The sequence below is a fragment of the bacterium genome (genome assembly GCA_035370465.1).
Classification (GTDB): Bacteria; Ratteibacteria; UBA8468; order B48-G9; family JAFGKM01; genus JAGGVW01.
On the sequence record DAOOVW010000001.1, the window covers coordinates 1 to 57,671 of the forward strand.

At 29.9% G+C, this 57,671-nt stretch carries 61 protein-coding genes and 1 tRNA gene (1 of these 62 running past the window's edge); 52 read left to right on the forward strand and 10 right to left on the reverse strand.

The window, feature by feature from the left end:
• The first annotated feature begins 168 nt into the window (after positions 1-168).
• The 13 genes from PLW95_00005 to PLW95_00065 all read left to right on the forward strand — a co-directional run bounded on the left by PLW95_00005 (position 169) and on the right by PLW95_00065 (position 12,775).
• On the forward strand, positions 169-852 hold the full coding sequence (locus PLW95_00005) for a DUF1559 domain-containing protein (GenBank protein ID HOV21050.1): 684 nt from the start codon (positions 169-171) through the stop codon (positions 850-852).
• Between the two features lie 129 nt (positions 853-981).
• Positions 982-2,463 carry a hypothetical protein gene (locus PLW95_00010; protein HOV21051.1) on the forward strand — a complete coding sequence of 494 codons (1,482 nt, stop codon included), beginning with the start codon at positions 982-984 and terminating at the stop codon, positions 2,461-2,463.
• A 225-nt stretch (positions 2,464-2,688) separates the two neighbouring features.
• Entirely contained in the window at positions 2,689-3,912 is a 1,224-nt protein-coding gene (locus PLW95_00015) for a sialidase family protein (GenBank protein ID HOV21052.1), read from the forward strand.
• Positions 3,913-3,919: 7 nt separating this feature from the next.
• Positions 3,920-4,945 (forward strand): Gfo/Idh/MocA family oxidoreductase, encoded by a 1,026-nt coding sequence (locus PLW95_00020; protein ID HOV21053.1) that lies wholly within the window; start codon positions 3,920-3,922, stop codon positions 4,943-4,945.
• Positions 4,935-6,245, forward strand: a complete 1,311-nt coding sequence (locus PLW95_00025; protein ID HOV21054.1) for an aminotransferase class III-fold pyridoxal phosphate-dependent enzyme — start codon at positions 4,935-4,937, stop codon at positions 6,243-6,245. Before PLW95_00020 ends, PLW95_00025 begins: the two co-directional genes overlap by 11 nt.
• Positions 6,246-6,265: 20 nt before the next feature.
• The gene (locus tag PLW95_00030) at positions 6,266-7,183 is read left to right on the forward strand and encodes a Gfo/Idh/MocA family oxidoreductase (protein HOV21055.1); all 918 of its coding nucleotides are present in this window, start codon (positions 6,266-6,268) and stop codon (positions 7,181-7,183) included.
• A gap of 18 nt (positions 7,184-7,201) precedes the next feature.
• Entirely contained in the window at positions 7,202-7,981 is a 780-nt protein-coding gene (locus tag PLW95_00035) for an SDR family oxidoreductase (protein HOV21056.1), read from the forward strand.
• Entirely contained in the window at positions 7,978-8,976 is a 999-nt protein-coding gene (locus tag PLW95_00040) for a Gfo/Idh/MocA family oxidoreductase (protein ID HOV21057.1), read from the forward strand. Before PLW95_00035 ends, PLW95_00040 begins: the two co-directional genes overlap by 4 nt.
• Positions 8,957-9,883 (forward strand): hypothetical protein, encoded by a 927-nt coding sequence (locus PLW95_00045; GenBank protein ID HOV21058.1) that lies wholly within the window; start codon positions 8,957-8,959, stop codon positions 9,881-9,883. Before PLW95_00040 ends, PLW95_00045 begins: the two co-directional genes overlap by 20 nt.
• Positions 9,884-9,885: 2 nt before the next feature.
• A complete protein-coding gene (locus tag PLW95_00050; GenBank protein ID HOV21059.1) occupies positions 9,886-10,788 on the forward strand; it encodes a dihydrodipicolinate synthase family protein in 903 nt (300 codons plus the stop codon).
• A 58-nt stretch (positions 10,789-10,846) separates the two neighbouring features.
• Entirely contained in the window at positions 10,847-11,914 is a 1,068-nt protein-coding gene (locus tag PLW95_00055; GenBank protein HOV21060.1) for a sialidase family protein, read from the forward strand.
• A complete protein-coding gene (locus PLW95_00060; GenBank protein HOV21061.1) occupies positions 11,895-12,332 on the forward strand; it encodes a hypothetical protein in 438 nt (145 codons plus the stop codon). Before PLW95_00055 ends, PLW95_00060 begins: the two co-directional genes overlap by 20 nt.
• Complete coding sequence (locus PLW95_00065; GenBank protein ID HOV21062.1) at positions 12,329-12,775, forward strand: hypothetical protein; 447 nt, start codon at positions 12,329-12,331, stop codon at positions 12,773-12,775. Before PLW95_00060 ends, PLW95_00065 begins: the two co-directional genes overlap by 4 nt.
• Here PLW95_00065 and PLW95_00070 read toward each other — a convergent pair.
• Positions 12,747-13,010, reverse strand: coding sequence for an MGMT family protein (locus PLW95_00070; protein HOV21063.1), 264 nt, complete (start codon positions 13,008-13,010; stop codon positions 12,747-12,749). The genes PLW95_00065 and PLW95_00070 overlap by 29 nt on opposite strands.
• Positions 13,011-13,062: 52 nt before the next feature.
• Here PLW95_00070 and hisI point away from each other — a divergent pair, with 52 nt between their 5' ends.
• The 16 genes from hisI (at position 13,063) to dapB (ending at position 26,616) form a co-directional block, all read left to right on the forward strand.
• Positions 13,063-13,470 (forward strand): phosphoribosyl-AMP cyclohydrolase, encoded by a 408-nt coding sequence (gene hisI / locus PLW95_00075; GenBank protein ID HOV21064.1) that lies wholly within the window; start codon positions 13,063-13,065, stop codon positions 13,468-13,470.
• Positions 13,464-14,783 carry a protein translocase subunit SecD gene (secD, locus tag PLW95_00080; GenBank protein ID HOV21065.1) on the forward strand — a complete coding sequence of 440 codons (1,320 nt, stop codon included), beginning with the start codon at positions 13,464-13,466 and terminating at the stop codon, positions 14,781-14,783. The genes hisI and secD overlap by 7 nt, the downstream gene beginning before the upstream one ends.
• Before the next feature lie 2 nt (positions 14,784-14,785).
• Positions 14,786-15,673 (forward strand): protein translocase subunit SecF, encoded by an 888-nt coding sequence (secF, locus tag PLW95_00085; GenBank protein HOV21066.1) that lies wholly within the window; start codon positions 14,786-14,788, stop codon positions 15,671-15,673.
• Positions 15,670-16,248, forward strand: coding sequence for a 16S rRNA (guanine(966)-N(2))-methyltransferase RsmD (gene rsmD / locus PLW95_00090; protein ID HOV21067.1), 579 nt, complete (start codon positions 15,670-15,672; stop codon positions 16,246-16,248). The genes secF and rsmD overlap by 4 nt, the downstream gene beginning before the upstream one ends.
• On the forward strand, positions 16,220-16,702 hold the full coding sequence (coaD, locus tag PLW95_00095) for a pantetheine-phosphate adenylyltransferase (protein HOV21068.1): 483 nt from the start codon (positions 16,220-16,222) through the stop codon (positions 16,700-16,702). Before rsmD ends, coaD begins: the two co-directional genes overlap by 29 nt.
• A gap of 75 nt (positions 16,703-16,777) precedes the next feature.
• The gene (gene rpmF / locus PLW95_00100; GenBank protein HOV21069.1) at positions 16,778-16,972 is read left to right on the forward strand and encodes a 50S ribosomal protein L32; all 195 of its coding nucleotides are present in this window, start codon (positions 16,778-16,780) and stop codon (positions 16,970-16,972) included.
• Entirely contained in the window at positions 16,969-17,973 is a 1,005-nt protein-coding gene (gene plsX, locus PLW95_00105; protein HOV21070.1) for a phosphate acyltransferase PlsX, read from the forward strand. Before rpmF ends, plsX begins: the two co-directional genes overlap by 4 nt.
• Positions 17,974-18,972: a beta-ketoacyl-ACP synthase III gene (locus tag PLW95_00110; GenBank protein HOV21071.1), complete on the forward strand. Its 999-nt coding sequence runs from the start codon at positions 17,974-17,976 to the stop codon at positions 18,970-18,972.
• Positions 18,962-19,690 carry a 3-oxoacyl-ACP reductase FabG gene (gene fabG / locus PLW95_00115; GenBank protein HOV21072.1) on the forward strand — a complete coding sequence of 243 codons (729 nt, stop codon included), beginning with the start codon at positions 18,962-18,964 and terminating at the stop codon, positions 19,688-19,690. The genes PLW95_00110 and fabG overlap by 11 nt, the downstream gene beginning before the upstream one ends.
• Positions 19,691-19,937: 247 nt before the next feature.
• A complete protein-coding gene (locus tag PLW95_00120; GenBank protein ID HOV21073.1) occupies positions 19,938-20,186 on the forward strand; it encodes an acyl carrier protein in 249 nt (82 codons plus the stop codon).
• Between the two features lie 2 nt (positions 20,187-20,188).
• Entirely contained in the window at positions 20,189-21,421 is a 1,233-nt protein-coding gene (gene fabF, locus PLW95_00125) for a beta-ketoacyl-ACP synthase II (protein HOV21074.1), read from the forward strand.
• Positions 21,422-21,431: 10 nt separating this feature from the next.
• Entirely contained in the window at positions 21,432-22,589 is a 1,158-nt protein-coding gene (locus PLW95_00130) for an acyl-CoA dehydrogenase family protein (protein ID HOV21075.1), read from the forward strand.
• The gene (locus tag PLW95_00135; GenBank protein HOV21076.1) at positions 22,590-23,483 is read left to right on the forward strand and encodes an RluA family pseudouridine synthase; all 894 of its coding nucleotides are present in this window, start codon (positions 22,590-22,592) and stop codon (positions 23,481-23,483) included. It abuts the gene before it with no gap.
• 73 nt (positions 23,484-23,556) lie between these two features.
• Complete coding sequence (locus PLW95_00140) at positions 23,557-24,495, forward strand: mechanosensitive ion channel family protein (GenBank protein HOV21077.1); 939 nt, start codon at positions 23,557-23,559, stop codon at positions 24,493-24,495.
• A gap of 70 nt (positions 24,496-24,565) precedes the next feature.
• Positions 24,566-25,828 (forward strand): UDP-N-acetylglucosamine 1-carboxyvinyltransferase, encoded by a 1,263-nt coding sequence (gene murA / locus PLW95_00145; GenBank protein ID HOV21078.1) that lies wholly within the window; start codon positions 24,566-24,568, stop codon positions 25,826-25,828.
• Positions 25,825-26,616: a 4-hydroxy-tetrahydrodipicolinate reductase gene (gene dapB / locus PLW95_00150; GenBank protein HOV21079.1), complete on the forward strand. Its 792-nt coding sequence runs from the start codon at positions 25,825-25,827 to the stop codon at positions 26,614-26,616. Before murA ends, dapB begins: the two co-directional genes overlap by 4 nt.
• Before the next feature lie 18 nt (positions 26,617-26,634).
• Here the strand turns inward: dapB and phoU are convergent, their stop codons facing one another.
• The 9 genes from phoU to PLW95_00195 all read right to left on the reverse strand — a co-directional run bounded on the left by phoU (position 26,635) and on the right by PLW95_00195 (position 34,475).
• Positions 26,635-27,288: a phosphate signaling complex protein PhoU gene (phoU, locus tag PLW95_00155; GenBank protein ID HOV21080.1), complete on the reverse strand. Its 654-nt coding sequence runs from the start codon at positions 27,286-27,288 to the stop codon at positions 26,635-26,637.
• A 13-nt stretch (positions 27,289-27,301) separates the two neighbouring features.
• Positions 27,302-28,051 carry a phosphate ABC transporter ATP-binding protein PstB gene (gene pstB / locus PLW95_00160; protein ID HOV21081.1) on the reverse strand — a complete coding sequence of 250 codons (750 nt, stop codon included), beginning with the start codon at positions 28,049-28,051 and terminating at the stop codon, positions 27,302-27,304.
• The gene (pstA, locus tag PLW95_00165) at positions 28,045-28,893 is read right to left on the reverse strand and encodes a phosphate ABC transporter permease PstA (GenBank protein HOV21082.1); all 849 of its coding nucleotides are present in this window, start codon (positions 28,891-28,893) and stop codon (positions 28,045-28,047) included. Before pstA ends, pstB begins: the two co-directional genes overlap by 7 nt.
• Positions 28,890-29,765 (reverse strand): phosphate ABC transporter permease subunit PstC, encoded by an 876-nt coding sequence (pstC, locus tag PLW95_00170; GenBank protein ID HOV21083.1) that lies wholly within the window; start codon positions 29,763-29,765, stop codon positions 28,890-28,892. Before pstC ends, pstA begins: the two co-directional genes overlap by 4 nt.
• A 91-nt stretch (positions 29,766-29,856) precedes the next feature.
• Entirely contained in the window at positions 29,857-30,666 is an 810-nt protein-coding gene (locus PLW95_00175) for a phosphate ABC transporter substrate-binding protein (GenBank protein HOV21084.1), read from the reverse strand.
• Between the two features lie 11 nt (positions 30,667-30,677).
• Positions 30,678-32,147: a putative porin gene (locus tag PLW95_00180; protein HOV21085.1), complete on the reverse strand. Its 1,470-nt coding sequence runs from the start codon at positions 32,145-32,147 to the stop codon at positions 30,678-30,680.
• A complete protein-coding gene (locus PLW95_00185) occupies positions 32,132-32,473 on the reverse strand; it encodes a hypothetical protein (protein HOV21086.1) in 342 nt (113 codons plus the stop codon). Before PLW95_00185 ends, PLW95_00180 begins: the two co-directional genes overlap by 16 nt.
• Before the next feature lie 89 nt (positions 32,474-32,562).
• Positions 32,563-33,798, reverse strand: a complete 1,236-nt coding sequence (locus tag PLW95_00190) for a HAMP domain-containing sensor histidine kinase (GenBank protein HOV21087.1) — start codon at positions 33,796-33,798, stop codon at positions 32,563-32,565.
• Entirely contained in the window at positions 33,795-34,475 is a 681-nt protein-coding gene (locus PLW95_00195) for a response regulator transcription factor (GenBank protein HOV21088.1), read from the reverse strand. The genes PLW95_00190 and PLW95_00195 overlap by 4 nt, the downstream gene beginning before the upstream one ends.
• Before the next feature lie 208 nt (positions 34,476-34,683).
• On the opposite strand from PLW95_00195, the gene PLW95_00200 reads away from it, so the two are divergent.
• The 23 genes from PLW95_00200 to PLW95_00310 all read left to right on the forward strand — a co-directional run.
• Complete coding sequence (locus PLW95_00200) at positions 34,684-35,841, forward strand: LL-diaminopimelate aminotransferase (protein HOV21089.1); 1,158 nt, start codon at positions 34,684-34,686, stop codon at positions 35,839-35,841.
• A complete protein-coding gene (purE, locus tag PLW95_00205; protein HOV21090.1) occupies positions 35,829-36,281 on the forward strand; it encodes a 5-(carboxyamino)imidazole ribonucleotide mutase in 453 nt (150 codons plus the stop codon). The genes PLW95_00200 and purE overlap by 13 nt, the downstream gene beginning before the upstream one ends.
• 88 nt (positions 36,282-36,369) lie before the next feature.
• Positions 36,370-37,344: a class II fructose-1,6-bisphosphate aldolase gene (locus tag PLW95_00210; protein HOV21091.1), complete on the forward strand. Its 975-nt coding sequence runs from the start codon at positions 36,370-36,372 to the stop codon at positions 37,342-37,344.
• Between the two features lie 44 nt (positions 37,345-37,388).
• The gene (pfkA, locus tag PLW95_00215) at positions 37,389-38,354 is read left to right on the forward strand and encodes a 6-phosphofructokinase (protein ID HOV21092.1); all 966 of its coding nucleotides are present in this window, start codon (positions 37,389-37,391) and stop codon (positions 38,352-38,354) included.
• 92 nt (positions 38,355-38,446) lie between these two features.
• A complete protein-coding gene (locus PLW95_00220; protein HOV21093.1) occupies positions 38,447-38,638 on the forward strand; it encodes a hypothetical protein in 192 nt (63 codons plus the stop codon).
• A 16-nt stretch (positions 38,639-38,654) separates the two neighbouring features.
• Positions 38,655-40,304 carry a dihydroxy-acid dehydratase gene (gene ilvD, locus PLW95_00225; protein ID HOV21094.1) on the forward strand — a complete coding sequence of 550 codons (1,650 nt, stop codon included), beginning with the start codon at positions 38,655-38,657 and terminating at the stop codon, positions 40,302-40,304.
• Between the two features lie 43 nt (positions 40,305-40,347).
• Positions 40,348-41,631 (forward strand): alpha-L-fucosidase, encoded by a 1,284-nt coding sequence (locus tag PLW95_00230; GenBank protein ID HOV21095.1) that lies wholly within the window; start codon positions 40,348-40,350, stop codon positions 41,629-41,631.
• A 24-nt stretch (positions 41,632-41,655) separates the two neighbouring features.
• Positions 41,656-42,936, forward strand: coding sequence for a phosphomethylpyrimidine synthase ThiC (gene thiC / locus PLW95_00235; protein HOV21096.1), 1,281 nt, complete (start codon positions 41,656-41,658; stop codon positions 42,934-42,936).
• A gap of 1 nt (position 42,937) precedes the next feature.
• The gene (gene def / locus PLW95_00240; protein HOV21097.1) at positions 42,938-43,426 is read left to right on the forward strand and encodes a peptide deformylase; all 489 of its coding nucleotides are present in this window, start codon (positions 42,938-42,940) and stop codon (positions 43,424-43,426) included.
• A 173-nt stretch (positions 43,427-43,599) separates the two neighbouring features.
• A complete protein-coding gene (gene nadB, locus PLW95_00245) occupies positions 43,600-45,189 on the forward strand; it encodes an L-aspartate oxidase (GenBank protein ID HOV21098.1) in 1,590 nt (529 codons plus the stop codon).
• A 225-nt stretch (positions 45,190-45,414) separates the two neighbouring features.
• Positions 45,415-46,803 carry an NADPH-dependent glutamate synthase gene (gene gltA, locus PLW95_00250; protein ID HOV21099.1) on the forward strand — a complete coding sequence of 463 codons (1,389 nt, stop codon included), beginning with the start codon at positions 45,415-45,417 and terminating at the stop codon, positions 46,801-46,803.
• A 1-nt stretch (position 46,804) separates the two neighbouring features.
• Entirely contained in the window at positions 46,805-47,386 is a 582-nt protein-coding gene (locus tag PLW95_00255; protein ID HOV21100.1) for an isoprenylcysteine carboxylmethyltransferase family protein, read from the forward strand.
• 103 nt (positions 47,387-47,489) lie between these two features.
• Positions 47,490-48,233, forward strand: a complete 744-nt coding sequence (locus PLW95_00260) for a slipin family protein (protein ID HOV21101.1) — start codon at positions 47,490-47,492, stop codon at positions 48,231-48,233.
• Positions 48,226-49,086 carry a prephenate dehydrogenase gene (locus PLW95_00265; protein ID HOV21102.1) on the forward strand — a complete coding sequence of 287 codons (861 nt, stop codon included), beginning with the start codon at positions 48,226-48,228 and terminating at the stop codon, positions 49,084-49,086. Before PLW95_00260 ends, PLW95_00265 begins: the two co-directional genes overlap by 8 nt.
• Entirely contained in the window at positions 49,073-49,867 is a 795-nt protein-coding gene (gene proB, locus PLW95_00270; GenBank protein ID HOV21103.1) for a glutamate 5-kinase, read from the forward strand. Before PLW95_00265 ends, proB begins: the two co-directional genes overlap by 14 nt.
• 5 nt (positions 49,868-49,872) lie before the next feature.
• Complete coding sequence (locus PLW95_00275; protein HOV21104.1) at positions 49,873-51,129, forward strand: glutamate-5-semialdehyde dehydrogenase; 1,257 nt, start codon at positions 49,873-49,875, stop codon at positions 51,127-51,129.
• On the forward strand, positions 51,110-51,703 hold the full coding sequence (nadD, locus tag PLW95_00280; protein HOV21105.1) for a nicotinate-nucleotide adenylyltransferase: 594 nt from the start codon (positions 51,110-51,112) through the stop codon (positions 51,701-51,703). The genes PLW95_00275 and nadD overlap by 20 nt, the downstream gene beginning before the upstream one ends.
• Positions 51,696-52,721: a phenylalanine--tRNA ligase subunit alpha gene (gene pheS, locus PLW95_00285; protein HOV21106.1), complete on the forward strand. Its 1,026-nt coding sequence runs from the start codon at positions 51,696-51,698 to the stop codon at positions 52,719-52,721. Before nadD ends, pheS begins: the two co-directional genes overlap by 8 nt.
• 1 nt (position 52,722) lies before the next feature.
• A complete protein-coding gene (gene pheT, locus PLW95_00290) occupies positions 52,723-54,714 on the forward strand; it encodes a phenylalanine--tRNA ligase subunit beta (GenBank protein HOV21107.1) in 1,992 nt (663 codons plus the stop codon).
• Positions 54,701-55,009, forward strand: a complete 309-nt coding sequence (locus PLW95_00295; GenBank protein HOV21108.1) for a cell division protein ZapA — start codon at positions 54,701-54,703, stop codon at positions 55,007-55,009. The genes pheT and PLW95_00295 overlap by 14 nt, the downstream gene beginning before the upstream one ends.
• 29 nt (positions 55,010-55,038) lie before the next feature.
• A tRNA-Met gene (locus PLW95_00300) sits at positions 55,039-55,110 on the forward strand.
• Positions 55,111-55,260: 150 nt separating this feature from the next.
• On the forward strand, positions 55,261-56,976 hold the full coding sequence (gene pilM, locus PLW95_00305; GenBank protein ID HOV21109.1) for a pilus assembly protein PilM: 1,716 nt from the start codon (positions 55,261-55,263) through the stop codon (positions 56,974-56,976).
• Positions 56,973-57,671 carry the 5' portion of an Amuc_1100 family pilus-like protein gene (locus PLW95_00310; GenBank protein ID HOV21110.1) on the forward strand. It continues 81 nt past the right edge of the window, so 699 of the gene's 780 nt are visible here — the first part of the coding sequence; it begins with the start codon at positions 56,973-56,975; its stop codon lies beyond the right edge, outside the window. The genes pilM and PLW95_00310 overlap by 4 nt, the downstream gene beginning before the upstream one ends.

Here is a 57,671-nt window from a genome sequence, read left to right on the forward strand (position 1 = left end):
GGTATTGTTAATGGGAAAGACCCTTCTGCTTTTAAAACATTTATTCTTGTTGATTAAAAATTTAAAAGAGCTGTAATAATTTAGTTTTTTGACCGAAACATACAAAAGAAATGTGGTAAATTCTCAGTAAATCCCAGAGAAATTTTATTAAGAGAGGAGGTGATAGAAATGAATAGAAGAAAAGAGAGTATTTCAGTGTCCGATGAGTATTGTGGCGGAGGGTTTACCCTGATAGAGTTGCTTGTGGTAATCGCGATAATAGCGATTTTAGCAGCTATGTTATTACCTGCTTTATCACAGGCAAGGGAGAAAGCAAGACAGTCTGTATGTATGAATAACTTAAAACAGTTGGGATTAGCAATCCAGATGTATGTTCAAGATAATGATGGCTGGCTTCCTAATATGTATGATGGGACTTACTGGCCAACAAAACTTTCTATGTATATAGGAGGGGCAACTTTTACTTTTGTTCCTTGGAATCCAGGATGGTCAGCAGGAACACCAAAGAGAGTAAAGGATGTATTTATTTGTCCAAGTGGAATAAAAGAATTACATTGGGGAATAAATTATGCATATAATAAAACAATAGGGGATTATACTCCAAGATGGGGGTATCCTACTGTTAGTTATTGTGATCCTGAGAAACTTGATAGAATAAAGAATCCTACACGTGTATTTTTAGTAATTGATCAACGGACTAAATCTTGTTCAGAAATTGGAAACGATTGGAATGCTGGGTATGTTGATTACAGGCATAATGATGGAGCAAATGTATTATGGGCAGATTCACATGTAAATTGGGCTTCTCGTTCAGAAGTTGCAAGGTGGAGAGCAACAGAGTGGGTACCATAAAAAAGGAGGAAAAAAGAATGAGAAGAGTTGGAGTTTATGTATTTTTAGTATGTTTTTTATTTTCATTTATAGCAAAAGCAGACAATTTATTAAAGAACCCGGCCAATATATACGAGGAAGATTATTAAAATGATAGAAAAAAATCTTTATTTATCCACTGCTATTCCGATTACTGATATATCATCTCGAATGTTCTTCTTTGAAGAAAACCAGCCATCAATTTCTTTTGGAATTCATAAAGTTTATGCACCTATTACCAAGGTACCTATTATAATGAAAGGACTAACTAAAAATACCATATCAGTTTCTTCCTTTGCCAGTACTATCATAAAACTTGGTCCATCCCATTATCGACTCTATTCAACAAATTATCCGTTTAGTTTCAAAACAATGTATATTGCGTTATGGGAATCTGGAGATGGGATAATCTGGTATCCTCTAAAAGTTAGTAGACACGGCAAATTTTCATCTAACAGTATATGCATTAATGGAATCCCGGGGAATCAAGATATGATAGGTCAACCCCAGGTTCTTCATTTAGCTGATAATGTGTGGTATATGTATTTCTGGAAACATAAAGAAGGACATTGTCGTTACTTAAGAGCGGAGAGTCGGGATGGATTAAACTGGGCCGTTGTGGATTTTGATAATCCTGTGTTGTATCACCCCAACGACCAAGGATTGTATGCATGGGCAATGGGAATTTCTTTACGTAAGATTAAAAACCTACAGATAACAAGGAAAGAAGCTGAAAAACATTTGAAGTTAATTTCCAATGATGCTACTTATGTTTATTACAACGAATATCTAAAACGGTTTGAATGTTATTCTGTCTGGCTCCATCCTGAAGTTAGGGAAAGATCAAGATACAAAGGAGAAGCAGGAAAACCAAAAGGTATTATACGCTTTATTCACAAACGTGTCAGTAGCGATGGGATAAACTGGAGTTATCCTGAAGTAATTCTTTTGCCCGATTACCGGGACCCATGGGATTTACAATTTTATTATTTATCTGTACAGTGGCATGATAAGTGGTTGATTGGTAACTTAGGATATTACAGGACCGAAGAGGGGCAGGATACAACTGATATGGATTTATGTTTCTCAAAAGATGGGCAATCTTGGCATCGGCCAGTAAGAGGTGGATTTATTCCTCGTGTTGAAAATAAACCAGATGCTATGGGTATTTATGCTCCTAATACTTGGATAGACAAAGGAAACAAATGGTTGTGCCTTTATACTGGAACACCGGACCCTCATGATGAAGATATACATCGTGCTTCAATTATGGGTGCAACATTTGATAAAAACCGCTTTGTAGGGTTGCAAGCAGGCAAAGTTACTGGCGGTTTTTTAAGTGATGTTTTTATCCTCCAGAATGCCAATATAAAAGTAGATGCTTGTATCAAAGGATGGATGCGTGCAGAGATATGTGATGCTTTTGGAAATGCAATTAAAGATTTCCATCTTATGGATTCTTATGTTATTTCTGGTGATAAATCAGAACATATTCTACGCTGGAAGCAATCAGATACCAAGGATCTAAAATATAGAGCGTTGAGATTGAGAATAGAATTTAGAGAAGGAGTTATTTATAGTTTTTGTTTTTAATAAAAAAGGAATATTGTTGTAAACCCTGTAGAGTAAAAGAATGACATATATAGAGAGAGAGAGAGTACCTTTTATAAGTTTTAATGTACGTATCTACTAATTATGGTTCTCTTTTAAAAAAGTTGTAGTAATATTTGTCCAAAGGATTCCCATGGCGTATTTTATAATCCGTAGTCAAAAGTGAGTAGGCAACGGGCGAGGATTTGGATTAGATATAATAAGAAAATGGAAATGAAAGTACATAAAAGAATTTTAATACCAATTAAAGAAGAAAAACATAAGTACAAAGAGGATACATCTTTCGGGACATCAATTATGATGGTAAATACAACATATACAAAAAAAGATGGTTTACATTTACTTCAACTATATTCTGAAGAAGTAGCATCTGATACATCGGGTAAATGCTTCCAAAGAACAAGTAAAGACAATGGGAAAACATGGTCAAATCCCATATTAGTTTTTGAACCACAAGAAACAGAAGAAGGAGTTATAAGATGGGGAGAAAGTTGTTTATTTTTAGATGAGGGAAAAGAATGTATTTTCCATTTTTATAATTTACATCTTTACCCTAAAAATATTTTTTCAAGAGAAGTTCAAGAATACACCAGGATATTCTATAGAATAAGTTTTGATGAAGGAAAAACATTTAGTAATGGTAAGCAAATAATTCAAAAGGGATTTAACGAAACCAATTGGGCAGAAGATGTAATATATGGTAAAAATAGCATTGCAATATCATTTTGTGCTCCTTTAAAACTTAACAGTGGGAAAATACTTTTGCCATGTCAAAAAGTTCCTTTAGAGCATAAAGGAGACAATCCATTTCTTATTTCATATGTAGCAGGGTGTTTTATTGGTGAATGGAAGGGACAAGAGATAGAATGGGAATTAAGTCAAATGGTAAAAATAGACCCACAATTATCTTCAAGAGGTCTATGTGAACCAACAATCGCCCAACTTTATAATGGAGAACTCTTAATGATAATGAGAGGAAGTAATTATACAATTCCTTCTGTACCTGGATATAAATGGTTTTCAATATCAAAAGATAGTGGTTATACCTGGTCAAGTCCAACACCATTAAAATATGATACAGGAGAAAATTTCTTTTCACCTGCTACTGGTTCAAGATTAATTCGTAGTACAAAAAATAAGAAACTATACTGGATTGGAAATATTGTAAAAGAAAATCCTGATGGTAATAGACCAAGATATCCATTACAGATAGCAGAAGTTGATGAAGAAAAGAAAGCAATAAAAAAACATACAGTAAATATAATTGAAGATAAAAGAGAAAGTGATTCACCTTTTGTTCAATTCTCAAATTTCAGAGTATATGAAGATAGAGAAACAGGAGAGTTTGTCTTAATAATGGCAAGAATACAGGAAAGAGGAGAAAAAGACCTTAGTTCTCCTGCTTATGAATACAGAATAGAAGTTTTATAAATATAAAATGGGAAAAATGAAATTTCTTGTTATTGGTTTAGGTTCAATGGGAAGGCGAAGAATAAGATGTCTTCAGTATTTAGGAGAAAAAGATATTATTGGATTTGATATCAGGAAGGATAGATATGAAGAAACAGAAAAAAAATATGGAATTAAGACATTTTCTGACTTTAATGAGGCATGTGGGCAAAATCCAAATGTATTTATAATATCTGTTCCAAGTAATTTACATCATTTTTATGCAATGGAAGCAGTGAAAAGAAATAAACACTTTTTCACTGAAAGTAATTTCCTTCCCGAAGGAATTGATGATTTAGTAAAAGTAGAAAAAGAAGGAAAAATTATTTGTGTTCCAAGTTTTACTATGCCCCACCATCCGTCAGTTAAAATAATGAGGTCTGGTATTGAGGAAGGTAAGATAGGGAAAGTATATTCTTTTACCTATCACCTATCTTCTTACCTGCCTGAGTGGCATCCGTGGGAGGACTACAGGGATGTTTATTATGGGAAGAAGGAGACACCTGGCTCAAAAGAAATGGTTGCCTTTGAACTTACATGGATTGTCTGGCTACTTGGAAGAGTTCAGGAAGTATGTGCGTTTAAATCAAAAATGTCCTCTCTTGAGATTGAATTTGAGGATACATATCAAATAATATTGAAACTAAAAAATGGGGTATTGGGACACCTTCTTATAGATGTTGCATCACTGCCATCTGGAAGGAATATGAAGATTTTAGGAGAGAAAGGAACATTTTGCTGGAATTCTGAAGAAGAGATTATCAAGTGGTTTAACACTGAAAAGAGAAAATGGGAAGAGATAAAGGGAGACAAAGGTATTGAGGAGGCAGGTTATTCAGTCCATACTCATGAGGAGATGTACATAGAAGAGATGGAGAACTTTGTAAAGACGGTGAGGGGAGAAAAGAAGTATCCTTATACATTTACTCAAGAGAAACATATAATAGATATCCTTGTAGCAATAGAGCAAAGTATTTCTCAAAAAATAGTAATGGAGGTGGAAGATGAGGTGTAGAAAAGGACAAAAATTGTGGCAAAAAGCAAAAAAAATTATACCAGGTGGAACTCAACTTCTTTCAAAAACATCAGAACAGTTTTTACCAGAATATTGGCCTTCATACTACAAAAAAGCAAAAGGAATAAGTGTCTGGGACCTTGATGGGAATAAATTTCTAGATTTTTCTATAATGGGAGTGGGTAGTTGTATTCTTGGATATGCTGACCCTGATGTTAATAAAGATGTAAAAAAAGTTATAAATAATGGAAATATGTGCACACTTAATTCACCTGAAGAAGTTGAATTAGCGGAATTGCTTTTAAAAATACATCCTTGGGCAGGAAAAGTAAGATATGCAAGAACAGGTGGAGAAGCAATGGCAATAGCAGTCAGGATAGGACGTGCTTTTTCTGGTAAAGATAAGATTGCTTTTTGTGGATATCATGGATGGCATGACTGGTACTTATCAGCAAATCTTGCAGGAGATAAAAATCTTGATGGTCATCTTTTGCCTGGCTTAAAACCACTTGGCGTTCCTCGTGGTCTTTATGGAACTGCCTTTCCTTTTACTTATAATCATATTGAAGAACTTGAGGTAATAATCAAAAACAACGAGATAGGTGTAATTGTAATGGAACCAATAAGAAGTTATTATCCAGAAAATGGTTTTTTAGAAAAAGTGAGAACTCTTGCTAATAAGAATAAGGCAGTCTTGATATTTGACGAGATAACCAGTGGCTTCCGTATGAAGGTAGGAGGCGCATATACACTTTTCAATTTAGAGCCAGATATTGTTGTATATGCAAAAGCAATGAGTAATGGTTATCCTATGGCTGCTGTCGTAGGAAGAGAAAACATTATGGATAAAGCAGAAGAGAGTTTTATCAGCAGTACTTATTGGACTGAAAAAATAGGACCAAATGCTGCATTGGCAACTATTAAAAAAATGAAAAGAGAAAATGTCCCTTCACACCTGATAAAAATTGGAGAACAGATAACAAATGGGTGGAAAGAAATAGCAAATGAATGTGGACTGAAAATAAAAATATCTGGTATTCCCCCTCTTACAAAATTTTCTTTTTGTTATGAGAATTCACAGGAATTGATAACTCTTTTTACTCAGGAAATGCTTGAAAGGGGATTTCTTGCAAAAGATAGTGTTTATGTTTCATATAGTCATAAAGAAACAGATGTCGAAATATATATGTCAGCCGTAAAAGAAGTTTTTAAAAAAATTAAAAAAGGTATAGATACAAACAAAATTAGTAAAATGCTTAAAGGCCCAGTTGCTCATACAGGATTTAAACGACTTACTTAATTTTTAGGAAGAATTTAAAAATGATAGAACTTGCGTTTTTAGGGACAAATGAGGGAAATGGGCATATATTTTCATGGAGTGCAATTATAAATGGGAAATATGATGAACAACTAATGAAAGAGTGTGGTTATCCAGTTATATATGAATATCTATCAAAAAACAAAAAAGATATTGGAATTCCGGGAGCAAAGGTAAGTTATGTTTGGACAGAAGATAAAAAATATTCTGAAAAAGTTGCAAAAACAAGTTTTATAGAAAATGTTATTGATACCCCAGAGCAGGTAATAGGGAAAGTTGATGGAGTTGTTATAACTACAGATATTGGAAGCAACCATTTAAAATTAGCAAAACCATTTATTGAAGAAAACATACCTGTTTTTATAGATAAACCATTAACAGATAATGAAAAGGACTTAAAAAAATTTATAGAATATTTTAAAGAAGGCAAACCAATTCTTTCATCATCAAGTTACAGGTATTCCAAGAATATAGATGATTTCTTAAAGGAAAATACTGATAAGATAGAATTTGTAAGGTGTATAATGAACAAGACATGGGAGAGATATGGAGTACATGCAATGGAAGGGTTATATAAAATTATGGGTTCAGGGATTAAGAGTGTTATAAATTTAGGAGATAAAAACATAAATGTAGTTTATATAGAGTATAGTGATGAAAGAAAAGCAGTCATTGAAAATATCTATAATTCTAAAATTACTGACTATGATATTATAACACCAAAGAATACTTATACAATTGATGATACAAACACATTTTATATGTTTAAAAAGCAAATGGAGATATTTATCAGATTTATTGATGAAAGAAAATATCCGTATCCATATGAAGAAACGATTGAAATAACAAAGGTTATTATAGCAGGAATAATATCCCGTGAGGAGAAAAGAAAAGTTGAACTGAAAGAGATACTATATTAAAAAGGAGAATATTAGAAAATGGGAATATTAGAAAAGTTTTCATTGAAAGGTAAGGTATCCATAGTAACAGGTGGAGCAGGTCTTTATGGGAAAGGTATTGTTGAAGGACTGGCAGAAGCAGGAGGATGTGTTTATGTTGCATCAAGAAATGTTGAAAACTGCAATAAGTTAGCAGATACATTAAGAAAAAAAGGATACAGTGTTGCAGGGGCAAAATTGGACCAGACAGATACGGAAAGTATTAAACAACTAAGAAATAGAGTTATTGATGAACAGGGTAAAATAGATATTCTAATAAATAATGCTGTTTTGAGACCTATGGAGTCACCTGATGCACCAATAGAGACCTTTGAACTTTCAATGAAGGTCAATGCCACAGGTGTTGTAAATATCACACGACATATTGCAGAGGAGATGAAAAAGCAGAGGTCAGGGGTAATAATAAATATTGCTTCTATATACGGTGTGCTTGGTATTGACCCTTATCTTTATGAAGGCACTGATATGGGATTAAGTGGACCTGACTATTTCTTTCATAGAGCAGGAATTATAAATCTTACAAGATATTATGCTTCTCTTCTTGGTCCATATAATATAAGAGTTAACTGTATCTCTCCAGGTGGGCTTTTTAATAACCAGCATCCTGTGTTTGTTGAGAGATATAACAGAAAAACATTTTTAGGAAGAATGGCAAATAGAGAAGACATAAAAGGAGTAGTGGTATTTCTTGCATCTGATGCAAGTTCCTATATTACAGGAGCAAATATTATGATGGATGGAGGGCTTTCTGCAAAATGAAGAAAAAAATACTTATAATAGGTGCAGGGGGAATAGGGAAAAAACATATAGATGGATTTTTGAGAACTGGTAAATTTGAAATTTCTGCTTGTGATGTTGATAGTAAGAAGTTAAAAGAAGTAGAAGAAAAATTTAAAATTAAAAATTTAATTATTGATTTTAATTCAGTTAATTTAAGAAATTTTGATTGTGTTTTAATTTCAGCACCTGCAAATTTTCATATTCCAATTGCTATTAAATGTGCAGAAAACAATATTCCATTTCTTGTTGAAAAACCAATTTCCGTTGATTTAAAAAGTATAGATAAACTTTTAAAAATTGTTGAAAAAAATAAAGTAAAATGTGGAGTTGGTTTTACAAGAAGAAGCGTCCCATCTTTTAAAAAACTTAAAGAGATAATTGAAAATAAAAAATGTGGAGAAACAAAAATGGCTGCTTTTCATGTTGCCCAAGATTACAGAAAATATAGGCCGGACTATGCAGAAATATATTTTGCAAAAGAAAAAATGGGTGGAGGGTGTATTCTTGATGCTGTTTCTCATTCTATAGACCTTGCACAATGGTATATAGGAAAACCAGAATATGGATATGCAATTTATGATAATCTTGACTTTGGAGAAAAAATTGAAACAGAGGATAGCTCTGCAATAATAAGCAAATTTGATAATGTAATAGTTAATTTTTATTGTAATTTATTTCAAAAACCATATGAACTTTTTATTGAATTTGCTGGAACAAAAGGAAATGTGAGATATATTTCAGAAAATAAACAAATTTCAAAGATACTTTTTTCAGATAATGATGAAGGAAGATGGGAAGAACTTTTTACATTTGAAAATGAAATAAGTGATTATTATTTTTATCAAGCAGAGAACTTTTTACAACTAATAAATGGTGAAAAAACATCATTTACAAAATTAGAAGAGGCAGTTGAAAATTTAAAATTCTGTCTTAAACTCAAAAAAGGAGGCAAAAATGAAATTAAAAGAAGTTAAATGTATATGGTGGGATGGGTATCATAATGCTTTTACAGACATTATTAAATACAAAGGGAGTTATTTTGTTTGTTTTAGACATGCAACTGAACATGGATTGAAAGGACAAGGAGAAATATATGTTTTAAAGTCAAATAACCTTGAAAATTGGGAACTTATAACAAAATTTCCGCCTTTAGAAGATAGTAGAGACCCTAAATTTTTTATTTTTGAAGAAAAAATTGGAGTTTTATTTTTTGCTTATCCTGATATAAACACAAGACAGATAAGAGATGGGTATATTTCTTATTCTGATGATGGAGAAAATTTTTCACCTGTTATAAAAATTTCAAAGGACAATTTATGTTTTTGGAGAATAAGAAATTATAAAGAAAAACTTTATGCAACTGCCTATAAAGGTGGGGAAAAAGAAGAAGATTGGGGAAGTTATTTATTTGTTTCTGACGATGGTGAAAATTTTAATAAGGTATCAACAATTTTAGAAGGCGAGTACGCAAATGAAACTGACTTATTATTTGAAGGAGATATTTGTTATGCAATTGTCAGAAGAGAAAATTTACAAACGCCTGCTTTATGTATCTCAAAATATCCTTTTGATAAATGGGAGTCCTATAATTTAAACAAAATTATTCAGGGACCCTGTATATTTAAGTTTAAAGGGGAAATTTATATTGCTGGAAGAGTTAATACATTAACAAAAACAGGTATTTTAAAACTTGACCTTGAAAGAAAAAGAGTAAAAGATGAAATTATTCTTCCAAGCGAAGGGGATACTTCTTATTGTGGTGTGGTTGTTGAAAATAATAAATTTTATTTATCTTATTATTCCCAACATGAAATTGAAAAAAGAGAAAGCAAAGTTGGAGAAAATGCAGCAGGTATATATATTGCTGAGATAGGAGAATAAAAATGGAAATGAAATTTTTTGGGGTGTATCCTGCATTATTAACGCCATTTGATGAAAAAGAAAATGTTGATGAAAAACGACTAAGAAAAATTATAAAATTTCTAATTTCAAAAGGAGTAGATGGACTTTATATATGTGGAGGAACAGGGGAAGGGATGTTGATGAATGTTGATGAAAGAAAAAAAGTTGCAGAAATTGTTAAAGAAGAAGTTGGTAATAAAGTAAAAATAATAACTCATATAGGAGGTGCTTTAAATACAAAAAATACAATTGAACTTGCAAAACATTCTGAACAATTAAAAATTGATGCTTTATCCTCAATTCCGCCTTTTTATTATAAATTCAGTTTTAAAGAAATTTACAAGTATTATAAAGAAGTGGCAGAAAACACTTCTTTACCATTTTTTATTTATTATATTCCTGTAACAACAGGTGTTTCTATTACGATAGATGAAATTTGGGAACTTTCAAAAATAAAAAATATAATTGGGATTAAATATACCAATTATGACTTTTTTACTTTACAGAACATAATTTTAAAAACGAGATGGATATCTTTTTCAGGTCCTGATGAGATGTTTTTACCTGCTTTAACTATGGGAGTAGTGGGTTGTATTGGTTCAACTCAAAATGTTTTGCCAGAGATATTTATTGATATTTATAAAAGTTTTAAAGAGGGAAATATTAAAAAGGCAATGGAAGGACAAAAAAGAATAACAATTGCTGTATCTATTTTAAAAAAATATGATGGAATAACTGCATGGAAAGCAACAATGAAGTTTAGAGAAATTGATGTTGGATATGCAAAAAAACCATTTGAAAATTTTTTAGAAAAGAGTAAAGAAAAGGAATTAAAAAATGAGTGGAAAAAGTATTTTCCTGAATTTTCAGAAGGTATTAAGTAGTTTTTTATTTTTAACTATTGTTGCAATTTTTATATCCCATTCTATGGAGGAAATAAAAATGAAAAAAATTGATTTGCTTCCTGCATCAGAAAAAAATCCAAGAAATTCTGAAGGAAGTATGATTGAATTAAAAAATGGAAAAATAATGTTTATTTATTCACATTTTTATGGTGGTCAAGGAGATAATGCACTTGCTTTTCTTGCTGCCAGATATTCCTTTGATAAAGGAGAAAGTTGGACAGAAAAAGATGAAGTAATTATTGAAAATGAAGGGAAAGAAAATGTTATGAGTGTTTCTCTATTAAGATTAAAAAATGGAGAAATTTTATTAGGATATTTAATAAAGAACTCTCTTAATGATTGTAAATACTATATAAGAAAATCATCTGATGAGGGTAAATCATGGAGTAAAAAAGTTCTTGTAACAAATAAGGAGTTTTCAAATGGAAATTATTTTGTTGTAAATAATGATAGAGTAATTCAATTATCAAATGGCAGAATTATTGTTCCATCTTCTCATCATCCTTGTTCAACTGGCAAATGGGACGATTTTGGACCCGGGGAAGTAATTGTTTTTTATTCAGATGATAATGGAAATACATGGAAATCAAGTAGAAATATTCTATCATCTCCAGAAAAAAATGATAAACGTGGATTGGAAGAACCAGGAGTAGTTGAACTTAGAGATGGAAAAATTTTAATGTGGATAAGAACAAATTTAGGTCGTCAATATTATTCATATTCAGAAGATAGTGGGCAAACATGGAGTGAAGTATCTCCATCTCCTTTAGTTTCTCCTCTTTCACCAGCATCTATCAAAAGAATACCAAAAACAGGAGACCTTCTTTGTATATATAACGACCATTCTGGGAAATTCCCTTATCCAGAATTTCAAAGCAGGACACCATTAGTCTCAGCAATTTCAAAGGATGAGGGTAAAAGTTGGCAAAACCATCTCTTAATAGAAGATGACCCAAAAGGGAGATTTTGTTATACTTCAATTCTGTTTATTGACAATAAAATAATTTTGAGTTATTCCGCAGAAAATGTTGAACAGGCATGGGGACTATTAAGAGTAACTATTTTAAAGATGGAGGAAGTTTATAATGGAGAAAAAAATACATAAGGATTTTCATGGGGCTTTAAGTGTTGGTTTTGAATTTCTATCTGATAAATATGGTGAAAAGGTTCTTGAAGAATATCTTATTGATGCTGCAGAAACTATTTATAGTGATTTAATAAAAAAAATTAAAAAAAATGGAATAGTTGAATTAGAAAATTATTGGAGAAAAATTTTTACAGAAGAAGAAGGTAAGTTTTTTCTTAAAAGAGATGACAATAAAAAAATTGAATTAGTTGTTGAAGAATGTCCTGCAATTTCTCATATGAAAAAAGTTGGTTATAAAATTTACAAAAATTTCTGTATTCAGTGTGAAGTTATAAATAGAGTAATATCACAAAAAACAGGTTTTATTTCTGAAATAACTTATGATGTAAAAAATGGGAAATGCAAGCAGATATTCAAAAAAGAGGAGAGAACATGATATCATCAGGAGAATTTATTTTTGCTTATAATGAACTTTTTAAATTCATACATAAAAAATATGGGAAAAAAGATGTTATATCTTTATGGGAATTTATTTCGGATAAATTTCTTACAAATTTAGATGAACTTGTTAGAGAAAAAGGAATATCTGGAATGGCTGAATACTGGACACATACTTTAACAGAGGAAGGTGCAGAATATCAAATGTCTGTTGGAGAAAATTATTTTGAGATATTTATGAAAAAATGTCCTTCTGTTGGGAAATTAAACAAGACAAAAGTAAAAAAATATCCTTATTATTGTGAACACTGCAAAACCCTATATAAAAAAGTAATAGAAAAATACGGATTTTTATATAAAGTAAAAATTATTGACAAGGAAAAAGGGATATGTAAAGTTTTCGTCAAAAGAACTAAAAAAAGGAATTTTCCCATTCAATAAGATATTTTTTAAATTCCTTTCCAAGTACATAATTTCCAATTTCTCCATTTTTTTTAATTACTCTATGACAGGGAATTGAAATAAGATAAGGATTTTCTTTTAAAATTGAAGATATATACCGAACATTATTTTTCATTCCGAGTTTTAAAGCAATATAAGAATATGTTTTTGTATGTCCAAATTTTATTTTTTTTAATTCCACCAAAAGTTTCTCTTTTAATTTTTTTTTGTTCATGTTAAAATTATTTTTGTTTTGATTTTTTTTATTATATAATTGTAATTCAAAAATGGAAAAATATATACAATCTTTTATAGAAATGGTAAAATTTAATGAAAATGGTTTAGTTGTTGTAGTTGTTCAGGACCTAAATGGAATTATTTTAATGGTTGCATATATGAACACAGAAGCAATTGAAAAAACACTACAAACAGGTAAAATGCACTATTACAGCAGAAGTAGAAAAAAATTGTGGCTTAAAGGTGAAAGTTCAGGAAATTTTCAATTTGTGAAAGATATTTATATTGACTGTGATAATGATGCTTTGCTTTTCAGAGTTCAGCAAAAATGTGGAGCATGCCATAGTGGATATTATTCTTGTTTTTACAGAAAATTTGAAGATGGAAATTTCAAAATCATAGAAGAAAAAATTTTTGAACCAGAGGATGTATATAACAAGGAAATAAAAAAATGCTAAAAAGTTATTATTACAAACTATTTTTGATAATTGCAATAATTGGTATATTTATATATCTGATATATCCAGTTGATAAAAAAATTAAAAAAGGCCTTGACTTGCAAGGAGGAATTCATATTGTTCTTGAAGTAGAAAAACCACCAGAAGAAACAGAAAATATAAATGAATTAACTGATAGAGCACTTGAAATAATAAGAAACAGAATAGATGCTCTTGGGGTCTCTGAACCAATAATACAAAAAGAAGGAGCAAACAGAATAATAGTTGATATACCAGGGGTTAAAGAACCAGAAAAAGCAATAGATATAATTGGAAAGACCGCCTTATTGGAGTTTAAACTTGTTAATGATGACCCAAAAGCACTTCAATCTGCATTAGAAGGCAATCCTCCAGAAGGATATGAGGTTTTATATACAACTGAAAAAGATGAAAGAGGGATAGCAAGAAAGGGTTCTCCTATTCTTGTAAAAAAAGAACCAGAACTTACAGGTAAATATATAAAAGACGCTTATGTAAGTTATGACCCGGGTGGTTTGCCCTCTGTGAGTATTGTTTTTAATAGTGAAGGAGCAAAAATTTTTGAAAATGTAACAACAAATAATGTAGGTAGACAATTGGCAATTGTTTTAGATGGTGTGGTAAAAAGTGCTCCTATGATAAGAGAAAGAATACCAGAAGGGAAAGGGCAAATTAGTGGTAAATTTAATATGGAAGAAGCAAAAGAGTTAGCAATTGTTTTAAGAGCAGGTGCATTACCTGCAAAAGTTAATATGATTTATCAGCAAATTATTGGTCCAACTCTTGGAAAAAAATATATTCAACAAGGTTTTCGTGTAATTCTTTATGGCGGAATACTTGTTTTTATTTTTATGATTTTCTATTATTCTGTATTTGGTCTTTTGGCTGATTTTGCCCTTGCTTTAAATATACTTATTCTTTTAGGTATAATGGCAGGGATTAAAGGTGTTCTTACAATGCCAGGAATTGCAGGAATTGCTTTGACTATTGGTATGTCAGTTGATGCAAATATTTTAATTTTTGAAAGAATAAGAGAAGAAATAAAAGCCGGAAAATCACCAAAAACAGCGGTTGATGCTGGATATTTAAGAGCATGGAGTGCTATCCTTGATTCTAATATAACAACATTAATTATAGGAGCAATACTTTTTTTCTTTGGAGAAGGTTCTATAAAAGGTTTTGGATTAACTTTAAGTATAGGAATACTTGCAAACTTATTTACCGCGGTTTATGTAACAAAAGTAATTGTTGATTACTTTCTTATAATAAAAAAGGTTGAAAAAATACGGATATAAAAATGGAACTGATAAAAAAAACAAATTTTGATTTTATGGGGAAAAGAAAAATTGCATATTTATTTTCTATTATTGTTATTTTATGGGGAATGACAACATTTTTTATAAGAGGCAAAAAAAATTTTGGAGTTGATTTTACAGGTGGGGATTTATTACAAATTGCCTTCAAGAACAGTGTCTCTGTTAGTGAAATAAGAGATACTCTATCAACATTAAATATTGGGTCTTTTACAGTACAGGCAGTTGGAACAGAAGAAAAAGAGGTAATAATAAAAAGCAATCCAAATACATCTGATACAATACTAAAAGCAATTCAGCAAAAATATGGGCAGGATATTGAAATAAAAAATAAGGCAATTATTTCGCCATCAATGAGTACAAGTTTAAGAAACAAAGCACTTTTTTCATTTTTGCTTGGAATAATAGGTATACTTATTTATTTAGCAATAAGATTTGAATTCAGATTTGCAGTTGGAGCAACAGTTGCAATTTTTCATGATTTGCTTTTTGTTATCTCAATACTTGCAATTGCAGGGAAACAAATTGATTCAACTATAATTGCTGCCCTTCTTACAATAGCAGGATATTCTGTAAATGATACCGTGGTAATTTTTGATAGAATAAGGGAAAATGTAAGGAAAACAAGAAGTGATAATTATATAGGTATTTTTAACCTAAGTATAAATGAAACATTAAGTAGAACTATTCTTACAGGACTAACAACAATTGTAGTTGTTATATTATTCTTCTTCTTTGGTGGGGAATCACTTCATGATTTTGCTTTTTCTTTACTTGGTGGATTTATTATTGGAACTTTTTCTTCTGTTTTTGTTGCGTCGGCATTGGTTATTGACTGGCATAGAATTAGACCTTATAAAATTAAATTATGAAAGTAATAGGTGGAATACATAAAGGTAAAAAACTCTTATTTATAAAAGAAAAAGATATAAGACCAACAAAAGATGTTGTAAGAGAAGCAATTTTTGATGTCCTGCGCGGATGGATAGTTGGAAAAAAAATAATTGATCTGTTTGCTGGTACAGGGGCACTTGGGATTGAGGCAATAAGCGAAGGTGGAGAAAAGGTTATATTCGTTGAAAGTAAAGGGAAAATAGTTGATATTTTAAAAAAAAATGTAATTAATGTTGGAATAGAAAAACAGGTATCTATTTTAAAGGGTGGAGTAGAAGAGAAAATCAAGGAGATGAGAAATTTCAAATATGACCTTGTAATTGCAGACCCACCTTATGATTTTCCCGTAAACAAATTGAAAGAAATACTTGAAACAATTATTTCTTCCGAAGTAATAAATGAAAATGGAATTATTATTGTTGAGCATAGAACTAAATATTCAATACCAGAAAGTGCTAAATTTATTGTCTACAAAAATAAAAAATATGGTAAAACATCTGTTTCATATTTAAAAAGGAAAGAAAATGAAGAATATAGCAGTCTATCCGGGTAGTTTTGACCCTATAACAAATGGACATATTGATGTTATTCATAGGTGTCTGAAAATTGTGGACAAAATAATAATTGCTATTTCATCTTTTCAAAGAAAGGACTTTCTTTTAACAATTGAAGAGAGAACTGAAATAATTAAAGAAACATTTAAAAATGATGATAGAATTGAAATAGATAAATTTGATGGGCTTCTTGTTAATTATCTAAAAGAAAAAAATATAAATATTATTGTAAGAGGACTTAGAGCAATTTCTGATTTTGAATATGAATTCCAAATGGCTTTAACAAATAGAAAGTTAAATAAAAATATTGAAACAATTTTTATAATGCCAGGAGAAGAATATTTTTTTATAAGTTCAACAATGGTCAAGGAAATAGCAAAATTAAAAGGCCAAATTTCTTGTTTTGTCCCTCCTGCTGTGGAAAAAAAATTAAAAGAAAAATTTAACTATTAAATGTAAAATTTAAAATAGAAAAAATACAAGACAAAAAATGAAAAAGTTTTAAATCTATTAAAGAAGGAGAAAAAAATGCCAAATCCTAAAAGAAAACATTCAAAAAGTAGAACAGGAAAGAGAAGAAATTCAAAAAAAATTAAAAATGTCTCCCTTTCAAAATGCCCAAATTGTGGTTCTTTAATTACGCCTCATTCTGTTTGTCCTCAATGTGGATATTATAAAGGAGAACTTGTTATCCAGAAGAAAGAAAAAAGAAAAAAACAATGAAAAATATCTCTATTGCACTTGATGTTATGGGGGGGGATAAAGTTCCCTTTTCAACAGTAAAAAGTCTAGAATGTATTAAAAAAGGTGATAATTTGAAAATTTTTCTTGTAGGTGAAAAAGAAAAATTTAATCATCTCTTATCTTCTTTAAATCCTGATTTGTACTCAATTGTTGAATGTAAAAAGTTTATTCCGATGGATAAAAAGGTGGGGCTGAAACTTCTGAAAGAGACAGATACAACAATGTCAGTTACATTACGACTTTTGAAAGAAAAGAAAGTTGATGTAGCATTAAGTGGTGGCAATACAGCAGCTTTTGTTGCTCTTGCAATATCACAAATTGGTTTAATTAAAGGAGTAGAAAGACCGGCAATTGCAGTTTTATTTCCTAATGCTTCAAAGGGAAATACAATTTTTCTTGATGCAGGAAGTAATATAAATGCAAAACCAATCCATTTTTTAAGTTCAGCAATTATGGGAGCAACCTATGCAGAAATTGTCTTTGGTATTAAAAAACCAAAAGTATCTTTATTAAATATTGGTGAAGAGGAAACAAAAGGTGATGATTTAAGAAAAGAGGCATTCCAATTGTTAAAAAATGCAAAAGAAATTAATTTTATTGGAAATATTGAAGGACAGGACATTTTCACAGGAAAAAGCGATGTAATTGTAACAGATGGATTTACTGGAAATGTTGTTTTAAAAACATCAGAAGGTATCAGCAGATCTTTCAAAACACTTCTTTTGAGATATTTAAGAGAAAATATTTCTGGTAAAATTGCAACTTTTCTTATTAAGAAAAATTTAAGCCAATTTGCAAAAATGGTTGATTATGCTGAATATGGAGGAGGGATATTACTTGGAGTTGATGGAATAGTCCTTATTTCTCATGGAAGGTCTTCTCCAAGGGCAATTTTTAATGCAATGAAATTAGGTGAAAAAATTGTAAAATCAAATTTTTTAGACATTATGAAAGAAAAAGTGAAAGATATGGAGAGTTAAATGGGAGTAATTATAACTGGAACTGGTTCTTATTTGCCTGAGATTGTTTTAACAAATAGAGATATGGAAATGATGGTTGATACCTCTGATGAGTGGATAACAACAAGAACTGGAATAAAAGAAAGAAGAATTGCTCCAAAAAATATTTCTTCTTCTGATTTAGGGAAAGAAGCAATTTTAAATGCATGTAATGATGCAAATATTGTACCAGAAAAAATTGACTTTATAATTTGTGCAACAATTACTCCAGATAAATTTTTCCCTTCAACTTCTTGTCTTATAGAACACAAATTAGGGATTAAGAAAAAATTTGCATTTGATATTTCTGCTGCATGTTCTGGTTTTCTTTATGGACTTGAAATTGCAAGAAATCTTATAGAAACAAGTGGCTATCAAACAGGAGCAGTTGTAGCAGCAGAGTGTATGAGTAGAATAACTGATTATACAAATAGAGAAACATGTGTTCTTCTTGGAGACGGAGCAGGAGCAGTAATTGTTCAAAGGTCAGAAGAAAATGGAGTAATCGGGTCATATTTATCTTCTGATGGGGGTTATGAATATTTGCTTCATGCCCCTGCTGGTGGTTCAAAATTGCCTTCTTCTTTTGATACAATTGAAAACCGCCTCAACTTTATGAAAATGGAAGGACAACCACTTTTTAAAATTGCAATAATTACAATGTGTGAAAGTATAAATAATATCTTGAAAAAATATAAATTGAAAAAAGAGGATATATCGCTCATTATCCCTCATCAAGCAAATTTAAGAATTATTTTAGGTGTTGCAAAAAATATGAAAATACCAGTTGAAAAATTTTTTGTAAATATTGAAAAATATGGAAATATGTCCGCTGCGTGTGTTCCTGTTGCTCTTGACCATGCAAATAAAAAACAACTAATAAAAAAAGGTGATTATATCTTAACTGTTTCTTTTGGTGGTGGATTAACTTGGGGTGCAAATCTAATAAAATGGTATAAAGGGGATAAAAATGAAAAATAAAGTTGTTATAATTACAGGGGCATTTGGAGGAATTGGGAAAGCAGTTGCTTATAAATTTTCTAATTTAGGTGCTAAACTTGTTCTCTGGGATGTTATTATTGATAATGAATTTATCAACCAATTTACAAAAAAAGAAACAGAAATAATTGCTTCAAAAATTGATATAACAAATCAAAAAGAAATTGAAGAAGGGAAAAATTATATAATTGAAAAATTTGGAACAATTGATGTTTTAATAAATAATGCAGGCATAACAAAAGACAAAATTATTCTGAGAATGACAGAAGAGGAATGGGATGAAGTAATAAATATAAACTTGAAAGGTGCTTTTTTATGTAGTAAAATTATAGGGTATGAAATGTTTTTAAAGAAAAAAGGTAAAATAATAAATGTCGCTTCAATAATAGGACAGGTTGGGAATATAGGACAGGCAAATTATGCTGCCTCAAAAGGTGGTTTAATTGCTCTTACAAAAGTTTGTGCTAAAGAATTTGCAAGAAGTAATATAAATGTTAATGCAATTGCTCCTGGATATATTATGACAAAAATGACACAGAATTTACCTGAAAAAGTAAAAGAAAAAATGCTTGAAAATATACCTCTAAGGAGATTTGGAACTCCAGAGGATGTTGCAGAACTTATTGCTTTTTTATCAGGTGAAAATTCAAATTATATAACAGGTCAGGTTATTAGAATAGATGGTGGACTTGTAATGTAGTACTCGGTTAAATATCTTGACCAAAAAGTGGAGAGTAACAGGGGTTAGCAGAGCAGAGTTGGTGCTTGATTTCCTCTCTTATTTCTTCCCTTTGACAAAGGGAAGATAGAAAGGATTTTGGAGATTTCAACAAGCACAACGGGAGTGAGAGGGGATTTATAAATGAAAGACATAAAACAATGTGCTTTCTTTTGTGCTTTACAAGTATATATCACTGAACTCTAATGTAAAAAAAGGAGGAAAAAAGATGGAAAGAGAAGAAATAGCAAAAATAGTAAAGGATATTGTTGTTGAGAAGTTGGGTGTTGATGCTAATGAGGTAACAGAAAACGCATCTTTTATTGATGACCTTGGTGCCGATTCTCTTGATACAGTTGAACTCGTTATGGATTTTGAGGGAAAGTTTGGACTTGAAATACCTGATGAAGATGCTGAAAAAATAAAAACAGTTGGAGATGCAATAAATTATATTGAAAATAATATTTCAAAAAAATAAAAATGAAAAAAATTGTCGTTACTGGACTTGGATGTGTTACACCTGTCGGAAATAATTTAAAAACAACATGGGAAAATTTAATAAAAGGTGTAAGTGGTGTTGATACAATAAAAAGTTTTGATGTATCCAATTTTGATACAAAAATTGGTGCAGAAGTTAAGGACTTTCAATTGGATTTTATTCATCCAAAAGAAAAAAGAAAAATGGATAAATTTGTCCAGTTTGCTATAAAAGCAACTGATGAAGCAATAAAAGATAGTGAAATAGAACTTGAAAAAGAAAAAAAAGAGAAAATAGGTGTAATAGTAGGAGCAGGAATTGGTGGATTAAGAGTAATTGAACAACAACACGAAATACTTTTAAGTTCAGGTCCAGGAAGAGTTTCCCCTTTTCTAATTCCAATGTTAATTCCAGATATGGCAGCAGGACAAATTGCAATTTACTTTGGATTTAAGGGAGTTAATTTTGCAACTGTAAGTGCCTGTGCTTCAGGGGCGCATGCTATTGGTACTGCTCTTTGTTTTATGAGAGAAAATAATTGTGATGTAATGATTGCTGGCGGAACTGAGTCCTGTATAACACCACTTGGACTTGCAGGTTTCTGCTCTATGAAAGCATTATCAACAAGAAATGACCAACCACAAAAAGCATCAAGACCGTTTGATAAAGAAAGAGATGGTTTTGTTATGGGAGAAGGTGCAGGCATTGTTGTTCTTGAAACAGAAGAACATGCAAAAAAAAGAGGAGCAAAAATCTATTGCGAACTTGCTGGCTATGGAATGAGTTGTGATGCTTATCATATGACATCTCCTGACCCAACAGGTGAAGGTGCTTATCTTGCAATGAAACATGCTCTGGTAAATTCAAATATTGTTCCTCAGGAAGTTGATTATATCAATGCTCATGGAACTTCAACAAAATTAAATGATAAAAGTGAAACAGATGGAATTAAAAGGGTCTTTGGAGAAAATGCCTATAAAATATATATTAGTTCAATAAAATCAATGGTTGGACATTTACTTGGAGCAGCAGGAGGAGTTGAATTTGTTATAACATGCCTGACAATCAAAGAGGGAATAATACCTCCTACAATAAATTATGAATATCCGGACCCTGAATGTGACCTTAATTATGTCCCAAATAAAACAATTGAAAAAGATGTGAAAGTTGCTCTTTCAAATTCTTTTGGTTTTGGTGGGCACAATATTACTCTTGTTGCTAAAAAATATGAATAAAGGAGAGAAAATGGAATACTTTCTTACTGATGAACAACAAATGATAAAAGAACTTGCAAGAAAAATCGCAGAAGAAAAAATTCTACCAAAAAGAGCAGAATATGATGAAAATGAAATATTTCCCCATGATATAGTAAAAGTACTTGCTGATTCGGACCTTTTTGGTGTTTTTGTTCCAGAAAACTATGGCGGACTTGGATACGGAGTTTTTGAATTGTGTCTTGTTATTGAAGAATTAAGTAGGGTTTGTGGGGGAATTGCTTTATCTTATGCTGGAACTGCTCTTGGAACTTTTCCAATAGTTCTTTTTGGGAATGAGGAACAAAAAAATAAATATCTTCCACCAATTGCAAAAGGAAAACTTGCTGCATTTGCAGTAACTGAATCTAGCTCAGGGAGTGATATTACAAATCTAAACACAACAGCAAAAAAAGACGGAGATTGGTATATTTTAAATGGAACAAAACAGTGGATAACAAATGGTGGTGAAGCAGAAACATACGTAGTAATTGCTTCAACTGATAAAAGCAAAGGTGCAAGAGGTTCAACTGCTTTTATAATTGAGAAGGGATGGGATGGTTTTGAGTTTGGAAAAAAAGAAAAAAAATTGGGAATAAGAGCATCTGCAACAAGAGAACTTGTCTTTACCAATTGTAAAGTCCCAAAAGAAAATGTTTTAGGAAGAGAAGGGATGGGATTTTTAATTACAATTAAAAATTTTGATACAAGTAGACCTGGTGTTGCCTCACAGGCATTAGGTATAGCACAGGGTGCGTATGAATCAGCACTTGAATATTCTCATCAAAGAAAACAATTTGGACAACCAATAAGTTCATTTCAAGCAATTCAACATATGCTGGCTGATATGGCTACACAAATTGAAGCAGCAAGAACTCTTATTTATCAAACAGCAAAAACAATTGACTCAGGAGCAAAAAGCTATTCAAAAGAATCAGCAATGTGCAAACTTTTTGCTTCTGATGTTGCTATGAAAGTAACAACAGATGCAATTCAGATTTTTGGAGGATATGGCTATATGAAAGATTATCCTGTTGAAAAAATGTTTAGAGATGCAAAAATAACTCAAATATATGAAGGAACTAACCAAATACAGAGAAATGTTATTGGTATTGAATTGATTAAAGAACTTGCAAAAAAGAAAAAATAAGTGAAAGAGATTGTTTTTAACCAGGAAAAGAATACAAGAATAGATAAATATCTTAAAGAAAAACTTAATGTTTCAAGAGAAAGAATAAAATATTTAATAAAGCAAGAAAAAGTCATTGTCAATTCAAAAAAAATTATTCCATCATATCATCTTAAAAAAGGTGATTTAATATCTATCATTCAAATTGAAGAAGAACAAAAAGAAGAAATAAAACCAGAAAAGAGTAATTTAGAAATTATATACGAGGATAAAAATATTATTGTAGTCAATAAACCAGCAGGAATTATAACTCACCCAACAAATTATAAAAAAACAGGGACACTTTTAAATTATGTTTTATATTATACTTCATTGGCAAAAATTGGTTCTCCTCTAAGAATAGGAGTTGTTCATCGTCTTGATAAAGAAACATCGGGAGTAATTGTTTTTGCCAAAACATCTCTTGCTTATTGGAATCTTATTGAACAATTTAGAAATAGAATGGTGGAAAAAATTTATTTAGCAATTGTTAAAGGAAATTTTACACCTGAAAAAAAGGTAATAGAATTCACTGTTTTACCCGATAAAGAAAACCCAACAAAAATGAAAGTCCATTTCCTGAAAGGGAAAAAAACAATAACTGAAATAAATGCTTTAAAATATTTTGATGATTATACACTTGTCTCTGTTAAACCAATTACAGGAAGAACTCATCAAATACGCCTTACTCTTTCATATTTAAATTATCCAATTATAGGGGATGAAAAATATGGAGTAAAATCACCCATTATTTCAAGATGTGCTTTACATGCATGGAAATTAACTCTTGCCAACCCAAGAGATAATAAAAAACAAACATTTATTGCTTCAATTCCAGATGATATAATACAAATTATAAATAATTCTAATCTATAATAAAAAATTTGGGTATAATAAAGGATAAATAAATTTAGTAAATGTAGAAAGTATTTTAAATTTTTTTAAAAAAATGAACAATAATAAAATTAAAAAATTATATTTTCCTGTTATTTTTTTATTAACCTGTATTTTTTTATTTCTAAATTATAAAGGATACAAATGGGGAGAAATTTCTCCAGGTAAATCAGTTGTTCGCCTATTTGCAGTAATATTTTCACTTCTTTCAATTTTCCATATTCTGACCCAAATAATAACATTTGTTGTAAAAAAGAAAAAAGGGCCTCTTGGTGAAACAAAAATGCTTGTTGGTTTTTCAAATGCAATTAAGGGATTTGCAATAATTTTTGCTTTAATTGAAAGTATGGGAAAAATAACTATTTTCGGTGCTCTTGGAGTTGGATTTTTTGGAATGCTTTTAGGATGGTCTTTACAAGCCCCTGTCAGCGGTATTGCTGCCTGGGCACTGATAACATTAAGAAGACCTTTTAGAATAGGGGATAGAATTTATCTACCTACACTTGGACTTGTTGGAGATGTTATAGATATTGGTTTAATGTACACAATTTTAAATCAAGTTGGTGGAGCAGTTGGAAGCGAAGAGGCAACAGGACGAGATGTTCTTATACCAAATGCAATGCTTTTTAGTCAGGTCGTAATAAATTACACTGTAAAACAGGATCAACCATATTTTCTTGATGAAGTTATTTGGAGAATTACATTTGATTCTGATTGGGATGAAGCAGAAAAAATTTTAATTGAAGCAGCAAAAAAAGTTACAGCAGATATTATTGAAAAAACAAAGGTTGAACCTTATATAAGAGCTGATGTTTATGACTATGGAATTTATTTGAGATTAAGATATATAACATCGGCAATTGAAAGACCAAAAATTGCATACGAAATAAATAAAATAATATTCAAAAAAGTACAGGAAAATCCTAAAGTTGACCTTGCTATTCCTTATACTTACTCGTATAAAAAGGGTGTAAAAGGTAAAAATAATCTTTAAAATTTATTTATGTTTTTTTTATCAAAAAATGATAAAATTGTGAAAATTAAATAAAATATAAAAGGGAAAAATGGAAAAATTTGTAATTGAAGGTGAAAATAAATTAGTAGGAGAAATTGAAATATCTGGTTCAAAAAATTCTGCTCTTCCAATATTATCAGCAACTGTCTTAGGAGAAGGTAAATCAATAATTCATAATGTTCCTGATGTAAAAGATGTTCATACTCTCTTGGATATCCTTGAATACATGGGAGCAAAAACAAAATTTTATAACAATACAGTTGAAATTGACCCCGATGGAATAGAAAAATATACCGCTCCTTATGAACTTGTAAGTACAATGAGAGGTTCAATTTGTTTATTAGGCCCACTTCTATCAAAATTCAGGCAGGCAAGATTTTCCATGCCTGGTGGATGTGTAATTGGACCAAGACCTATAGACCTTCATATAAAAGGGCTAAAAAAATTGGGGGCAGAAATATCTAATGAAGAAGGATATATTGTTGGAAAAGCAAATAAATTGAAAGGAAACAAGATTTTTCTTGCTGGAAATTTTGGTTCAAGTGTTCTTGCAACTGCAAATATTCTTATGGCTTCTACTCTTGCTGAAGATGAAACAATCATTGAATTTGCTGCATGTGAGCCAGAAATTGTTGACCTTGCAATGTTCTTAAAAAAAATGGGAGGGAAAATTTGTGGAGAAGGGTCACATACAATAAGAATAGAAGGAGTTAAAAAATTAAAAGGAACTGAATATTCAATTATACCAGATAGAATTGAAGGTGGAACTTTATTACTTTTAGGATATATAACAAAGAGTAAAATTGTTATAAAAAATATAATTCCCTCTCATCTTTTTGCCCTTATTGATAAACTTGAAGAATCAGGGATAGAAATAAATATAAAAGAAAATATTGCTATAACAAAACCATATAATAAATGGAAAGCAGTTGATATTGTGACCCTTGCCTACCCTGGTTTTCCAACTGACCTGCAAGCGCAGATTATGAGTTTTCTTTGTCTTGCAGATGGAATTAGTATAATTACAGAAAAGGTATTCCCGGAAAGATTTATACATGCAGGAGAACTAAACCGTTTGGGTGCTGATATTTCTCTTGATGGTTCAAAGGCAATAGTAAAAGGAGTAGAAAAATTATATGGAGCAAAAGTAATGGCTTCTGATTTAAGAGCAAGTGTTGCTTTAGTTCTTGCTGGACTTGTTGCAGAAGGAATAACTGAAATTTCCAGGATTTACCATATTGACAGAGGATATGAAAAATTTGAAAAAAAACTAAATTTATTAGGGGCAAAAATAAAAAGGGAAAAAGAATGAGTAAAATAAAAATTATTGTATGTGGTGCAAGAGGTAAAATGGGTAGTTTAATTTTGAAACTTGCAGGTGAAAAAGAAAATTTTGAAGTCACTGGTATTGTTGAAAACAAAAATCATCCTGATATTGGGGAAAAAATTGATAATTATATTCTTTCAGATAATCTTTCAAATATCTCTACTGGAAAAGAAATAGTTATTGATTTTACAGTTTCAACTGCAACAAAAGAATTTTTAAAAGTATGTGAAAATAAAGGTAATCCTATTGTTATTGGAACAACAGGACTTTCTGAAAAACAACTAAATTCAATTAAAAACGCCGGGAAAAAAATCCCAGTTTTCTTTTCTCCCAATATGTCTCTTGGAGTTAATCTTTTTTTAAAAATAATAGAATTTTCATCTTCTCTTTTTAAAAACTATGAAGTGGAAATAAAAGAAATACATCACCATTTTAAAAAAGATGCTCCAAGTGGAACTGCAAAAAAAATTGCAGAAATAATATGTGAGAAAACAGGAAGAAATTTTAAAGAAGATATAAAATATGGTAGAAATGGATTGACTGGCGAAAGAAAATTTGAAGAAATTGGGATGCATTCTTTACGACTTGGTGATATTGTCGGTGAACATTATGTTTACTGGGGTGGAAAAGGCGAAATTATTGAGTTTTCACATAGGTGTTATAATAGAGAAAATTTTGCCGAAGGATCATTAATTGCTGCGGAATTTTTAAGTAAAAAAGAAAAGGGGTTTTATACAATGGATGATTTATTGAAGGAGGTATTTAATGTTTGATATTGAAGATATAATTTCCTATTCTTCAAAATGATGTTTTATAATTTTCCCTTCTTCTATGAAAATAACATCTTCACAAAAATTTGTTGACATATCTGCAATTCTTTCAAGTGACCTTGAAATTCTTATAAGATGGATTGACCTTTCAATAGTTGAAGAATCTTGGAGCATATAAGTAAGTAATTCTCTAATAATTTGTTCATTTAAAGCATCAACAATATCATCTCTTTTACATATTTCTCTTGCTAATTTTGTATCTCCATTTATAAAAGACAAAACACTTTCTTTTAACATATTAGAAACAATCTCACTCATTTTTGGTAAATCAATAAGTTTTTTCACAAAAGGTCTTTCAATAAGGAACAATGCACTTTCAGAGATATTAACTGCTGTATCACCAACTCTTTCAAGGTCATTATTCATTTTTAAAATCATTACAATTGTTCTTAAATCCTTTGCAACTGGTTGAAATCTTGCTATTGTTTCAACACAAAATCCATCAATTTCTACTTCTGCCATATTTGCTTTATTTTCAAGTGTATCAATAACTTCAGAAAGATACTCTTTTTTTCTTTCAATAAGACCTTGCATACTTTTTCTTACCATTTCTTCTGCAAGTAAAGAAAAATCAATTATTTTTTCTTTAAGTTTTTGCATTCTTTCTTCAATCATTTTTTTCTCCTATTTATCCAAACTTACCTATCAAATACTCCTCTGTTTTTTTATTAGAGGGAGCAGTAAATATTTTATCTGTTTTACCAAATTCAATCAATTCTCCTAAATACAAAAAAGCAGTATAATCAGAAATTCTTGCTGCTTGTTGCATATTATGAGTTACAATTACAATTGTATATTTTTCTTTCAATTTTTCTATTAACTCCTCTATTTTTAGAGTTGCTATTGGGTCTAAACTTGCACAGGGTTCATCAAAAAGTATTACTTCTGGTTCAATTGCTATAGTTCTTGCAATACATAATCTCTGTTTCTGTCCTCCTGATAAATCCAGAGCATTTTTACCTAAATCATTTTTTACTTCATCCCATAAAGCAGCATCTTTCAATGCTGTCTCAACTTTTAAATAAAGGTCATTTTTATTTTTGAACATTTTATGAATTTTAAGGCCATAAGCAACATTTTCAAATATGGATTTTGGGAAAGGATTGGGTAGTTGAAAAACCATACCTACTCTTTTCCGTAAAACAACCTCATCCATACTATAAATATCTTCTCCATCTAACAGTACTTCTCCTTCTACTTTTGCTGAATCAACCAAATCAAGCATTCTGTTAATTGTTTTTATAAAAGTTGATTTTCCACAACCAGAAGGACCTATAATTGCAGTAACTTTATTTTTTTCAATATCAAAACTTACATTTTTCAATACATGTAGATTTGAATATCTAACATTTAGATTTTTTATAACTATTTTTACCATTTTTTCTTTCCTCTTGTTTTAATTCTTAAAAAAATTGCAATAGAATTCATTCCTAAAACCAGAAATAAGAGTACTAAAGCAGTTCCATAAGCAATTGGAACTTGAAATTCTGGCTGTGTTCCTTCTGTCATTAAACCATAAATATGATACGGTAATGCTTGAACTTCATCAAATATAGATTTAGGTAATTTATTTATATAAAAAGTAACTGCTGTAAACAAAATAGGGGCTGTTTCTCCTGCTGCTCTACCAATTGATAAAATAGCACCTGTTAAAATTCCACTTATTGAATTAGGTAAAACAATATTTTTAATTGTTTGCCATTTTCTTGCTCCCAGTGAAAAAGATGCTTCTCTGAAACTTTGAGGAACTGATTTTAATGCTTCCTCTGTTGACATTATAATTGTAGGTAATGTTAATATCCCTAATGTTAAACCACCCGATAAAATAGAAACACCAAACTTAAAAAGTTTAACAAATACAGCAAAACCAAAAAGTCCAAAAATAATAGAAGGAACTCCTGCTAAATTATTTATCCCAATTTTAATAATTCTGACAAGATAATTATCTCTGGCATATTCTGATAAATATATACCTGCTCCAATACCTAAAATTAAGGAAAATATAATTGAAACACCTACTAAATAAATTGTTCCTAAAATTGCGGGGAAAATTCCTCCTTTTGTCATTCCTTCTTTTGGCATACTAAAAAGAAACTCTAAATTTATTACCTTAAAACCTCTTATAAAGATAAAGAAAAAAATTAAAAAGAAAAAAATTAAAATTAAAATATTACAAATTCTAAATACCCAGAACCATAAATTTTGTTTTAATTTTTTCATCTTACTCTCTTTTTGAATCTTTCATATAAAAAATCAGATAATATGTTAAAAAATAAAGTAATTACAAAAAGAACAATACCAAGAGAAAACAGAGCATTGTAATGAATTCCTCCTAAAACTGCTTCTCCCATTTCAGCAGCAATTGTTGCTGTTAAAGGTCTAACTGGTTCTAAAAAAGAATGAGGGATAATTGCTGCTCCTCCTGCTACCATTAAAACAGTCATTGTCTCTCCAATTGCTCTTGATATTCCTAATATTATTGCAGTAATTATTCCTCCACTTGATGCAGGAAGAACTACTTTAAAAATTGTTTCTAATTTTGTTGCACCTAAGGCAAGTGATGCCTCTTTGTAATTATTTGGGACAGATGATATTGCATCATCTGCAATACTTGTAATAGTTGGAATAGCCATAATTCCTAAAATTATAGAAGCAGTTAAAGCACATAATCCAACAGGTAAGTCAAAAATTTTCTGGATAAATGGGGCTAAAATTACTACACCAAAAAAACCATAAACAACAGAAGGTATTCCTGCTAATAGTTCAATTATTGGTTTTATGATTTCTTTTGTCGTTCTACCAGCAATTTCAGAAAGATAAATAGACGCTCCTATTCCTAATGGAATTGCCAATATTAGCGCGCCTAAGGTTACCCATAAAGAACCTAAAATTAAAGGTAGTGCACCAAAACTTGGTGGTTCATAAGTTGGATACCACTCTTTTCCAAATAAAAAGTCCTTCAATGAAACATATTTAAATAGGGGTAATCCCTCTTTGAAAAGAACTACAACTATACCTAATAAGAAAAATAATGAAAGAAACGAAAGAAAAAATAAAATATATTTAATAAAATTTTCTTTTAATTTTGTCATTTTTATTCCTTATATTACCATAAATAAACCTGTTATATCAAATAAACACCCCCTCAAATTGAGGGGGTGTTTATAATAAAAAGGATATTCTTTATTCCAAAGGAACAAATCCTTCTTCTTTCACAATTTCCTGTCCTTTTTTTGACTTTACAAAATCAATGAAATTTTTAACCAGTCCCTTAGGTGTTCCATTTGTGTACATAAATAAAACTCTTGATATTGGATATGTTCCATTTAGAACTGTCTCTTTTGAAGGATAAATTCCATTCACTTTTACTGCTTTGACATCAGAACCCAAATAACCAAGTCCTACATATCCAATAGCACCTTCTGTTCTTTTAACAATATTTACAATTGCCTGATTTGATGCTTGCATAAGAGCATCTGGTTTTACTTTTTCATTCTTTAACACAATTTCATTAAAACACTCAAAAGTTCCTGAGGCAGTATCTCTTGAAACAACCACTATCTTCTGGTTTTCCCCACCTAATTCCTTCCAATTAGATATTTTTCCTGTGTAAATATCTTTAATTTGAGAAAGAGTTAAATCACTAATAGGATTAGATGGATTGACAATTACTGAAATTGCATCGTTAGCAATTACATTTGCTTTAGGGTCTATACCTTTTGATATTGCAGTTTTTAATTCCTCTTTTTTCATTGGTCTTGAGGAATTAGCAATATCACACACCTTATCAATCAAAGCAGAAATCCCTACTCCAGAACCACCACCTCTTACAGAAATACTTACTCCTGGATTTTCTTTAATAAATTCTTCTGCACATCTTTGGGCAACAGGAAAAACAGTAGTAGAACCCTGTAAAATTATACTTTTTTCCTGCGCGATAACAAAAGATGTTAGACATAATGTTAGAACCAGATATAAAAAAATTTTTTTCATTTTTCCTCCTTTTAAAAGTTCACTACATAATCAATTTGAAGTGTATTTACATCACCTCTGCCTACATAATTACCTTCACCGACAATATATGTTATACCTGCAGTGGAGTTATCATTTATTGCATACTTAACCCCAAATTTATGCCCTTTTGAACCAGTTCCACCGCCATTGAAATCAGAATCATTTAAGAAAGCAGGAACACAATCTCTCTCAATATCTCTGTAGTTATAGTCAAATTCCCATGTTCCTTTTTTCTTCGCTTTCCCAACTGTAAACCCAATTTCATAGCCAGTGTCTTTATCAAATTCACTTTCAGTGTTTTTTACATAATCAGCATAAAGTTTTACAGGTACACCCTGAATTTCAAAGGGATAAAACTCAAAAACAACATCAATTGGTTTATATTCAGCAATATAATTTCCACCTATTATTGTATTACCTGTACCTGCACTACCAGCACCTACAACACTTGCAGTTGTTCTTCCTTCAATTCCTTCTGTCATATAATAAGCAACTGCTATTTTAAAGTCCCTTGATGCAATTTTCCCTGAATATCCAACTTGAATACCTGTCATGTATGGGTCGCTTTCCCATCCACCATCTTCTTGTAATGGAAAAAATCCACCATTTATAAAAACACCAACAGGGAATTTTGTTTGAAAGGCAATACCTTCAGGAGTTATATCCCCATCCCATACAAGGTCTGTGTTAATAAAAGGATTTGAAAATTTTCCACCAAAAATTGATATATATTTATTAAAGGAATATTTTATATATGCTTTGTCAAGCCAGATGTTTTTTGATGAAAAGACATCTTCTAATGTCTGATTTGTTGATTTTTGGTCTGATGAACCAGTTGCAACTCTTACTCCTATCTCTGTATTCTCATTTGGCTTTGTTTCAAATCCATATCTCAGTCGTATTCTTCCTCTATGTCTATCAACAGGGTCTTTATCTTCCATTTCGTATCTTAATCTTGCATCTCCACTAAATTTCATTGTATCAAGCCATTTTGGAACTTCTCTTTCTTTTGCTTCTTCTTTTCTGACTTCTTCCTGTGTTTCTACAAGAATTGTCTGCGCTTCACCTGAAGTAAGGATTCCTTTTTCTACAAGTTTCTGTATAAGAAGGTCTACATCAGAAGCAAAGGAACTAACTAAAAAAGATAGGAAGCATACTATCCCTGCAAGTAGTACTTTTCTTTTCATTTTTCCTCCTTTTTTTGTTGTTTTTTCTAAACTTTTATTTTTATATTCATCTTTATCTAATAAACCTTCTTCTCTTGATGCCTTTTTATTTTTTTTCACCTCCTTTTTGGCATTTTTTTCAATAGAAGAAGATTTGAAGAGTTTTAAAAGCATATTTTTTATAATTTCTGGATATGTCCCGATTTTCCTTTTTGAAAGATATGAAATTGTTAATTTCAACAAAAAAGCCAGAAGTAAAATCAAAAAAAATAGAATAATTACATTTCTGCCCATTGTGGTCCTCCTTTAATCCCTATTTTCTTATCCTCTTTTTCTGTAAATAAAACTACATCTCCTCTTTCAGTAAGTTCAACTTTTACATTTTTCCACTCAAAATCAGGAGAAAGTTCAGTTATATAAGAAATAGTTTGCCATGGGAAAATTCTTGTTTTTATTTCGCTGGAATATATTCCAAAACTATAAGTGGGTTTTTTAAAATGGAATGTTCTACATCTCATTTTTATGTATATTTGATTTTCTTCTAATACCTCTCCAACTGCTATGTGATTTGTTGCATCCTGATATGCCTTTTTTATTCTTACTTTCCATATTTTTCTCATTTGTTTTTCCATTTTCACCAAATAATTTTAATGAGAAAAAGTTAAGAAAGAGTAAAGAAATGGTAAAAATTTGGTAAAAAATGATATAACTATATAGGAAGGTTAATTATAAATTCAGTTCCAGAACCAACCTGACTTTTAACTTCTATTTTCCCACTAAGAGAAATAACTGCATTTTTTACAATTGCCAACCCAAGACCTGTCCCACCAGTTTCTTTTGACCTTGATTTATCAACAACATAAAATCTTTCAAAAATTCTTTCAATATCTTTTTCAGGAATTCCAATACCTGTATCTTTAATAGATATAAAAAGGTTATTTCCTAATACCTTACTTTTGATTGTAATTTCCCCATTGTCAGTATATTTAATAGCATTATCTATAAGATTAAATAATATACTTTCAATTAATAACCTATCTGTCATTAAACTATTTTTAATTTCCATATCTACTTTTACTTTTATTTCTTTCTCCTTTATTTTTTTTTCAAAAATCTTTACAATATCATCTGTTATCTCTTTTAAATTAACATTTTCTTTCTGAATTGCTTTTTCTTCAATATAAGAAAGACATAAAATATCATCTAATATATTTATTAATCTATCTGTGTTTTTCATTATAATTTTTATATTCTCTTTTGTATCCCCTTCTACTTCATCATAAATTGTTTCAAGATACCCTTTAATAACTGTTAATGGTGTTTTAATTTCATGAGAAATATTTGCAACAAGTTCTTTTTTTATATTTTTTAGTTGGTATGTCTCTGTTATATCTAAGAAATGAACAGCGACTGTGTTATCAAAAAACTTGAAAACATGACAATTAAAAATTTTATTACCAATTTCAATTTCACTTTGTCTGAATTCTTTATCATTTAATATATCTTTAATACACTCAAATAAATTATAATTATCAAAAAATTCAAGATAATTTTTCCCAATAAATTTTTCTTCATCCCTATTTGAAAAAACAATTTTATTCTCTTTATCTATTATAAAAATAGTTGTTGGAAGAAATTTAAAAAAAGAATAAATTTTTTCTTTCATTTCTTTTATTGTTTTTTCTTTTTTCTCTATTTCTTCCATAATTTCTTCTTCTGTTTTCTGAATAAAAACTATATCTGATTCTTTTTGATAAACATCTTTTTTATACTTTCTTAGATTTTCTTTTAAATTTTTTATAGGCAGGTAATTTAAAAAAGAAATAAGAAAAATAAAAATTAAACAAATAAATATAGGTAAAGAATAAATTTTGTTAAAAAGAATAAAAAAAATAAGTAATAATATATTTGAAATAAGTAATCGGGAAAAATAATTTTTTATCATTCTTCTATTTTATACCCAACTCCTCTTATTGTTTTTATATACTTACCATACTTGCCTAATTTTGCACGAAGATTGTTTATATGAACATCTATTGCTTTTTCTATTGTAAATTTTTCCCCATCCCATAAAAGTTCTATTATCTTGTCTCTTGGAAAAACCCATGATTTTTTAGAAGCAAGGATTAAAAGTATTTTAAATTCAACATAAGTTAGATTAATTCTCTTGTTATTAACTAAAACTTCAAATGTTTTTGGGTCAATAATAATTTCTTTCCCAATATATATCTTTTCAGTTGATAACTCCAACTTATATCTTCTTAAAACAGCCCTTATTCTTGCTAATAATTCTTTTAGAGAAAACGGTTTTGTTATATAATCATCTGCACCAATTTCAAGTCCTAATATTTTATCTCCTTCATCCGTTCTTGCAGTGAGCATTATGACAGGAATTTTTTCTGTTTTTGGATTTGTTTTTATGTTCTTACATACATCAATACCATCCATATCAGGCAGCATAAGGTCAAGAAGAACAAGGTCAAACTTCTCTTTCTCTATATTTTTTAAAAAATCATTTGCGTTTGTATAAGGAAAAGGTAAAAAATTATTTTTTTCTAAATACTTTTTCATAAGATTTAAAATATCAATTTCATCTTCAACTATTGCTATTCTTTCATTCATATTTGTTTTCTCTATATCAGTTTTCTAATTCCTATATTTTGGTTTATATCTTTATAGTACAGTTTGAAAAGTTATCCCTTTTATTTATTATCTTATAATATAAATTATAAAACATCTAATTTTCTTAATTGTTTATTCATAAAACCTTATTGTCAACTTTATTGTTCTATTATATAATAATGTTAATAATAATTGAAGGAGGTATTTAATGTTTGATATAAGCGAAAGAATGAAGAAAATACCACCATACCTTTTTGTAGAAATTGATAAAAAGAAAAAAAAACTAATAAAAGATGGATATGATTTAATTGACTTCGGAATTGGAGACCCTGATATACCTACTCCATCCAATATTGTTAGTGCTATGGCGGAATATATTAAAAAACCCGAATTTCATAGATATCCATTAGGAAGGGGAAATATTAATTTTAGAAAAAGTATATCATCTTTTTATCAAGAAAATTATGATGTCCAATTAGACCCTGAAGAAGAAATATGTGTTTTAATTGGCTCAAAAGAGGGAATTGCTCATTTTCCACTTTGTTTTATAAATCCAGATGACTATTCTCTTATACCTGAACCTGGATATCCTGTTTATAAAATTGGAACAATTTTAGCAGATGGGAATTGTTATTTTCTACCATTAAAAGAAGAAAATAATTTTCTTCCTGACTTCTCAAAAATACCTGCTAATATTTTAAAAAAAGCAAAAATACTCTATCTAAATTATCCAAATAATCCTACTTCTGAGTTTGCATCAGCAGAATTTTTAAAAGAAGCAATTAACTTTTGTAAAAAATATAATTTAATCCTTGTTTATGATGCTGCATATAGTGAAATTTATTATGATGAAAGACCTGTTAGTTTCCTTTCCCTTCCAGGGGCAAAAGATGTTGGAATAGAGTTTAATTCATTATCAAAAACATTTAATATGACTGGATGGAGAATTGGATGGGCATGCGGGAATAAAGAACTTATTTCAGCACTTAGTAAAGTAAAAGAAAATATTGATTCAGGTGTTTTTGAAGCAATTCAATTTGCAGGAATAGAAGCACTAACAAATAGCAAAGAGACACCTTTGAAGATGCGAGATATTTATAAAAAAAGGATGAATTTATTTGTCAATGGTTTAAAAGAAGTTGGTTTTGATGTTAAATTTCCAAAAGGAACTTTTTATCTCTGGCTGAAAGTAAATAAAAGTTCAGTTGAATTTGTTGACGAACTTCTTGAAAATGGTAAAATAATTGCAACTCCTGGAATTGGTTTTGGACCAAGTGGGGAGAACTTTGTGAGATTTTCTCTTACAATTCAGGAAAACAAAATAATAGAAGCAATTGAAAGGATTAAAAAAATATGGGAAAAGTAGCAATAGTTGTAGGAAGCAAAAATGATTTAGAGTTAATTGAAGGAGCAAAAGAAATTCTTAAAAATTTTGAAGTTGAATTTGATGTTTTTGTTCTTTCTGCTCATAGAACCCTTGATGATACAATTTCTTTTGCTGAAAATGCAGAAAAGAAAGGATATGAAGTAATTATTGCTGCTGCTGGAATGTCAGCACATTTACCTGGAATAATTTCTGCAAAAACAATTCTGCCGGTAATTGGTGTCCCTCTTCCAACAAGTGAAATTAAAGGAATGGATGCTTTACTTTCAATTGTTCAGATGCCAACAGGAGTTCCAGTTGCGACAATGTCCATAGGAAAAGCAGGAGTTAAAAATGCCGCTTTATTTTCAATTGAAATACTTGCAAGAAATGACGAAAAGTTAAAAGAAAAGTTAATTGAATATAAGAAAAACCTAAAATAAAGAACTTATAAATATTAGTAAATACTCAGTTTAGATGATATATGATACAATCTATTACAAAAGAACAAAACCAAAAAAGGAGGATAAAATGGCTGTGAGTTATAAGGAACTTGGACTTGTTAATACACAAGAACTTTTTAAAAAAGCATTGGCAGGTGGTTATGCAGTTCCTGCCTATAATTTTAACAATATGGAACAACTACAGGCAATAATTACTGCATGTGCAGAATGTAATTCACCTGTGATACTTCAAATATCTAAAGGTGCCCGGCAGTACGCAAATCAGACACTATTAAGGTATATGGTGCCAGGAGCAGTTGCTATGGCAAGAGAAATGGGCAGTAATATCCCCATTGCATTAAATCTTGACCACGGCGACTCTTTTGAACTCTGTAAAAGTTGTATTGACTATGGTTTTTCCAATGTAATGATAGACGGTTCTGCACTTCCCTATGAAGAAAATGTGTCTATTACTAAAAAGGTAGTTGAATATGCACATGAAAGAGATGTAACCGTTGAAGGTGAACTTGGTGTTCTTGCCGGTATAGAAGAGCATGTTTCTTCTGAAGTCAGTCACTATACAAATCCTAAGGATGTTGAGGATTTCGTAAAAAGAACAGGGGTAGATAGTTTAGCAATATCCATTGGGACTTCACATGGTGCTTATAAATTCAAGGTGAAGCCAGGCGAACCTCTGCCACCTTTAAGATTTGATATACTTGAAGAATGTGCAAAGAGACTTCCATCATTCCCTATTGTTCTTCATGGTGCTTCTTCTGTACTTAAAGAATATGTTGATATTATCAACAGGTATGGTGGAAAACTTGAAAATACTGCTGGTGTTCCTGAAGACCAGATAAGGAAAGCAGTTACAATGAATGTTTGCAAAGTAAATATTGACTCTGACGGTCGCCTTGTAATGACAGCAATGATAAGAAAATATCTTGCTGAACATCCAGAGGAATTTGACCCCAGAAAATATCTCGGTCCTGCAAGGGAAGAATTGAAAAAGATGTATATTGCAAAATGTAACCTTCTTGGCAGTGCTGGTAAAGGACAATAATAAGTTAAAAAGCAATACTTATAAACCAACAATTGTAAATTAAAATGAAAAAAATTGCTGTTGTTACTACTGGTGGAGATGCACCAGGTATGAACCCTGCTATAAGGTCAGTCGTCAGAACTGCTCTTTATAAAAACATCTCTATTTCGGGGATAAGAAGGGGATTTTTGGGCCTATATGAAGGTGATTTTATACCTTTAAGTTCAAGAGATGTCGGTAATATTATAAATAGAGGCGGAACAATCCTCAAAACAGCGAGATTCCCTGAATTTAAAGACCATAATATAAGAAAAAAGTGCCTTGAAAAATTAAAAAAAGAAAAAATTGATGGGATTGTAATAATAGGTGGAGATGGTTCTGCAAATGCGGCATACTCAATTTATAATGAATTCTCATATCCTGTTGTTCATATTCCTGCTTCAATAGATAATGACCTTTATGGAACTGATTGGACAATTGGATTTGACACTGCTGTTAACACTGCGGTAGAAGCAATTGATAAAATAAGGGACACTGCTACAAGTCATGAAAGGACATTTATAGTTGAAGTAATGGGAAGAGAAAAAGGTAACCTTGCTGTTGAAGTTGCAGTCGCCTGTGGTGCTGAAAATGTAATAATACCAGAAATTGAATTTAATTTAGACCAACTTGTTTCTTCTCTAAAACAGCAACAGGAAAAAGGGAAAAATAGTGCTTTAATAATTCTTGCAGAAGGGGCGGGAAAAGCAGAGGAATTAGCAAAGCAACTGACAGAAAAATTACCTGATAGAGAAATAAGATATTCTGTTTTAGGATATATTCAAAGAGGCGGAAGTCCGACATATTTAACAAGAACACTTGCAACCGTTTTTGGATGGTATGCAGTAAAATTTTTAATTGATGGTGACTATGGATATATGGTAGGCATTGTAGGAAATAAAATTGAGAAAGTCCCTCTTGAGAAAGTTGTTTCTAATAGAAAATTACCTGATATGGAAAAACTTGAGACAATTAAATATATGGCAATTTAATTTGAAAATACCCAGTTCTGTTGGAACTGAAAAGTAGCGAGTAGAGAGTAGCAAGTATAAATGGAAAAGTAATAAAAATTATAGAAAAAAAAATGTCCAAAGAATTCTGTAGGGAAGAAAAAAAGAAAATAAAAGAATTATTCAAAGCAAAAAAATTATTTCATAAGGAAATGGCGAAAATTCCTTTTGAAGAAAAAATTAAAATAGTTGTTAGATTACAAAATATAGTTAATGAATTGAAAACAAATAAAGGAAGAAGAAAAAAAAGAGTATGGAAAATTTAATTTTAAGGAGAAGGAAATGAGAAGCGATAATATTAAAAAGGGCATAGAAAAAACACCTCATAGAAGTTTATTAAAAGCAGATGGTTTTACAGATGAAGAGATAAAAAAACCTATTATTGGTATTGCAAATTCCGCTAATGAAATTATACCTGGTCATATTCACCTCAACAAAATTGCTGAAAGTGTAAAAACAGGTATCGTGTCTGCGGGAGGCACCCCTGTTGAATTTGGTGTTATAGGTGTCTGTGATGGGATTGCTATGGGACACCTTGGAATGAAATATAGTTTGGTTTCAAGAGAAGTAATTGCAGATAGTGTAGAAATTATGGCACAAGCACACCAATTTGATGGAATAGTTTTAGTTGCAAGTTGCGATAAAATTGTGCCAGGAATGCTTATGGCTCTTTTACGACTCAATATTCCAGGTATTTTGATAACTGGTGGTCCTATGTTGTGTGGATATTTACCAACTGGCGAAACAATAGATTTTATCTCTGTTTCTGAAGGAGTTGGAAAATTTTTAAAAGGTGAAATTGATGAAAAGCAATTAAAAATATTAGAAGATGAAGGTTGTCCAGGAGCAGGCAGTTGTGCAGGAATGTTTACTGCAAATTCCATGGGATGTTTATCAGAAGGACTTGGACTTTCACTCCCTGGAAATGGAACAATTCCTGCTGTTAGTTCAAAAAGAATTCGTTTGGCAAAATATGCTGGAATAAGAGCAGTTGAACTTGTTAAAAAAGATATTAAACCATCAGATATTATTTCAATTGAAAGTTTTAAAAATGCAATAACTCTTGATATGGCAATTGGTGCTTCAACAAATACTGTTTTACATCTTCCAGCAATTGCAAATGAAATAGGTATTAAACTTAACCTTGAAATTTTTGATGAAATAAGTAAAAAGACACCAAATATATGTAAATTATCTCCTGCTTCATCCCAACACATACAGGACCTTGATAGAGCAGGGGGGATACCAGCAGTTATGAAGGAATTATCAAAAAATGGACTTATTGAAAAAAATTGTTTAACTGTTTCTGGAAAAACCATAGGGGAAATAATTGAAAAAGCAAATGTTTGGGATAGAAATGTTATAAGAGACATAAATAATCCATATTTACAAGAAGGTGGAATTGCTATTTTAAAAGGAACACTTGCACCTGATGGAGCAGTAATAAAACAATCAGCAGTTAAAGAAAATTTATTAAAATTTAAAGGGAATGCAATTGTTTTTGATTCAGAAGAAGAAGCAATGAAAAGTTTAGTTGAAGGGAAAATTAAAGAAGGAGTTGTAATAATAAGGTATGAAGGACCAAAAGGTGGACCGGGAATGAGAGAAATGCTTTCAATGACTGCTGTTATTGCAGGAAAAGGGATTGATGAGAAAATTGCCTTAATAACAGATGGCAGATTTTCAGGAGGAACAAGAGGACTTTGTATAGGACATGTAAGCCCTGAAGCAGAAGAGGATGGTCCTATTGGATATGTTGAAAATGGAGATATAATTGAGATAGATGTTCCAAAAAGAAGATTGGATATAATGGTAAAACCAGAAGAGTTAAAAAATAGAAAAAGGAAGAAAAAAGAGAAAAAATTAAAAGGAATTTTAGCAAGATATTCAAAGCAGGTAAGGTCAGCAAATACAGGAGCGATATTAGAATAAAAACAAATTCTCATTAAAAATCAATTAAAACAAAGGAGGAAAAATGGAAGATATAAGAAAAGGAAAGGGTGATTATGAATGGTTTATTAAAGCAAGATTTGGTCTTTTCATTCATTGGGGACTTTATTCAATGCCGGCGAGACGAGAATGGGTCAGAAGTTATGAGGAAATACCAAATGAAATATATGATGAAAAATATTTTAAAAGATTTTATCCAGACCTTTATAATCCAAAAGAATGGGCAAAAATAGCAAAAAATGCAGGAATGAAATATGCAGTGATAACAACAAAACATCACGAAGGATTTTGTTTATGGGATAGTAAATTAACTGATTATAAAGCAACAAATACTCCTATTAAAAAAGACCTATTAAGAGAATTTGTTAATGCCTTTAGAGAAGAAGGGATTAGAATTGGATTTTATTATTCACTGATTGACTGGCATCATCCTCATTATACAATTGATATGTATCATCCATTAAAAAATCATCCAGAAAAAGAGAAATTAAATAAAGAAAGAGATATGTCTATTTACAGAAAATATTTACATGGACAGATAAAAGAACTTTTAACTGAATATGGAAAAATTGATTTATTATTTTGTGATTTCAGTTTTCCAGGACCCGATGGAAAAGGAAAAGATGACTGGGATAGTGAAAATCTTGTAAAAATGATACGGGAATTACAACCACATATATTGATAAATGACCGACTTGACCTTCCTGATGCATGGGATTTTAAAACACCTGAACAGGCAGTTCCTTATGAATGGCCAGAAGTTAATGGCAAAAAAGTAATCTGGGAGTCATGTCAAACATTTTCAAGTATATCATGGGGATATAACAGAGATGATATATGGAGAGATAGCGAAGAAATTACAAAAACACTCATTGATTGTGTAAGTAAAGGAGGAAATTTACTTTTAAATGTTGGACCAACTGCAAGAGGTGATTTTGATTATAAGTCAAGAAAAAGATTGGAAGAAATTGGTAATTGGATGAAGTATAATTCAAGGGCAATTTATAATTGTACTCAAGCACCTAAGGAATTTAATATCCCTAAGGATTGTAGATTAACATATAATCCAGAAAAAGGAACTCTCTATATTCATTTATTTTCTTACCCTTACAAATTTTTATTTTTAGAAGGAAAAGAATGGAAAGAAAATGGCTCTTATGCACAACTCTTAAATGATGGCAGCGAAATAAAAATAGGACTTGATGAATGGTATAAAAATCAATTAGGGGATAAAGAAGGAATTGTTCTATGTTTACCGCCAATTAAACCAAATGTTTCTGTTCCAGTAATTGAGTTATTTTTAAAATAAATATCAAACAATGAATAAAATAAAATGGAAAAAGAACTTGCAAAAAAAGGTATTATAAGTAAAGGTGTAAAATTTATTTCAGAAAAAGAAAATGTAAATCCCGAAATTATTGCTAAAAACATTGCAGAAGGGACATGTGTAATTTTAAAACATAAGGATACATATTTAGGAATTGGGAAGGACTTAAAAACAAAAATAAATACAAATATTGGAACTTCTCCTGATATATTTGATTTAAACTTAGAAATTCAAAAATTAAAATATGCAATTAAATATGGAACTGATACTTTAATGGATTTAAGCACAGGTGGAGACCTTAATAAAATAAGAAAAGAAATAATAAAAGAAAGTTCAGTTCCAATTGGAACAGTTCCAATATATCAATCAGCAATTGAAGTAGCAGAAGAAAAAGGCGGAATAACAAAAATGGATGCGGATAAAATTTTCCAAATAATTGAACAACATGCGAAAGATGGGGTAAGTTTTATGACTGTTCATTGCGGTATAACTTTAAATACACTTCAACGACTGAAAAAAAATCCAAGAAAAACGCTTGTTGTAAGTAGAGGAGGGGCTTTTCTTATTTCATGGATGATATCTAATGAAAAAGAAAACCCTTTATATAAAAATTTTGACCGATTACTTGAAATTGCTAAAAAGTATGATGTTGTTTTAAGTTTAGGAGATGCAATGAGGCCAGGAGGTATTATTGATTCTACTGATATTGCTCAAATTGATGAACTCTTAAATTTAGGAGAACTTACAAGATATGCTGAAGAAGAAAATGTACAGGTAATAATTGAAGGACCTGGTCATATCCCAATTGATGAAATAGAAACAAATGTAAAATTAGAGAAAAAAATATGTAAAGGAGCTCCGTTTTATGTTCTTGGACCTATCGTGACTGATATTGCTCCTGGGTATGACCATATAACAGGTGCAATTGGTGCTTCTATTGCTGGTTGGTGTGGTGCTGATTTTTTATGTTATGTTACTTCTGCTGAGCATATTTGTCTACCTGGATTAGATGAAGTAATAGATGGAGTTATATCTTCAAAAATTGCTGCTCATGTTGCAGATATAGGAAAGGGAATAAAGGGAACAAAGGAAATTGATTATAAAATGGATATGTACAGAACTGATAGAAATTGGGAAAAAGAAAAAGAAATATCTTTTTTCCCAGATAAATTTGAGCAATTACACAAAAAATATGAGAAAACCGAAAGAGATGTTTGTACAATGTGTGGAAAATACTGTGCAATTAAGTTAGTAGAACAATATCTTGGCTCCAAAATCATATTTTAAAATGAGAAAAATAAGAAAATATGGAGAAGAAATATTAAGAAAAAAAAGTAAAGAAGTAGAAAAAATAGATACTAATTTGTTAAAATTGATTGAAAGTATGAAACAAACATTGGTTTATTATAAAGGGTTAGGACTTGCTGCCTGTCAGGTTGGTGTTTTAAAAAGGGTAATTGTTGCTTTAGACCAAAAAACAAAAGAAATAATAACTGTTATAAATCCTGAAATTGTTGAAACAAGTGGGCAGGATATTGATATGGAAGGATGTTTAAGTTTCCCTGAAATTTATTTCTCTATAAAAAGACCCAAAAAAGTAACTTTAAAAGGAATAAATGAAAAGGGAAAAGAATTTATTTATGAAGGTAGTGGAGTATTAGGTAGATGTTTCTGTCATGAAGTAGACCATTTAAATAGTATTTTAATTATTGATTATGCAACTGAAGAGGAAAGAAACTATTGGAAAGAAAAAATAGATAAAATAAAAAATAAATAAAAGTGTAAAATTCAAAATGTAAAGCGAAAAATAAAAATGTAAAAAAGAAACAAAAAGAGTTAACTTTTTAAACTTTAAGTTGTAATTTTACATCCTACAAAAGGCATCGGGGGATAATAGAAAACTCGTTTTTAATTTTTATATCAATTATTTTCTAAAAGGATATATGGAAAATGATACCTGATTATCTTGTTTCATTTGATACAGAAAAATTATCAATTGAAGAAGTAGATTTTCTTATAATTGGTGGTGGAGTTGCAGGATTAAGGGCTACCCTTGAAATAAAAAATTATAAAACACTTATTGTTTTTAAAAATGGTATTGAAGAGTCATCATCTTTTAATGCTCAGGGAGGAATTGCAAGTGCAATTGCTCCTGGGGATAAAGATGAATACCATATAAATGATACTTTGAAAACTGGCTGTGGAATTGCAGATAAACAAGCAGTTGAAGTGTTAGTAAAAGAAGGGAAAGAAAGAATTAAAGAATTGATAGAAATGGGATTTAAATTTGATAAAATTAATGGAAAATTCCATTTTACTCTTGAAGGTGGACATTCTGTGCCAAGAATTTTACATTCAAATGGCGATTTTACAGGACAGACATTAACAAGTTTTTTATATGAAAAAGTCCTTTCAATGCCTAACATAAAAATTATTCATTCTTTTTTTTTAATAGACCTTATTGTTGAAGAAAATAAGGTCTATGGAGGAATTTTTTTAAATACAGAAAATAAAAAATTATTTATTATAAAAGCAAAAGCAGTTATTTTAGCAACAGGAGGAGCAGGAAATGTTTATCAGGAAACAACAAATCCATCAAGTATAACAGGTGATGGAATAGCAATTGCATATAGAAGTGGAGCAGTTTTATCTGATATGGAATTTGTCCAATTTCATCCAACTACACTTTACATTGCAGGTGCTCCAAGATTTCTAATTTCGGAAAGTGTCCGAGGAGAAGGGGGAATATTAAGAAATATTAATGGTGAAAGGTTTATGTTTAAATATGATAAAAATGGAGAACTCGCTCCAAGAGATATTGTATCAAGAGCAATAATAGATGAAATAAAAAGGACCTCTTCAAGTTGTGTTTATTTAGATATAACACATCTTAAAAAATCATACATTAAAAAAAGATTCCCTCATATTTTCAAATTCTGCCTTTCATATGGACTTGATATTACAAAAAATCTTATTCCAGTCAGGCCTTCTGCACATTATTTTATTGGTGGAATAAAAACAAATTTATGGGGACAAACAAATATTAAAAACTTTTTTGCGTGTGGAGAAACAGCATCCACAGGAGTCCACGGAGCAAATCGGCTTGCCAGTAATTCTCTCCTTGAAGGACTTGTTTTCGGAGCAAGGTGTGGGAAAAAAATAATTGAAGATTTTAGCAATATAAAAATTCAAAATATTAAACAAAAATATAAATTCCCACAAAAAGGAGATATTTTAATTGACAGATATGACCTTAAAAGGTCTATAAAAAGTTTAATGTGGAGACAGGTAGGGATTGAAAGAAATGGAGATAAATTAAAAGATGCCAATAATAGATTAAAAGAATGGGAAAAATATGCTTTTCTAAAAGAGTTTTATGATAAAGATGGGTTTGAAGCACAAAATATGTTAATTGTCTCAAAATTGATTGCCCATTCTTCTTTAAAAAGGAAAGAAAGTAGAGGAACTCATTTTCGTTTTGATTTCCCGTGTACTGATGACAGATGGGAAAAACACATACTTATTAAGAAAAATAAATAATCAGAAAAAAAATTAAAAAGTGTAAAATGTAAAGAGTAAAGTGTAAAACGAAAATATAAAACGCGTATTTTAGCGTCCAGCTATGTAGTGTGGCGGATTCAAAACGAAGAAGAACAAAAACCCAATACTTTTTACATTTTTAATTTTACACTTTCAACTTTAAATTTATAAATTGTTCTTCTATATGCCCATTATAATAATCTTTATTAAGTTTTTATATAAAAAATGATAAAAGATAGAATAAAAGAAAAAAAACAAAAACCTGAAGAAAGAAAAAGAAATTTTAATGAAGTTTCTTTTGGTTATACAAAGGAAGAGGCAGTTGAAGAAAGTAAAAGATGTCTTCAATGTCCAAAAGGTCCCTGTGTGCAGGGATGTCCTGTTGGAATTAACATACCTGCCTTTATAAAAGAATTACAAGAAGGGAATATTCAAAAGGCACTTGATATAATTTATGAAAAAAACTTACTTCCCGCTATTTGTGGAAGAGTTTGTCCTCAGGAAACACAATGTGAATTATTTTGTAGTTTAAATAAAGCAAAAAAACCAGTTGCTATTGGAAAACTTGAAAGATTTGCTGCTGATTACGGACAACAGATATACAAATGTAATACTGAAAAAATATCAGAAATTGATAAAAATAAAATTGCAGTAATTGGTTCTGGTCCTGCTGGATTAACATGTGCGGCTGAACTTGCAAAATGTGGGATTAAAGTAACAATATTTGAAGGATTGCATTTACCGGGAGGAGTTCTTTCATATGGAATCCCTGAGTTTCGTCTTCCAAAATCAATTGTTTTTAAAGAAATTGAATTTCTCAAAAAGATAGGAGTTGAAATAAAAACAGATATAATTGTTGGAAAAACAATTACCATTGAAGACATTTTTAATGACGAGTATAGAGCAATTTTTATTGGCAGTGGTGCTGGTCTTCCTTCATTTATGGGTATATCAGGAGAAAATTTATTAGGTATCTATTCGGCAAATGAATTTTTAACAAGAGTGAATCTTATGAAGGCATACAATTTTCCTGAATATGATACTCCTGTTTTTATTGGTAAAAGAGTTGCTGTTATTGGAGGAGGAAATGTAGCAATGGATTCTGCAAGAAGTTCATTAAGATTAGGAGCAAATGAGGTATTTATACTTTATAGAAGAACCGAAAAAGAAATGCCAGCAAGAAAAGAAGAATATGAAAATGCTGTTGAGGAAGGTATTAAATTTACCTTTTTAGTCCAACCACTTGAAATAATCGGAGATGAAAATGGACATGTAAAAGGGATAAAAGTTATACATAATGAATTGGGGAAACCAGATGAAAGTGGTAGAAGAAGACCGGTTCCAATTGAAGGGACTGAAGAAATTTTATCTTTTGACACAATTATTGTTGCAATAGGTCAAAATCCAAGTCCATTAATTCCAAAAAGTTATGAAAAACTAAAAACAGGTAAAAAAGGAAATATAGAAGTAAATCCAGAGACATGTGAAACAAACATACCTGGAATTTTTGCAGGAGGAGATATAGCAACAGGAGCAGCAACAGTAATAAGTGCAATGGGAATGGGGAAAACAGCAGCAAAGAATATAATTGAAAGAATAAAAAAGGGGCAATAATATGAAAATAAAAATGTCAATTTGTAAATGGACTTATAGAAATAGAGGCATTTTAGTTAGTCCTCCACTATTATTTGCAATTTTTTCTTTTTTTGATGAGATTGAAGTTGATTATTTAATCTGGCCACTTGGTATTTCAATTTTTCTTTTAGGACTTTTACTTCGCATCTGGGCACAGGAACATATACATTATCGTTTGAAAACAGAAGGTCATTTAACTACCACAGGCCCATATACTTCTATCAGAAATCCTATTTATTTAGGTAATACTTTAATTTGTGTCAGTGCAACTATTTTATCAGAACTTTTATGGCTTGTTCCTATTACAATTATATGGTGTGGAATTGTTTATTCCCTTGTTGTTAGATATGAAGAAGAAAATTTATTAGAATTGTATGGAGAACAATATCATAAATATATGTCAGAAGTTCCACGATGGTTCCCTCACTCATTTAAAAACGCTAAAAATTTGATGTTTAAAAATGAATATCTAAGTGCTTCCTTAATTGCAGAAATTCAATGTCTATTTGCTTTATTGCCACCAATTTTAAAGGAAATAATATCTTTCTGGATAAATCATTAATTATTTCTTTTTTCTGTTCATACCATATAATATCTTTAATTGACCTGAAATAATCTCTATGATAAAATCAAGTCAATAGAAATTTAACCTTAAAAAGGAGGAAATGATGGGATGGATAATTTTAGGTGTTTTTGTATTTATTTTGCTTGCGAATTCAATTAAAGTTGTTAATGAATATGAAAGAGGAGTTATTTTTCGTCTTGGACGACTTGTTGGAGCAAGAGGGCCTGGTCTTTTTTTCCTTATTCCTATTATTGAAAGAATGGTAAAAATTAGTTTGAGAATAATAACATTTGATGTAACTCCACAGGAAGTTATGACAAAAGACAATGTTCCAATAAAAGTAAATGCAGTTGTTTATTTCAGAGTTATGGACCCAAATAAGGCAATTGTAGAAGTTGAAAATTATCAAATGGCAACAATGCAGATAGCACAAACAACTTTAAGAGGAATTGTAGGACAACACGAGTTAGATGAAATTCTTGCAGAAAGGGAAAAAATAAATCAACGACTACAACAGATAATAGATGAACAAACAGACCCATGGGGAATAAAAGTAAGTATTGTAGAAATAAAAGAAGTAGAACTTCCTGATACTATGAAAAGAGCAATGGCAAGACAGGCAGAAGTTGAAAGAGAAAGAAGAGCAAGAGTTATAAACGCAGAAGGTGAATTACAGGCATCAGAAAAACTAAAACAGGCAGCAGAAGTTTTATCTCAAAGTCCAGTGGCAGTGCAGTTAAGGTTTTTCCAGACAGCATCAGAAATAGCAGCAGAAAAAAATTCTACCCTTGTTTTTCCAATACCACTTGAATTTCTAAAGTATCTTGAAAAAAAGAATGAATGACTTTAAAAAAATAGGCATTGTTGGGTTAGGACTTATTGGTGGTTCTATTGGCAAGACAATAAAAAAGAAAAGTAGTAAGATAACTGTCTATGGAATTAGTAGAAGACAAGCAACTCTAATCAAAGCAAAAGAAGAGAATATAATTGATGAATATTTTTTAAATTTTGATGAAATTGTAGAAAATTCTGAACTTTTGGTTCTTTGCACTCCAATAGATAAAATTGAATATTACTTTAGAAAAATAAAACAGACAGGGAAAAATATATATCTTACAGATGTTGCAAGTGTAAAAAAAAGAATTGTAGAAAAAGGAGAAAAAATTTTAGGCCCATTATTCCCATATGTCGGTTCTCACCCAATGGCTGGTTCAGAAGAAACAGGACTTTTTGCTTCATCTGATAATTTATTTGAAGGAAAAAATGTAATAATTACTCCAACAAAATCATCAGATAAAAATGTCGTTAAGAAAATTGAAAATTTCTGGCAATTTCTTGGTGCAAATACATTTTTTCTTACTCCATCTGAACATGATAAATTTGTTTCCCTAACGAGTCATCTTCCGCATTTCCTTGTTTTTCAGTTCTTAAAAATAATCAGTCAGGAAAAAGAAAAAAAGAAAATAGAAAAATGTATTGGTCCTGGTTTTTTAGATAGCACAAGAATAGGAAAAAGCAATGTTGAAATGTGGACAGAAATTTTTCTGAATAATAAAGAAAACATATTGAGGGGTATATCAAAACTTCAAAAGGAAATTGAGAAAACAAAAAAATATTTAAAAGCAAATAACAAAGAGAAAATACTTAAAGAATTTGAAAAGGGAAATAAATGGAGAAACTCAATTGAAAAAAAATGACCTTATAAAAAAAGCAAAAAGAATAGTTATAAAAATTGGAACTAATGTTTTAACAACACAAACAAATCGTTTAGATACTTCAATAATTGAACATCTTGTTGAACAAATTACATATTTAATTGAGAAAAAAGAAAAAGAAATAATAATAGTAACTTCTGGGGCAATTTTATCCGGTATGCAGGTTTTAAATTGGGAGGAAAAACCAAAACAAATAAATGAACTTCAAGCAGTTGCAAGTATTGGACAGGGTAAATTAATGGGTGCCTATGAAAGAATTTTTAAGGAAGAGGGTATAAATGTTGGACAAATTCTTCTTACAAGGGATATTTTTATGAGTAAGAAAAGGGCAAAAATTGCAAGAGAAACAATATTAACACTTTTGAAACATAAAATTGTCCCTATAATAAATGAAAATGATAGTGTTGCTTTTGAAGACATAAAATTTGGAGATAATGATATACTATCTGCTTATGTTACAAACTTAATTGAAGCAGATATTCTAATTCTTATAACAGATGTTGATGGGCTTTATAAAAATTATTCAGATAAAAAAGGTGGAGTAATAAGAGAAGTTAAAGATATAGAAAAATTGGAAAATATTTCATTTCTGGGAAAGACATCAAGAAAAGGAACAGGGGGAATGAAAAGTAAAATACAGGCAGCAAATATTGTTACAAAAAATGGAAAGCCCTGTTTAATAATAAATGGGAAAAAAATGTGGACACTAAAAAAAGTTTTTGAGGGAAAAGAAATAGGAACATTTTTTTATCCAGCGAGGTAGAAAAAATGAACTGGAAAGATGATATAAAAATAAAATTAGAAAAAACAAAAAATGCATATAAGTCCATTACTGGACTTACAACAGAAGAAAAAAATAAATTTTTAGAAAATTTAGCACAAAATATAAAAAAAGAAAGTCCAAATATTTTAAAAAGTAATAAAAAAGATGTTGAAAAAGCACAGATGTCTGGATATTCAAATGCCTTCATTGATAGGTTATCTTTATCTGAAAATAATATAGAAAAAATTATAAGCAGCATAGAAAATGTTAGAAATTTACCAGACCCTGTTGGAAAAATTATATGGGAAAATAAGAGACCAAATGGACTTATTATAAAAAGAAAAAGAGTTCCAATTGGTGTTATTGGCATAATCTATGAATCAAGACCTGATGTTACAGTTGAAAGTAGTATTTTATGCATAAAAGCAGGAAACTGTGTAATTTTAAAAGGGGGGAAAGAAGCAAAAAATTCAAATAAAAAACTTGTTGAAATTATAAAAAAATCACTAAAAGAAGCATCATTACCAGAAGATTGTGTAAATTTAATTTATAAGGGAGGAAGAAAAAGTGTAAAGCATCTTTTAAAGTTCCATCAGTATATAGACCTTATTATTCCACGAGGAGGGGAAGAACTAATAAAAACAGTAGTTGAAAATAGTTCAATCCCTGTAATAAAACATTATAAAGGTATCTGTCATACTTATATTGATAAATATACAAATATTGATATGGCTTTAAAAGTTACATTTAATGCAAAAGTTCAAAGACCAGGAACATGTAATGCAACTGAAACATTACTTGTGCATAAAGATATTGCAAAAGAATTTTTACCAGAAATGGCAAAAATGTTTGAAGAAGCAGGAGTTGAAATGAGGGGCTGTGAAGAAACAAGAAAAATTTTACCATTTATCAAAAAAGCAAGTGAAGATGATTGGAAAATAGAATATTTAGATAAAATCATTTCAATTAAAGTTGTAAACTCAATTGAAGAAGCAATAGAGCATATTGGAAAATATGGAACATCTCATTCAGATGCAATAATAACTGAAAATAAGGAAATGGCTGAAAAATTTTTAAATATGGTTGACTCTGCTGCTGTTTACCATAATGCTTCAACAAGATTTACAGATGGAGGAGAATTTGGTTTAGGAGCAGAAATTGGAATAAGTACTGATAAAATACATGCTCGTGGTCCCATGGGACTTGAAGAACTTACAATTTACAAATATATTGTATATGGGAATGGACAGATTAGAGAATAAAACAATTGGTCTTTTAGGTGGAACATTTGACCCAATTCATATTGGACATTTAATAATTGCTGAAAAAGTCAGAGAAGAATTTAATTTAGAAAAGGTTATATTTATTCCAGCAGGAATTCCACCTCATAAAAAAAGCGCCTTCACTTCTTCTTTTCATAGATACAATATGGTAAAAATTGCAGTTTCTGATAATTCTTTTTTTGATGTTTCTGATATTGAAATTAAAAGAAATTTACCTTCTTATACATATCTAACTATAAAAAAGATGAAAGAAATATATAAAAATTACAAAATTTTTTTTATAATTGGGCAGGACTCGCTTTTAGACTTACCAAATTGGTATAAAGCAGATAAATTAATAAAAGAAACTACCTTTATTATTGTAAGAAGAAATACAGATTTTTATTATGAAAAAGATAAAAATTTCCCTGTGAATTTTGAATTAAGTAATAATCCAATTATTGGAATTTCTTCAACTTATATAAGAACTTGCATAAAAGAAAGAAAATCAATAAAATATTTATTACCTGAAAAAGTAAAAAATTATATTGAAAAGGAAAATATTTATGGATAAAGAAGAAATAATCAAAAAATGTAGAGATGTTTTTAACCGTGGAAAAGAGGAGTTAGAAAAATTAATTGATGAAAATGATTTTGAAAAATGGAGAACAAAGTTTTTTGGTAGAAAAGGAGAGATTAATAAACTTTTTTCTTTTCTTTCTACTATCAAAAATGAATTAAAACCCGAAATAGGCGAAGAAATAAACAAAATAAAAATAAATCTGATGTCTCTTTTTGAAGAAAAAAAAGAAATAATTCAAAAAGAAAGAAATAAAGAAAAATTTAATCTTTCTTTTCCTGGGAAAATTCCTGAATATGGAGGAATTCATCCATTAACTCAAATTATGAAAAAAATGACAAAAATTTTTGAAAACATGGGATTTGGTATTTTTACAGGACCAGAAATTGAGACGGACTTTTATAATTTTGAGGCATTAAATACACCTGAAGACCATCCAGCAAGAGATATATGGGATACTTTTTATCTTGACTATAAGAAAAAGATACTTTTAAGAACTCATACAAGTCCTGTTCAAATAAGAGTTATGGAAACTAATAAACCACCTTTTAGAATAATAGCACTTGGTAAATGTTTTAGGAGAGACCAATTCGATTCCTCTCACAGTCCTGCTTTTCATCAAATGGAAGGACTTATGGTAGATAAAAATATAAGTTTTACTCATCTTAAAGGTATCTTAAATTATTTTCTTAAAGAAATGTTTGGCGAAAACATAAAAGTCAAATTTACTCCTTCATATTTTCCATTTACAGAACCAAGTGCAGAAGTAAGTATCTCATGTGTAATTTGTGGAGGAAAAGGGTGTTCAACTTGCAAAAACAGTGGTTTTCTTGAAATACTGGGATGTGGAATGGTTCATCCTCAAGTTTTTAGAAATGTTGGATATAACCCAGAAGAAATAACTGGTTTTGCTTTTGGAATGGGAGTTGAAAGAATTGCAATGCTTAAATACAAAATTGATGATATAAGGTTATTTTACAACAATGATTTAAGATTTTTAAAACAATTTTAAAATGAGATACTCATTTAAACTTTTATCAGAATACATTGATGGAGAGATTAAATTTAAACAATTAATTGAATTTATTGATATTCTTGGTTTAAATCCATATATAATTGAAAAAAATAATGATATAATTTTTGAACTTGAAATACCTGCTAATAGAGGTGATTTGTTTTCTCTAATAGGAATTATAAAAGAAATTATCCCTTTTACTGAAAATAAACTACTCTTACCAGAAATAAAATTTTCAGAAGAAATTGACGATATAAAAAGAATTGAAATAGAAAATATAAATGATTGTTCGTATTATTCATCAAGAATAATAAAAAATTTAGAAAACATTTCATCTCCATCAGAATTTATTGAAAAAATTAAAAAATTGGGATTTAAAAGTTCTTTCCTCCCTGTTGATATTTCCAATTTTGTTATGGCTGAAACAGGACAGCCAATTCATATTTTTGATTTAGATACATTAGAGGGAAATATAATTATAAGAAGAGGAAAAGAAAATGAGAAAATTACCTGTCTTGATGGAAATGAGTATAAAATCAATCCTGACATACTTGTTATTTCTGATAGTAAAAAAGCAGTTGCAATTGCAGGAATTATGGGAGGAATAAATTCCTGTGTAACAGAAAAAACAAAAAATATTCTAATTGAAAGTGCTATTTTCAATCCAATTGTTATAAGAAGGGGAAGTAAAAAATTAGGACTTATTACAGAAGCATCAGCAAGATTTGAAAAAGGAATAAATGTGGAAATTACAAAATTCGGGATGGAAAGAACTGCATACCTCATAAAAAAAATGTGTGGGGGAAAAGTTGGAAAAGTGAACTATTCTGGGAAAAAAGAAAGTTCTGAAATTGAAATTAAATTAAGGAAGGAAAGAGTTGATAAAATTATTGGAGTAGAAGTTGAAGAGAAATTTATTGAAGAACATTTTAAAAAGGTAAATTTTGACTATACTAAACAGAATAATATCTTTACAGTAAAAATTCCACCGTATAGGAAAGACATAAAAGAAGAAATAGACCTAATTGAAGAAATCGCAAAATATAAGGGGTATTCTTCTATAAAAGAAGAAACCCCTTATACAAATATTACTCCAACCACTTCGGATGAAACATATCAAAAATATGAGACAATTAAAGATATTATTGTAAAATTTGGATTTAATGAAATAATAACATTAAGTATAATTTCAGATGATTTTAAAAATATATTCGGGGAAGAATATGTAAGAATAGAAAATCCTCTTTCTTCAAATTTCGCTTTTCTCAGAAACTATCTTTTTCCCCAGATGTTAGATACATTTAAGTATAATATAAATCATCAGATAAAACATTTAAAACTTTTTGAATTGGGTAAAGTTTATTTTAAAGAAAATGAAAAATTTAAAGAAGAAACACACATTTCTATTGGAATTTTAAATTCAGGTGATTACTATGATATGAAAGGTGTTGTTGAAGAATTTTTAAGATATTCCAATATAGAAAATTTAAATTACAAATTAGATAAAAATTTTATATCTGAGGAAAATGGATTACAATCAATTTTTTATAAAGAGAAAAAAATAGGGGAAATTTTTATTCCAAAGAGAGAAATACTTGAAAAATTTGAGATTGAACAAGAACAAATTTATGGTGCTGAAATATATATAGAAAAAATTATAAATGAAATAACCTTTGAAAAGAAATTTAATTATTTACCAAAATTTCCGTTTTCAAAAAGGGATTTTTCCTTTATTTTACCTTTTGAAATTGATTGGGGCAAAATAGAAAAAGTTATTTTATTAGAAAATATACCCATTGAAAAAATAAATGTTTTTGATATTTATAAAGGGGAAAATGTTCCTGCTGGAAAAATAAGTATAAGTTTTTCTATCTATTTCCGCTCTGATGAGAAAACACTTATAGCCGAAGAAATTGATGAGTTTTCAAAAAAAATTATTTCAATAATAGAAGAAAAATTTGCAGGGGAGTTAAGAGGTGAAAAAAAATAAAATAAGAATTCTCGGAAAAGAATATTTATTTCAATCTGATTTTGACGAAAAACAATTAAAAGAATCAGAAAAAAAAATTGAAGAAAGGATAAAACATTATGAAAGTCAATATCCCAACGCAGATAAAATTGACCTTTTAGTTGTATTCATCCTTGAACTTTTAGAAAACATATATATAAAAGAGAAACAAATTTGCGAGAGAGAAAAAAAATTTGAGAATTTAAAGGGAAAATTAGAAATGATGGAAAAGAATATAAAGGAGAAATTAAATATCTTGACAAAAGAAATACAATAAATTATCATAATATACATCTGAAAAAATTTTGCGGGGTGGAGCAGTGGTAGCTCGCCGGGCCCATAACCCGGAGGTCGGCCGTTCAAATCGGCCCCCCGCAATTTTGGAAACATTATAAGGAATTGACTAAAAAACACCAAATAAAAAAATTCTAAAAGACAAATACATTGTTTTGACAAATTTTTTATAAATGGTATACTGAAATTTTCCCAAAAAAATAGTTATTTTCCCACTTTACAAAAGGAGAAAGTGTGTTAGGAAAGGGAAGGAAATTTGCAGTTGACTTTGGAACAACAAAAATAAGAATTGCTGATTTTGAAAATAGAGGTAATAAAATTTATTGTAATTTTTATCAGGAAATTCCAATTCCTTATTATTCACCTGAAGAAAGAGAAAATTTCTTGAAAAAAGAGGCAAAAGGAATTCTTGATAAAAATAAAATAAAAACAGTTATTGTGTCTTTACCGGGTAGAGGATTATTATTAAGACAACTTAATATCCCAAAAGTACCTCCTAAAAAATTGAAAGATATTCTAAAATATGAAGTTCAGCAACAAATTCCTTTTCCATTAGAAGTAGTTGAATGGAAATATCAAATATTAGGAGAAGAGGGGGTAAATCTAAACATTCTTTTATCTGCAATAAAAAAAGAACTTGTAAACGAATATATAGGTAATATTACAGGATTTGGAATTGACCCTGTTTTTCTTGATACCGACCTTTTTGCAGTTTATAATGCTTTTAGATATTCACCTTTCTATAATGAGGATAAATGTACTGCAATTCTTGAAATTGGAGAAACATCATCAAATTTTATAATACTTTACAGAAAAATGGTACTAATGAGGTCACTTACCATTTCAGGAAGCACAATCACTTCTTCAATTATGGAGACAGAGGGAATTTCATATAAAGAAGCAGAAAATAAAAAAATTGAAATGGGAATGCAACTTCCCGCATGTATTTCTTCTATTGAAAGTTTAAACACTGAAATTCAAAATTCAGTTGATTACTGGCGATTTACTCAAAAGGGACCTGAGGTATCTGAACTTTATATATGTGGAAAGACCTCTCTTCTTAATGGATTTAAAGAATCAATTCAAGAAAAATCTAAAATTAAAACAGAATATTTTTCTCCACTTTCAACAATTGAAATAAATCCGAAATATGAAAATTTAAGGGAAAATGAAGTTGAACTTGCTGTCTTAACAGGAATTGCTTTAAGAAATGCAGGAATTTCTTTTATCAATATAGATATGCTTCCTGAGGAAATTAAAAGAGTCAGAGAATTTAAGCTCAATCGTCTTTATATATACGTATCTATAATATTAGCAGGGTTAATTTCAATAACACCTGTACTATTTCTAAATCAGGATAAAGCAATGTTAAAAGGAATTTTAAGTGATATAGAAATTTCTTTAAGTCAATATGAAAAATACGAAAAAGATGTTAATAAATTACAAAATGAGATAAAAGAAACCAAAGAAAAATGTGAAACTATTAGTGGATTAATAAGCAAAAAAGGAACATGGCTAAAAAACTTAATATATATAGGTAGGTGCTTACCAAGTAGTAAAATATATCTTACTTCATTTTCACCAGGAGCAGAATCTCAAACCCAACAGGGAGAACAAGCACCAATTTCACCTGAAGGACAACCTGTTATGCCACCGGGAGGGCCATCTATGCCACCAGCAGGAGCACCAATGCCGCCAGGAGAACCATCTATACCTCAATCACCTCAGGAACAAATAAAACCAAATGAAGTGAACATAGAAACACAAAATGTATATACATTAAAAGGTGAAGTCGTTATTACCGATATAAAAAGTGCCTTTGATAATTTCAAATCATTTGTAAAAAATATATCAAATTTAGAATTTATACAAAAAGTGGATATAAGTTATTGCGAAGTTAATTCTGAAAGAAATGTTATAGAGTTTACTCTTTTATTAAATATAAAATGAAAAAAATATTAGGATTACTAAAAAAGTATTCGTTGATTTTTTCACTAATCACTGTTGTTGGAATAATTGGAGTAGGATATTATTTTTATAACAAATCACAGAAAGAAATTGAAAAAATTGAAAATGAAATAAGGGAAAAATATACAAAAGCAAAAGAATATGAAAAAGCAGGAGAAAATGCTCCTTCACCTGAACTAATTGGAAAATTAACAAAAGAAAAAGAGAAATATGAAGGAAATTTCAAATATATGGTAAACAATTTTTCTACAGAACAACCAAAAGTCCCAACTTTTGATATTTATCCCTCAATAGAATTTAAAGAATATATTTTATTTTCTGAAAACAAATTATACAAAAAAGCAAAAAGAATGGAAGTAAATCTTCCTTCTTCTTTAGGCTTTCCAAAAAAAGGGCTTGTTTCTCCTGACCAGATACCAATATTTACTCTTCAATTTGAAGTTGTTAATAACCTTATAAATTTAGTCATAAATTCAGGTATCACATCTATAACAAGTATTACTCCCGGAACATCAAGAAAAGTATCATTTTATGAAATGATGCCAATAAAACTTGTTCTAACAGGGACAAGCAATGAAATTATCAGATGTCTAAAATATTTTGATAATCCATCTTCTTATTTTCTTGTTGAAAATTTTTTAGTCACAAAACTTAATGAAAATTTATTCAAAGTAGAG

Excerpts from the sequence above, each read along its gene's own strand:
- PLW95_00005 (HOV21050.1), top strand. The coding sequence starts at position 169 with ATGAATAGAAGAAAAGAGAGTATTTCAGTGTCCGATGAGTATTGTGGC.
- PLW95_00010 (HOV21051.1), top strand. The coding sequence starts at position 982 with ATGATAGAAAAAAATCTTTATTTATCCACTGCTATTCCGATTACTGAT.
- PLW95_00015 (HOV21052.1), top strand. The coding sequence starts at position 2,689 with ATGGAAATGAAAGTACATAAAAGAATTTTAATACCAATTAAAGAAGAA.
- PLW95_00020 (HOV21053.1), top strand. The coding sequence starts at position 3,920 with ATGGGAAAAATGAAATTTCTTGTTATTGGTTTAGGTTCAATGGGAAGG.
- PLW95_00025 (HOV21054.1), top strand. The coding sequence starts at position 4,935 with ATGAGGTGTAGAAAAGGACAAAAATTGTGGCAAAAAGCAAAAAAAATT.
- PLW95_00030 (HOV21055.1), top strand. The coding sequence starts at position 6,266 with ATGATAGAACTTGCGTTTTTAGGGACAAATGAGGGAAATGGGCATATA.
- PLW95_00035 (HOV21056.1), top strand. The coding sequence starts at position 7,202 with ATGGGAATATTAGAAAAGTTTTCATTGAAAGGTAAGGTATCCATAGTA.
- PLW95_00040 (HOV21057.1), top strand. The coding sequence starts at position 7,978 with ATGAAGAAAAAAATACTTATAATAGGTGCAGGGGGAATAGGGAAAAAA.
- PLW95_00045 (HOV21058.1), top strand. The coding sequence starts at position 8,957 with ATGAAATTAAAAGAAGTTAAATGTATATGGTGGGATGGGTATCATAAT.
- PLW95_00050 (HOV21059.1), top strand. The coding sequence starts at position 9,886 with ATGGAAATGAAATTTTTTGGGGTGTATCCTGCATTATTAACGCCATTT.
- PLW95_00055 (HOV21060.1), top strand. The coding sequence starts at position 10,847 with ATGAAAAAAATTGATTTGCTTCCTGCATCAGAAAAAAATCCAAGAAAT.
- PLW95_00060 (HOV21061.1), top strand. The coding sequence starts at position 11,895 with ATGGAGAAAAAAATACATAAGGATTTTCATGGGGCTTTAAGTGTTGGT.
- PLW95_00065 (HOV21062.1), top strand. The coding sequence starts at position 12,329 with ATGATATCATCAGGAGAATTTATTTTTGCTTATAATGAACTTTTTAAA.
- PLW95_00070 (HOV21063.1), bottom strand. The coding sequence starts at position 13,010 with ATGAACAAAAAAAAATTAAAAGAGAAACTTTTGGTGGAATTAAAAAAA.
- hisI (HOV21064.1), top strand. The coding sequence starts at position 13,063 with ATGGAAAAATATATACAATCTTTTATAGAAATGGTAAAATTTAATGAA.
- secD (HOV21065.1), top strand. The coding sequence starts at position 13,464 with ATGCTAAAAAGTTATTATTACAAACTATTTTTGATAATTGCAATAATT.
- secF (HOV21066.1), top strand. The coding sequence starts at position 14,786 with ATGGAACTGATAAAAAAAACAAATTTTGATTTTATGGGGAAAAGAAAA.
- rsmD (HOV21067.1), top strand. The coding sequence starts at position 15,670 with ATGAAAGTAATAGGTGGAATACATAAAGGTAAAAAACTCTTATTTATA.
- coaD (HOV21068.1), top strand. The coding sequence starts at position 16,220 with ATGAAGAATATAGCAGTCTATCCGGGTAGTTTTGACCCTATAACAAAT.
- rpmF (HOV21069.1), top strand. The coding sequence starts at position 16,778 with ATGCCAAATCCTAAAAGAAAACATTCAAAAAGTAGAACAGGAAAGAGA.
- plsX (HOV21070.1), top strand. The coding sequence starts at position 16,969 with ATGAAAAATATCTCTATTGCACTTGATGTTATGGGGGGGGATAAAGTT.
- PLW95_00110 (HOV21071.1), top strand. The coding sequence starts at position 17,974 with ATGGGAGTAATTATAACTGGAACTGGTTCTTATTTGCCTGAGATTGTT.
- fabG (HOV21072.1), top strand. The coding sequence starts at position 18,962 with ATGAAAAATAAAGTTGTTATAATTACAGGGGCATTTGGAGGAATTGGG.
- PLW95_00120 (HOV21073.1), top strand. The coding sequence starts at position 19,938 with ATGGAAAGAGAAGAAATAGCAAAAATAGTAAAGGATATTGTTGTTGAG.
- fabF (HOV21074.1), top strand. The coding sequence starts at position 20,189 with ATGAAAAAAATTGTCGTTACTGGACTTGGATGTGTTACACCTGTCGGA.
- PLW95_00130 (HOV21075.1), top strand. The coding sequence starts at position 21,432 with ATGGAATACTTTCTTACTGATGAACAACAAATGATAAAAGAACTTGCA.
- PLW95_00140 (HOV21077.1), top strand. The coding sequence starts at position 23,557 with ATGAACAATAATAAAATTAAAAAATTATATTTTCCTGTTATTTTTTTA.
- murA (HOV21078.1), top strand. The coding sequence starts at position 24,566 with ATGGAAAAATTTGTAATTGAAGGTGAAAATAAATTAGTAGGAGAAATT.
- dapB (HOV21079.1), top strand. The coding sequence starts at position 25,825 with ATGAGTAAAATAAAAATTATTGTATGTGGTGCAAGAGGTAAAATGGGT.
- phoU (HOV21080.1), bottom strand. The coding sequence starts at position 27,288 with ATGATTGAAGAAAGAATGCAAAAACTTAAAGAAAAAATAATTGATTTT.
- pstB (HOV21081.1), bottom strand. The coding sequence starts at position 28,051 with ATGGTAAAAATAGTTATAAAAAATCTAAATGTTAGATATTCAAATCTA.
- pstA (HOV21082.1), bottom strand. The coding sequence starts at position 28,893 with ATGAAAAAATTAAAACAAAATTTATGGTTCTGGGTATTTAGAATTTGT.
- pstC (HOV21083.1), bottom strand. The coding sequence starts at position 29,765 with ATGACAAAATTAAAAGAAAATTTTATTAAATATATTTTATTTTTTCTT.
- PLW95_00175 (HOV21084.1), bottom strand. The coding sequence starts at position 30,666 with ATGAAAAAAATTTTTTTATATCTGGTTCTAACATTATGTCTAACATCT.
- PLW95_00180 (HOV21085.1), bottom strand. The coding sequence starts at position 32,147 with ATGGGCAGAAATGTAATTATTCTATTTTTTTTGATTTTACTTCTGGCT.
- PLW95_00185 (HOV21086.1), bottom strand. The coding sequence starts at position 32,473 with ATGAGAAAAATATGGAAAGTAAGAATAAAAAAGGCATATCAGGATGCA.
- PLW95_00190 (HOV21087.1), bottom strand. The coding sequence starts at position 33,798 with ATGATAAAAAATTATTTTTCCCGATTACTTATTTCAAATATATTATTA.
- PLW95_00195 (HOV21088.1), bottom strand. The coding sequence starts at position 34,475 with ATGAATGAAAGAATAGCAATAGTTGAAGATGAAATTGATATTTTAAAT.
- PLW95_00200 (HOV21089.1), top strand. The coding sequence starts at position 34,684 with ATGTTTGATATAAGCGAAAGAATGAAGAAAATACCACCATACCTTTTT.
- purE (HOV21090.1), top strand. The coding sequence starts at position 35,829 with ATGGGAAAAGTAGCAATAGTTGTAGGAAGCAAAAATGATTTAGAGTTA.
- PLW95_00210 (HOV21091.1), top strand. The coding sequence starts at position 36,370 with ATGGCTGTGAGTTATAAGGAACTTGGACTTGTTAATACACAAGAACTT.
- pfkA (HOV21092.1), top strand. The coding sequence starts at position 37,389 with ATGAAAAAAATTGCTGTTGTTACTACTGGTGGAGATGCACCAGGTATG.
- PLW95_00220 (HOV21093.1), top strand. The coding sequence starts at position 38,447 with ATGTCCAAAGAATTCTGTAGGGAAGAAAAAAAGAAAATAAAAGAATTA.
- ilvD (HOV21094.1), top strand. The coding sequence starts at position 38,655 with ATGAGAAGCGATAATATTAAAAAGGGCATAGAAAAAACACCTCATAGA.
- PLW95_00230 (HOV21095.1), top strand. The coding sequence starts at position 40,348 with ATGGAAGATATAAGAAAAGGAAAGGGTGATTATGAATGGTTTATTAAA.
- thiC (HOV21096.1), top strand. The coding sequence starts at position 41,656 with ATGGAAAAAGAACTTGCAAAAAAAGGTATTATAAGTAAAGGTGTAAAA.
- def (HOV21097.1), top strand. The coding sequence starts at position 42,938 with ATGAGAAAAATAAGAAAATATGGAGAAGAAATATTAAGAAAAAAAAGT.
- nadB (HOV21098.1), top strand. The coding sequence starts at position 43,600 with ATGATACCTGATTATCTTGTTTCATTTGATACAGAAAAATTATCAATT.
- gltA (HOV21099.1), top strand. The coding sequence starts at position 45,415 with ATGATAAAAGATAGAATAAAAGAAAAAAAACAAAAACCTGAAGAAAGA.
- PLW95_00255 (HOV21100.1), top strand. The coding sequence starts at position 46,805 with ATGAAAATAAAAATGTCAATTTGTAAATGGACTTATAGAAATAGAGGC.
- PLW95_00260 (HOV21101.1), top strand. The coding sequence starts at position 47,490 with ATGATGGGATGGATAATTTTAGGTGTTTTTGTATTTATTTTGCTTGCG.
- PLW95_00265 (HOV21102.1), top strand. The coding sequence starts at position 48,226 with ATGAATGACTTTAAAAAAATAGGCATTGTTGGGTTAGGACTTATTGGT.
- PLW95_00275 (HOV21104.1), top strand. The coding sequence starts at position 49,873 with ATGAACTGGAAAGATGATATAAAAATAAAATTAGAAAAAACAAAAAAT.
- nadD (HOV21105.1), top strand. The coding sequence starts at position 51,110 with ATGGACAGATTAGAGAATAAAACAATTGGTCTTTTAGGTGGAACATTT.
- pheS (HOV21106.1), top strand. The coding sequence starts at position 51,696 with ATGGATAAAGAAGAAATAATCAAAAAATGTAGAGATGTTTTTAACCGT.
- pheT (HOV21107.1), top strand. The coding sequence starts at position 52,723 with ATGAGATACTCATTTAAACTTTTATCAGAATACATTGATGGAGAGATT.